This window comes from Pseudomonas sp. NFACC46-3 (assembly GCF_900114515.1).
Lineage (GTDB): Bacteria > Pseudomonadota > Gammaproteobacteria > Pseudomonadales > Pseudomonadaceae > Aquipseudomonas > Aquipseudomonas fluorescens_Q.
The window spans coordinates 1-55,779 of sequence record NZ_FOTH01000032.1 but is presented as its reverse complement, the minus strand read 5'-3'; the positions used below and the strand labels follow the sequence as shown (position 1 = coordinate 55,779).

Genomic DNA, 55,779 nt, shown 5'->3' with positions numbered 1-55,779 from the left:
AAGCCACGCTGAACGCCGGTTACTCGCGATCAGCCTTCTGGTTGAAAATCGACCTGCACTACCGTCCTGCCAATCCGGACGCCCAGCGTACCTGGCTGCTGGAGCTGGCATACCCGCCGCTGGACCACCTCGACTTGTATTTGCCCGATGCGTCGGGGGGCTATCGCCTGGTTCGCCAGACCGGTGATGCCTTGCCGTTCGCCAGCCGCGAGATCCGCCAGAACAACTACCTGTTCAGCCTGGCTTTCAAGCCCGAACAACGGCAGACCCTCTACCTGCGCCTGCAAAGCCAGGGTTCGATCCAGGCGCCGCTGACGCTGTGGTCGAGCACCGCTTACCTCGAACAACAGCCGGTGCGCTTGTATGTACTGGGGATCATCTATGGCGTGCTGCTGGGGATGCTGGTCTACAACCTGTTCATCTACCTGAGCGTGCGCGATACCAGCTACCTCTATTACATCTTCTACATTGCCTCATTCGGCCTGTACCAGTTGTCGGTCAACGGTGCCGCCGTGGAGTATTTCTGGCCGGACAACCCCTGGTGGGCCAACGCCGCGACGCCGTTCTTCATTGGCTGCGCGGGCCTGTTTGGCAGCCAGTTCGCCCGCAGTTTCCTGCAAACCGCCCAGCACAGCCGTTGGCTGGACCGCTTGCTGCTGGCGCTGATCGCCTACAGCGCCGTGGTGGTCGGCCTGTCGCTGATGACCAGTTATGCCCTGGCGCTGCGCCTGGCGACGGTGTTGGCGCTGCTGTTCACGGTGGCGATCTTTGCTGCCGGGTTGTTTGCCTGGTGGCGTGGTCTGCGGGTGGCGCGTTATTTCATCATTGCCTGGTCGGCGTTTCTGCTGGGGGGCATTGTCAATACGTTGATGGTGCTCGGTTACCTGCCGAACGTCTTTTTGACCATGTACGCCAGCCAGATCGGCTCGGCCATCGAAGTGGCACTGTTGTCCCTGGCCCTGGCCGACCGCATCAATGCCATGCGCGAACAGCAGGCCCAGACCCTGTTGGACGCCGGGCAGAAACTCGAAGTGCTCAACCAGCAACTGGCCCACGGCAACAAGCTCAAGGATGAATTCCTCGCCACCCTGACCCATGAACTGCGCACGCCGATGAATGGCGTGATCGGTTCCCTTGAGCTGATGGAAACCGTCGAGATGGATGAGGAGCTGACCCAGTATCAACAGACCGCCGCTGGTTCGGCGCGGGACATGATGCGCATGGTCAACGGCATCCTCACCCTGACCGAGTTGCAGGCCGGCAAGCTCAAGGTCTATCCGGCACCGTTCAGCCTGCGTGGGGTGGTCGATGCGCTGCAGGTGCAGTTCGGCGCCAATGCGGCGGCCAAGGGCCTGGATTTCAAGGTCGACGTGGCCCCTGGCCTCGCGGACCGGTTGCTTGGCGACAGTGGCAAACTGGCCCAGAGCCTGGAATGCCTGCTGGACAACGCCATCAAGTTCACCCGGGTTGGCGGCCTGGCCCTGCGAGTCAGCGGCAGGCCGACGGCGCTTGATCGGCTGGTGCTGTCCTTTGCTGTCATCGACACCGGAATCGGTTTTACCGACCTGGGGGAAGCGACCTTGTACCAGCGCTTCTTCCAACTCGACGGCTCGATGACCCGCGAATACGGCGGTCTCGGCGTGGGCCTGGCCATCTGCCGGCAACTGGTGGAATTGCTGGGCGGACGCCTGACCCACACCTCCGAACCCGGTCGTGGCAGCCGTTTCCAGTTGGACGTTGAGTTTGACGTGGCCTTGCCAGCGGCGGTCCCGACGCCGTTTTCCTTCGGTGGCCGCCAAAGCTCGCGTGTGCCGCAGGATTGCACGGTGCTACTGGCCGATGACAACAGCATCGATCAGTTGGTCATGCGCGGCATGTTGCTCAAGCTCGGTTATCGGGTGCGCACCGCCGACAGTGGCCGCGCCGCGCTGGATCTGCTGCACGGCGAGCGCTTTGATGCGGTGCTGCTCGACTGCCAGTTGCCGCCGCTGGACGGCGTGTCGCTCTGCTGCCAGATCCACACCTTGCCCGGCTGCGAGGAACTGCCGGTGCTGGTGGTCAGCCCGAATGTGGCGCGCGAATGCTGCCCCTCGGGCGCTCAGATCGATTACCTGAACAAACCCGTGAAATTCGAGGCACTGCAGGCGATGCTCCAGCGCCGGGTGCTTTGCCCGAGACAGGGTGAAAGCGCCGATATTTAGGCGGATATGACACTTTGTCCGGCCTGGAGGCAGTGCTTAACTGAATCCCTGCCCGATCGAGGAGCCCTGTCATGAACCTGCACCAGTTCGCTGAAACCCACGACGTCACCAACCAACCACCGTCCCTGGATGGCGCCAACCTGTACCGCATCGACCTGCCGCTGCAGCAGTGGTCGCAGTACTTTGGGGCGGACTGGGCGCAGGCGCGGATCGATGCGTATGGGGCGCTGGCCGGCGGGCCGTTGATGGAAGCGGGTTTCCTGGCCAACCAGAACAAACCGGTGTTCTCCAGCCACGACCGTTACGGCCATCGCATCGACCTGGTGGAGTTCCATCCGGCTTATCACCAGTTGATGCGCACCGCCGTCGAGCACGGCCTGCCCAGTTTGCCCTGGGCGCATCCGCAACCCGGCGCGCATGTCGCCCGTGCCTCGATGACCTATTTGCACAGCCAGGCCGAAGCCGGCACCGGCTGCCCCCTGACCATGACCTTCGCCAGCGTGCCGGCGCTGCGCTTGCAGCCGGATCTGGCCGAGCACTGGGTGCCCAAGGTGCTCGCCACCGAATACGACCCGCGCAATGTCGGCATGACCCACAAGGCCGGGGTGACCCTGGGCATGGCGATGACCGAAAAGCAGGGCGGCACCGATGTGCGGGCCAACACCACCAAAGCCTATCCGGTGGGCGCCAGCGGCCCGGGCCAAGCCTATGAGCTGGTGGGCCACAAATGGTTCTGTTCGGCGCCGATGTGCGATGCCTTCCTCACCTTGGCCCAGACCGACAAGGGCTTGACCTGTTTCCTGCTGCCGCGCCATCGCCCCGACGACACCCGCAATCAGTTCTACATCCAGCGGCTGAAGAACAAGCTGGGCAACTGTTCCAACGCCTCCAGCGAAGTCGAGTTCCGTGGCGCACTGGCCTGGATGGTCGGTGAAGAAGGCCGCGGCGTGCCGACGATCATCGAGATGGTGGCCATGACCCGCTTCGATTGCATGGTCGGCTCCAGCGCCCTGATGCGCCAGGCGTTGACCCAGGCCAGTCATCACTGTGCGCACCGCAAGGTCGGCGGCAAGCTGTTGAGCGAACAGCCGCTGATGCAGAATGTCCTGGCTGACCTGGCGCTGGAAAGCGAGGCCGCCCTGGCCTTGAGCTTGCGCATGGGCCGGGCGCTGGACCATTTGAATGACGAGCACGAGGCCAAGTTCGCCCGGCTGGTGACGGCGGTGGGTAAGTACTGGATCTGCAAGCGCGCCCCCGCGATGATCAACGAAGCCGCCGAATGCATGGGCGGTGCCGGCTACGTCGAAGACAGCATCCTGCCGCGTCTGTACCGCGAAGCGCCGGTCAACTCGACGTGGGAAGGCTCCGGCAACGTGCAATGCCTGGATGTGCTGCGCGCCTTGTCCAAGGAGCCCGGCGTGCTGGAGGTATTGTTCAGCGAATTGGGCGACGGCCACGGCGACAAGCGCCTGGCTGGCCACATCCACCAATTGCACGCCGCGTTCAAGGACACCGACGATATCCAGTACCGCGCCCGGCAATTGACCGAAGACATCGCCGTGGGCCTGCAAGCCAAGCTGTTGCTCGAGGCGGGCAACAGCGACGTCAGCGATGCCTTCATCGCCAGTCGCCTGGGTTCGGTCGGCCGGGTGTACGGCGCCTTGCCTCGGGGCTTGAATGTCGAGGCCATCGTTACCCGCTCGACCCCGCATGGATTCTAGGCAGGCTACGGCCAACACAGAGTGCTGTGGGAGCGGGCTTGCTCGCGAAAGCGGTATGTCAGCCGCCGAAGAGGTTGGATGTGCTGACGCCTTCGCGGGCAAGCCCGCTCCCACAGGTTTTCATGACGCCGAGAATACCCAATACGCCACTGTTCCCGTCGGGCGGCGATGCAGGCAAGATGAAGGCCTGCAAGTCAGAACACAGGAAGCTGATCGTGACCGAAGCGTTTATTGTCGTTCAAACCGCCGAACAAGCCGTGGATCGTCTGGCGGCCCTGCACGAACGTGCGACCACCGCGTTGAACCAGGCGCTGATGCGTTATCTCAAGGATCGCGTCGAGCCGGACGCCGAGCAAAGGGCGTTGTTTCGCTATCCCGCCTTGCGCCTGACCTACCACTGCCACGGCGAAGTCCCGCAAACCACCCGCGCCTATGCCAAGGTCCAGTTGCCCGGCACCTACAGTGTCACCGTCACCCACCCCGGCGCCTTCCGTAAATACCTGCTGGAACAGCTGGTCCCGCTGATGCACGACTTTACCGTCACCGTGGAAGTGGGCGTCAGCGAGCAGAACATTCCGTACCCGTACGTGGTGGAGCAGGGCGACGAACTGGCCGGCTCCGGCGTGACCGCCGCCGTGCTGGCACGAGTTTTCCCCAGCACCGACCTGTCGGCCGCCACCGATGGCATTGCCGACGGCCTCTATGATTGGGAAAACACCGACCCGCTGCCCCTGGCGCTGTTCGACGCGGCGCGGGTGGATTTTTCCCTGCGCCGGCTGGTGCACTACACCGGCAGCGACTGGCGCCATGTGCAGCCGTGGATCCTGCTGACCAACTACCACCGCTATGTCGACCAGTTCATCGTCCATGGCCTGGAGCAACTGCGCAGCGACCCGCGCTTTGTGCGCATGGTCCTGCCGGGCAACGTGATCATCGACAAGAACATGGACCATGGAGAAGCATCGGCCATCGCTGCCGGCGTGGTCTGGCACCGTTACCAGATGCCGGCCTATCACCTGCAAACCAATGATGGCCATGGCGTGACCCTGGTGAACATCGGTGTCGGCCCGTCCAACGCCAAGAACATCACCGACCACCTGGCCGTGCTGCGGCCCCATTGCTGGCTGATGATCGGCCACTGCGGCGGGCTGCGACAGTCCCAGACCATTGGCGACTACGTGCTGGCCCATGCCTACATGCGCCGCGACGGGATCCTCGACCGCGTGGTGCCGCCGAACATTCCGATTCCGGCCCTGGCCGAAGTGCAGATGGCCTTGCAGCAAGCGGCGGCCAACGTCACTGGCGAAAAGGGCGACGAGCTGAAGAAACGCCTGCGCACCGGCACCGTGCTGACCTACGACGACCGTAACTGGGAATTGCGCTGGGCCCAGGAGCGTCCGTTGATCAACCTGTCCCGCGCCGTGGCGGTGGACATGGAAAGCGGCACCATCGCCGCCCAGGGTTATCGCTTGCGGGTGCCGTACGGCACGTTGCTGTGTGTTTCGGACAAGCCGCTGCACAGCGAAATCAAGCTGCCGGGCTCGGCCAACGCGTTCTATGAGCGAGCGGTCAACCAGCACTTGAAGATTGGCATCGAGGCGTTGGACCTGTTGCGCACGGAACTCAACTCGTTGCATTCGCGCAAGCTGCGCAGCTTCGACGAGCCGCCGTTCCGTTGATACGGCGGTGGTTATTTAGCGGTCAGACCACTAGCATTGGCGGTCCTGACCGTTAGATGCCGTGCCACCATGCCCCGTCCTCCACGCCCCGCTTCCCGTCGCCCTGGCGCGAAGCTTCCAGCCTCCGCCCCGCGCCGTGTGGCCAAGGCCCCGCCGGCCGAGCCGAAGCTGATCCTGTTCAACAAACCCTTCGATGTGCTGACGCAATTCAGTGACGGTGAAGGGCGGGCGACGCTCAAGGATTTTATCGACGTACCGGGCATCTACCCGGCCGGGCGGCTGGATCGTGACAGCGAAGGCTTGCTGTTGCTCACCAATGATGGGCAGTTGCAGGCGCGTATCGCCGACCCCAAGCACAAGCTGGCCAAGACTTATTGGGTGCAGGTGGAAGGCGAACCGAATGCCGAACAGTTGCAGCGTTTGCGCGATGGGGTGGCGTTGAACGACGGCATGACCTTGCCAGCCGAGGCGCGCCAGTTGGACGAGCCGCAGTTATGGCCGCGCAACCCGCCGGTGCGCTTTCGTAAAAGCGTACCCACGAGTTGGTTGGAACTGGTGATCCGCGAAGGGCGCAACCGCCAGGTACGGCGCATGACCGCCGCGGTGGGCCTGCCGACACTGCGCTTGGTGCGGGTCAGGATCGGCGACTGGACCCTCGAAGGACTCGATCAGGGCCAGTGGAGGGAAGTGCCGGCGCGCTTATAACGTCCCGGACTCGATCAGGCCGATCACCACGCTCTTGATCACGAACGCCGCCACGCCCAACCCCAGCACAAAAAACAGAATGAACGAGCCGAAACGCCCGGCCTTGGATTTCTTCGCCAGGTCCCAGACGATGAAACCCATGAAAATGATCAGGATGCTGACCAGGCCGGTCATCATCCACTCTTCGAAAACAGCAGGATCCATCAGGACACTCCGGCGTAAGCGGGGTTGAAAAGGCGCGGCGAGTATAAGGCATGAGGCGCGGACGCGGGATTGGCCTGCGGCGGTGTGTCGCAGCTATTCATCGGCTGGGCTGTGGCGAGGGAGCTTGCTCCCGCTCGACTGCGCAGCAGTCGCAAACCGGTCCACTGGCAATCCGGCCGAAGCTTGGGGTCGCTTCGCAACCCAGCGGGAGCAAGCTCCCTCGCCACAAAAGCGGTCAGCTGCGCAGGTGAGTCAAAGGCAACTCGGTGCTGTTGAGCACCTGGTTCAGCACAAAGCTCGAACGCACGCTGGTGACGCCATCGATCCGGGTCAGATGCCCCAGCAGCAGTTTCTGGTAATGGTCCATATCCGGTACCACCACCTTGAGTTGGTAATCCGCGTCCATGCCGGTGACCAGGCTGCACTCCAGTACTTGCGGCAGGTTGCGGATGGCTGCTTCGAAGTTCTCGAAACGCTCGGGGGTGTGACGGTCCATCCCGATCAATACGTAGGCGGTCAGGCTCAGGCCCAGCATTTTGCGGTCGAGCAGGGCGACCTGACGCGTGATGTAGCCGTCATCCTCCAATTGCTTGACCCGTCGCGAACAGGGGGAGGGCGACAGGCCGATGCGTTCGGCCAGTTCCTGGTTGGAGATGCGCGCATCGCGCTGCAATTCCGCCAGGATGCTCAGGTCGTAACGGTCGAGTTTGCTCATCGGTCGGGCCTTTATCTGGATAATTGCGGAAGATTATCTATCCAGGGTTAAAAATTGCGCAAGTGATGTTTATTTCCGCAATCTTAGCAATCCTCTGCCGGCGCCCCAGGCTTATTCTTATCACCAAGATCACTGCTCGGACAAACAGTCCAGTGCAGCCCGCCCAATCAGGCCGGCTGCGGTCGCGGCACCCACCGGTGTTGGCAGACCCCCGAGCTGCACACTGTCCAGAAGACGGCGTGAGGTGAGCCGACGTCATAAGCGTCGAGCACGGACGAAATTCTCAAGGGGAGGCCGACGGGTCTCCCTTTTTTAATGCCTGCGAAATAAACCCCGTGGCTGATAACCTATCGCAGAACCGGCCTCGGCTTTTCCGAGTCTTATCATCAGGCCCTGAACCGTTGTGAGGAATTTCATGAAGTCGCGCATCTGGCGTTTGGCAGGTGTTGGTCTGTTGTGGGCAAGTGTCAGTGCGCAGGGAATGGCCGACGATCAGCAAAACCGTGGCGGCCCGGATGGCAATCGCGGCCCGGACGGGCGCGGTGGCAACGGCCAGGGTTACCCGGCGCAGCAACGGTCGCAAAACAACGAAATCATTCGGGGCGACAACAGCCGTCAGTTCGAGGTCAGGCCACAACCTCAATACCAGGGTGGCGAACAGCGGTATGAGCGTCCGCCCCAGGATCCCAACGCCCATGGCCGTCCGCAGCCGCAGCCGCAGCCCGGCAACAACCTGCCGATCCAGGGCCGGCCCGACAGCGTGACCCAGACCCGCGAACCGCAACCGGGGTATTACCGTGATATCCCGCGTCGCAGCGATGGCTATCCCAGCGGCGGGCCACGCCCAAGCCATGACAACCGCCCTGAACAGCATTGGCCCGGCCGCCCGGACGGGCATGGCAATGGCTGGGGCCCGGGCCCGCAGTACCGCCCGGGGTACGTGATCGACCGTTTCCCGGATCGCAACTACCGCGTGCCTTATCGCGGCCAGGATTATTTCTATTCCGGCGGCTACTGGTATCGCCCGCAAGGGCCGCGCTATGTCGTGGTCGCGCCACCGCGGGGCATTCGTACCCGGTATCTGCCGGATTACGCTCGGGAGGTGTGGATCGGCAGTTCGCTGTTCTTTCTTGCCGCCGGCGCCTATTACATCTACGAAGCCAACACCCAGGATTACGTCGTGGTCGATGCGCCGGTCGCCAACCCGCAGCCGCAACCCCAAGGCAACAGTTTCGATGTGGTGGCGTATCCGGCCAACGGCCAGTCGCCCGAGCAGGTCAACCAGGACGGGTACGATTGCTATCGCTGGGCGGTACAGCAGAGTGGTTTCGATCCACGTCGCTACACCTACCCGCCGGCGCCGGAAGTGGTGCAGACCTATCGCCAAGCCCAGGGCAGTTGCTTGAGCAGCCGTGGGTATCAGGTGACTTATTGATTTAGCGCAGATCCCCTTTTGTGGCGAGGGAGCTTGCTCCCGCAAGGCTGCGAAGCGGCCCCAAGATTTTGCGGTCGCTGCGCAACCGAGCGGGAGCAAGCTCCCTCGCCACAGGTTCTGTGTCGGGCCTCGGGGATCAGGCCTTGGCGCCGTTGACCACTTCCAGCGGATCAGCGTGAACCAGCACTTCGGCTTTCGGGTAGGCGCGATGGATCGCGTCGGCGGCCTGGTCACTGATGCCGTGGGCCACTGACAGGGTCAATTCCCCCGGCAGTTCAAGGTGCAACTGCACGAACCAGTGGTTACCGGAAATCCGCGTGCGCAGGTCATGGGCGCCCACGACGCCCGGCACGGCACAGGCCAGTTCCAGCATGTGCTGGCTGACGTCGGGCGGCAGTTCCTGATCCATCAGTACGGCGAAACTTTCCCGGGCGATCTGGACGGCGCTCCACAGAATGTAAATGGCGATCCCCAGGCCGAACCAGGCGTCCAGTTGATACCAGCCAAACCCGGCCAGCACCAGCGCCACCAGGATGCTGCCGTTGAGCAACAAGTCGGAGCGATAGTGCAGCGAGTCGGCACGCACGGCGTTGGAACCGGTGGCGCGGATGACCCGATGCTGCAACGCCAGCAGCGCCAGGGTCAGCCCGAGGGAAAACACGATCACGCCGACGCTCAGCCAGGGGGCATCCACCGGCACCGGGTTTTTCAGCCGCTCGAAAGCCTGCAAGGCAATCAATACGGCACTGCCGCCGATAAACAGCGCCTGGGCCATGCCGGCCAGGGATTCGGCCTTGCCATGACCGTAACGATGATCATCATCGGCGGGGCGCAGGGCGTAATGCACCGCCAGCAGATTGAGCAGTGAGGTGACGCCGTCCAGTGCCGAGTCGGTCAGGCCGGCAAGCATGCTCACCGAGCCGCTCAGCCACCAGGCCAGCGCCTTGGCGACGACCAGGATGAGCGCCACGGCCACCGAAGCCCGGGTGGCCAGGCGCAGCAGACGGGCGTGTTCGGTGCTGGTGGTCATGGCGCGGTCGTTCCTTCAGTAGCGCTTGTCATGCGGCGGGCTTGAGGCCGAGGGCGGCCAGTTGTTGCGCGCTGCCCTTGTGCTGGATCAGCCGAGGATCGTCCAGCGGGAAGCTGCGGCCCAGTTCGCGTTCCAGGATCACCTGCAACACGTGGTTATTGACGGTGCCGTCGGGGTTGATGGCCGGCTTGAGTTTTTCTGGCTCGATCTGGACGCTTTTGCCCGGCTCGAAGTAAATGGCGCCAGTGGCGAAGTCCACGGCGAAGGCGATCAGGCCGGGGATGATGTAGAACAGCAGGCCGACGGCATCGAGGGCGGCAATCGCCGGGTCGATCTTGCCGTCGATCTGGCCGCGGCGGTCCGGGTAGAAGATCGAGCCACAGGCGCTGATTTGAGTCAGCAGGGCGGCGACCAGGACGCCACCGATCACGCGAAAGGGAATACGCATAGCAATCTCCTGAACAGGTAAAGGCGTTGCTGGTTGGAGTCCAGACCACGCTAAACAGTTCGCCGTTATACTCGGCCCTCTGTTTTGGAGCCAGCATGATTTCTTTGCCGATTGATGAAGTTTTACCCGCCCTGCGTCAAGCCTTGGCATCGCGCCACGAAGCCGTGCTCGAAGCGCCGCCTGGTGCCGGTAAAACCACCCGTGTTCCCCTGGCCTTGCTGAACGAGCCCTGGCTGGCCGGGCAGACCATCCTGATGCTCGAACCCCGGCGCCTGGCGGCACGGGCGGCGGCCGAGCGACTGGCCAGCGAGCTTAAGGAAAAGGTCGGTGAAACCGTTGGCTACCGGATTCGCCTCGACAGCAAGGTCGGCCCCAAGACCCGCATTGAAGTGGTCACCGAAGGCATCCTCACCCGGCGCTTGCAGGACGACCCGGCGCTGGAAGGCGTAGGGCTGCTGATTTTCGATGAATTCCATGAGCGCAGTCTCGACGCCGACCTGGCCCTGGCCTTGAGCCTCAACGGCCGGGAGCTGTTTCGCGAAGACCAACCGCTGAAGATCCTGCTGATGTCCGCCACCCTGGAAGGTGAGCGCCTGGCCGGGTTGCTGGACAATGCGCCAATCCTGCGCAGCGAAGGCCGCATGTTCCCGGTGACGGTGCGCTGGGGCCGGCCGTTCCAGCCCGGCGAGTTCATCGAGCCGCGGTTGGTGCAGACCGTGCTGGAAGCACTGCACGATGAAACCGGCAGCGTCTTGGTGTTCTTGCCCGGGCAGGCGGAGATTCGCCGGGTCCATCAGCAACTGGCCGAGGCCTTGGGCGAGGGCGGCAATGTGTTGCTCTGTCCGCTGCACGGTGAACTGGACCTCGCCGCTCAGCGCGCTGCCATCGACCCCGCGCCGCCCGGCCAGCGCAAAGTGGTACTGGCCACCAACATCGCCGAAACCAGCCTGACCATCAATGGCGTGCGGGTGGTGATCGACGCCGGACTGGCCCGGGTGCCGCGTTTCGACCCGGGCAGCGGCATGACCCGGCTCGACACCCAGCGCATTTCCCGAGCCAGCGCCACCCAGCGGGCCGGTCGGGCCGGACGTCTGGAGCCTGGTGTCTGCTATCGACTGTGGTCCGAAGACCAGCATGAACAATTGGCCGCCTACGGCAGCGCGGAGATTCTGTCGGCGGACCTGGCCGGATTGGCCCTGCAGTTGGGGCGCTGGGGCGTGACGCCGGCGCAATTGGTCTGGCTCGACATTCCGCCCACCGCCGCCTATGCCCAGGCCCAGGATTTGCTGCAACGCCTGGGCGCGCTGGAGGGCGAGCAACTGACCCGCCACGGCCAGGCCATGGCCGAGCTGCCGGCCCATCCGCGTATCGCTCATCTGCTGCTGCGCGGTCAGGCGCTGGGGCTGGCGGACATGGCCTGCAACGTCGCCGCACTGTTGGGCGAGCGCGATATTCTGCGCGGCGCCGGCGCGGACTTGCACAGTCGTCTGGTGCTGCTGTCCGGCGAAGAGCGCGCGGCGCGCGGCGCCCAGGGCGGGGTGCAGCGGGCGCGACAACTGGCCCGGCAATATCGCGGCTATTTACGAGGCAAGGCCGAAGAAGCCGTCGCCGATCCCGATCACCCGCGCTGGCTCGGTGCGCTGCTGGCGTTGGCCTATCCGGACCGCGTCGCCCAGCAGCGTCGGCCCGGCGGCGCTGAATATCGCCTGGCCAACGGCCGTGCGGCGTTGTTTGCCGAGGCCGACAGCCTGATGAAACAAGCGTGGCTGGTGATCGCCGACCTGGGCAGCCGCCAGGGGCAGCGGGAAGAACGGATCTACCTGGCGACGGATTTCGACCCGGCACTGTTCGACTCGGTATTGGCCGAGCAGGTGCACACGGTGGATCAACTGGATTGGGATGAGCGCGAAGGCGTACTGCGGGCCGAGCGCCAGCGCAAGGTTGGCGAACTGGTGCTCAGCCGCGAACCGCTGACCGGCCTGGATGAGTCTGCCCGTAGCCAGGCCCTGGTGAACCTGGTGCGGCGCAAGGGCCTGGAATTATTGCCCTGGACCCCGGAACTGCGGCAATGGCAGGCGCGGGTGGCGCTGCTGCGTCGCCTGGACCTGGACGCCAAGGGCGAGAGCCAATGGCCGGATGTCAGCGATAGTGCCTTGCTGGGCAGCCTCGAACATTGGTTGATGCCGTATCTGGGCCGAGTCTCGCGCCTCAGCCATTTTGCCAACCTGGACTTGTCGAGCATCGTCCACAACCTGTTGCCCTGGCCGTTGCCGCAACGCCTGGACGAACAGGCACCCCATCATTTGAGCGTGCCCTCGGGCTCGTCGATCCGCCTGGACTACAGCGAGCATCCACCGATCCTGGCGGTGCGCTTGCAGGAACTCTTCGGCCTGGCCGACACCCCACGCATCGCTGGCGGGCGGCAGGTGGTCAAGCTGCACCTGCTGTCACCGGCGCGCCGACCGGTGCAAGTCACCCAGGACCTGGCGAACTTCTGGCGCAGCACCTACGCCGAGGTGAAGAAGGACCTCAAGGGGCGCTACCCCAAGCACTACTGGCCGGATGATCCGCTGGTGGCGGAGGCGACGGCGCGGGTCAAGCCGCGTAAATAAGCTGAGGCAATTCAGGGTATGCAATACAAATTCTGTGGGAGCCGAGCTTGCTCGCGATAGCGGTGTGTCAATCAATAGCAATGCTGCTGATCCGCCGCCATCGCGAGCAAGCTCGGCTACCACAGGGGGCTTAGGTGAATCCTGCTAAGGTGCAGCCGGCAATAGGAACCGTGCAATCACCGGCAAGTGATCGGAGATTCGCAAGGTATCGTCCTGTCGCACCTGGGCTTCGACCCGCTTGATGCGCGGGCTGTAGAAGAGGTAGTCGACAGTACGGTCGGGGCCGTTGAGGCCGGGGTCGTTCGGGTAGTGGGTCAGCCAGTGTGCGCGGTCGATGCCGCTGGCCTCGTTGTTGGTGGGGATCATCGGGTATTTGTCCCACAACAGGTGCAAGGGGCTGTCGGCGGAGTAGGGCGTGCGTTGCTCGGACGGCAGTCGCCGGTACTGGCCCAGGGGCAGCAGGTTGAAGTCGCCGCCGATCAGCCAGGGTGTGCCAGCGGATTCGAATTTATCCAAGGCCTTGGCCACGGCGGTGATTTGTCTGGGCAGGGTTTCGTCCGGCTCGGTGGCCCGTTCCAGATGGGTGTTGAGCACCGCCAGTTGGCCGCCGCCGCTCAGCGACAGATAGCTCACCAACAAGGCATTTTTGGGCTGGAACTGACGGCTGATGATGTTGGCGTCTGCCACTGGCAGTTGTACCCGTTCGGCATGGTCGATGCGGTAGCGACTCAGGGTCGCCAGTTGCCGGCCGACGCTGCCGAAGATGTGTGGATCGGGGGTGAAGTCGGCCTTCCAGTCGAAAGTGCTGGTGCCGCACGGATAGAGGTCGGCCAGCCGCTCCTGCAACAGCTTGAGCTGGTCCTGGTAATCGCTGGCCTTGGCGCCCTTGTCCAGTTCCTGGAGCAGCACGACGTCCGGTTGCTCATCGCGGATGACCCGTGCCACTTCGTCGAGGCTGAAGGCCATGTCTTCCAGGGTCGGGCTTTCATCGTTGCCCTGGGCCAGGTCGTGCCAGAACACGTAGCGTTTGCCGGCGAGGAACTGCACGTTCCAGGTCATCACCTTCAAAACCTGGCCGGGCACCAGCGGTGCTGCGTTGGCGGTGCAACTGACCGGCAAGGTTTCCCGAGGCTGTGGCCGCCAGGTCAGGCCGTAGATCGACAGGGCGGCCAGGCTGAGGATCAACAGCAGGCCCAGCAAGGTGTAGCGCAGTAGACGGGTCATGGCTCGGCTTATGGGCGAAACGCGAAAGTGCTCCCGAGCATAACCGAGAGCGGTTCTTAAGCCCAAGCCCAGGGCCTTCGCAGTGTGCGATCAGCGGTTGTCAGGCTTGGCTTCGATCAACATGAACATGCGGAACAGCACCACGCTGGTGAACAGTTGCAAGAAGCTGTGAACGCTTTCGATCAGCAAACTGAGCAAAGGATTCTGGGGCGGCGGGTACACCGAGACGCTGACCCCCTTGAGCAACCACAGCGGGCCCATCACACAGAGGATGCACAACAGGATCCGCCAGAAGTTGCCGCGGGACATGTTCAGGCTTTCCTTCATCGCCGCCAGGGGAGGCAGTCCCCTGAGGACCAACAGGTATTCACTGAAGGCCAGGGTCACCATTAGCCATAAGCCCGGCAGGAAATACAGCGACAGCCCCACCAGGATCAACAGCGTGTTGAGCGCCGTCAGCAAGGCAAAGCGTGGCCACAGGGTGAGGGCCGTTGCGAGCAGGTCACGGGGGCGTGGTGCTTCACCGCGGCTGCGGGCGTCGAGGAACAGGATCAACGCGGCGGTGTACAAGGGGTACACCAGCAGCCCGACGATCACGCTGTAGCCGGGAAAGCCGTCGGGGCCGAGGGCGCTGTCCACGCCTTGCTGCAGCAACGCCTCGAGTATGACCAGCGGCAGGCACAGTTGGGCGATTCGGCCCAGATGGCGCTTGAAGAAATACAAAGAGTCGCGCAGCACGTCAAACGGATTCATGAGTCGGTATCGCAGTTCAAAAGCGGTCCGACACTTTAACCGATCAGGCGCCCGCACAAGCAAACGTAAACATCAGGTAAAGACCATTGAAAGCTTTGCGGCGAGCCCCATTACTGATGGGCACCGGTCTTCGGGATCGGAATGGTTTCTACCCGGCAATCTAATGAGGTCGCCATGAACAGCGAAGAACAAACCCTGATCGATGGACTGTTTTCACGGCTGCAACAGGCCGAAAAGGATTCAGCCCCGCGCGACGCCCAGGCCGAGGCGCGGATCAAGGAACACCTGGCCAGCCAGCCAGCGGCGGGCTATTTCATGGCCCAGGCGATTCTGGTGCAGGAGGCCGCGATCAAGCGCCTTGATGAACAGAACAAGCAACTCACCCAGCAAACCGAGCAATTGCAGGCCGAGCTGCAACGGGCCCGTTCCCAGCCATCGGCGCCCAGCGGTGGCGGAGGCTTTCTGTCGAGCATTTTTGGTGGCAGTGCCCGGGACTCACGCCCGGCAAGCGCACCGACATCCAGTGGCGGAGGCTGGCGCGAACCGGCGCAGCCGTCCTTCAATGCCCAGCCCCAACCGGGCTTCGGCGCGCCGCCCGGCAATTATGGCGCACCGCAGCAGGCCCCGGCCGCGGGCAGCTTCCTGGGCGGCGCCCTGAAAACCGCGGCGGGCGTGGCCGGCGGCGTGATGCTGGCCCAAGGCATCAGCAGCCTGTTTCACAGTAACCAGCAACCGCAGGAAATCGTCGAGGTCATCAAGGAAGAACCGGCGCAACCGGTCAACGATACCGCAGGCAACGGTTGGGGCGATGACCCGCGCGTGGCTGACAACGACACCTACGGCAACGACCAGGGCGGGTTCAGTGACGCGGACTACAGTGACGATTCATCTTCCTTCGGCGACGACGACTCCTTCGTCTGACCTGCCATTCGTCCGGGGCGCACAGGCGCCTCGGGCCGATTATTCGCGGAACAATCCTTCGGGCTGGCATACTGGGCGACTTTTCGGCCCTGGTGGCCTGTGTGCGTGTGCATCCAAGAGGAAACGCGGTGAAAAAAATTGCAGTGTTCGCCGATGTCCAGAACCTCTACTACACCGTGCGCCAAGCCTACGGTTGCCATTTCAACTACGCCGCGCTGTGGGCTGATGTCAGCAAGCAGGGGCAGATCGTCGAGGCCTATGCCTACGCGATCGATCGCGGTGACAGCAAGCAGCAGCAATTCCAGCAGATCCTGCGCAACCTGGGCTTTGTCGTGAAGCTCAAGCCCTATATCCAGCGCAGCGACGGCTCGGCCAAGGGGGACTGGGACGTGGGCATCACGCTGGACATCATGGACGCCGCCGACCACGTCGACGAAGTGGTGCTGGCCTCCGGCGACGGCGATTTCGACATGTTGCTCGAACGCATCATCACCAAGCACGGCGTGCAGGCCGTGGCCTATGGCGTGCCGGGTCTGACCGCCAACTCGCTGATCCGCGCCGCCAGCCGCTACGTGCCGATCGAAGGCGCGTTGCTGCTCAAGAATTGATTTTCACGGAGTTCAAAAGGTTTGGAACGCATCGCAGTCATCGACTTTGAAACCACCGGCATCACCCCGAGCAGCAGTTGCCGGGCCACTGAAATCGCGGTGGTGATGCTCGAGCAAGGCCGGATCGTCGACCGCTACCAGAGCCTGATGAATGCCGGTGTGCGCGTCCCAGCGTTTATCGAGCAACTGACCGGCATCAGCAACGCCATGCTGCGCAGCGCCCCGTCGGCGGAAAAAGTGATGAACGAGGTCAACGAATTCGTTGGCATCACGCCGCTGCTGGCCCACAACGCCGCGTTCGATCAGAAATTCTGGGACTTTGAACTGGGACGGATCAAGCGCACCCGCCTGCAGAATTTTGCCTGCTCGCTGTTGCTGGCCCGGCGCCTGATGCCGGCGGCGCCGAACCACAAGCTCGGCACGCTCAACGCGTTCGCCGGCCTGCCCCATACCGGCCAGGCTCACCGCGCCATGGCCGATGCCGAAATGGCCGCCAACCTCACCGCGCACCTGGCTTCGGAATTGCGGCAAAAGCATGGGCTGCGGGAGTTGTCCCATGATCTGCTGTGCAGTCTGCAGAAAGTGCCGGCGGCGAAAATCAATGAGCACCTCAAGCGCCATCGCGGGTTCTAAACACACCACAACCAACTGTGGGAGCGGGCTTGCTCCACAGTTTGATCATCCCCATGCTCCGCGTGGGAATGCCTCAACGGACGCTCTGCGTTCGGCTCTTGATGGGACGCGGAGCGTCCTGGGCTGCATTCCCGCGCAGAGCGTGGGAATGATCTGGTCAAGGTTGACGGTTATTTCCCATTGCCTTCCAACTGCCCCAACGGCACACGCTTTTCAATGGCGCTGGACAGCACGATCGAAGTCTTGCTGAAGCCGAACTTGGCGATGCGGTTGATCAGTTCTTCCAGTTCCGGCATCGAGCCCACCGCCGCTTGCATGATCACGCACGGGTCGCCTGTCACCCGATGGCACTCGGTCAGTTGCGGGATCTTGCACAGTTCGTCGTAGGTCTTCTGGTTGCCGTGCTGGTTCATCCGCAATTCGATCACGCACTGCACCGGCAGGCCGATCTTCGCCATGTCGACTTTGGCTTGATAACCGGTGATGACGCCGCTGGCTTCCAGTTTGCTGACCCGCTCGGCCACGGCCGGGGCTGACAGGTTCACTTTACGGGCCAGTTCGGCGTAGGACGCACGACCGTTTTCCAGCAGGGCGGCGAGCAGCATGCGGTCGTATTTATCCATGTATTGGCTTCCAAGTGACGTGACTTTCGAAAGCGCGGTTTATAGCGCCAATCTCCATGTTTTGAAAAGTGTATGGGTGGGATAAATAGGTTTTGTAACTTATTTTCCGACTGTCGCCTTTCTAGAATAGCGACTCTCATTGTCCTGACTTCGAGCTGAACATGCCTGGCCCACGCCGTTTTCCCTTGCCATTGATTGCTGCCTTTTTTGCCTTGTACGTCATCTGGGGTTCGACCTACCTGGTGATTCGCATCGGTGTGGAGCATTGGCCGCCGCTGTTGCTGGCCGGGATTCGTTTTGTGCTGGCCGGTTCGCTGATGTACGGCTTCCTGCGCTGGCGCGGGGCACCGGCGCCGACCTGGGCGCAATGGAAGGCCGGGGCTATCATCGGCGTGCTGTTGCTCAGTTTCGGTAACGGCGCGGTCAGTGTGGCCGAGCACACGGGCGTGGCGTCCGGGGTGGCGGCGTTGGCCGTGGCGACGGTGCCTTTGTTTACCTTGCTCTGCGGATATTTCTGGGGCGCGCGTAACACGCGTCTGGAATGGGCGGGCATTGTACTGGGGTTGATTGGCATCGCGATGCTCAACCTGGGCTCCAATCTGCAGTCCAGCCCGTTGGGTGCGACCTTGCTGGTATTCGCGGCGGCCTCCTGGGCCTTCGGTTCGGTGCTGAGCAAACACTTGCCGTTGCCGGCAGGGGCGATGGCCAGTGCCGTGGAAATGCTGGTAGGCGGTGTGGTGCTGTTGATCGGCAGTGTGGCCAGCGGCGAGCACCTGGACAGTATGCCGCCGCTGGAAGGTTGGTTTGCCTTGGCTTACCTGACCTGCTTCGGCTCGATCGTTGCCTTCAATGCCTACATGTACCTGCTCAAGCATGTGCGCCCGGCGGCGGCCACCAGTTATGCCTACGTCAACCCAGCCGTGGCGGTGTTGCTGGGGATCGTGTTCGCGGGTGAAACCATTGGCGCTGAAGAAAGTGTGGCAATGTTGGTGATCATCAGCGCCGTGGTGTTGATCGGTTTGCCGCAGTGGCGCAAACCCAAGCCTGCGCCGGCCGCCTCCTGATTTAGGGTAAACTGCCGCGCATTGCACACCATGCGCTGATTTTTCCTACGGTACTTCCATGACTTTCGCCACTCTTGGCCTGATCGAACCCTTGCTGCGCGCCCTCGAGACGCTCGGTTACCAGACCCCGACCCCAGTGCAGGCCCAAGCCATGCCGGCGGTGCTGGCCGGTCGCGACTTGATGGCCGCGGCCCAGACAGGCACCGGCAAGACCGCCGGTTTCGCCGTGCCGCTGCTGCAGTTGCTGACCACCGAAGGACCGAAGGTCGCGGCCAACTCGGTGCGAGCGCTGATCCTGGTGCCGACCCGTGAGCTGGCCGAGCAGGTCCATGAAAGCGTGCGTCAGTACGCGCAAAACCTGCCGCTGAGCACCTACGCCGTGTACGGCGGTGTCAGCATCAACCCGCAGATGATGAAGTTGCGCAAAGGCGTCGACCTGCTGGTCGCCACGCCAGGGCGCCTGCTCGACCTGTTCCGCCAGAATGCGCTGAAGTTCAACCAGTTGCAGACCCTGGTGCTGGACGAAGCCGACCGCATGCTCGATCTGGGCTTCTCCGAAGAACTGGCGAATATCTACAAGGCCCTGCCGAAGAAGCGCCAGACCCTACTGTTCTCGGCGACCTTCTCCGACGCGATCCGCCTGCTGGCCGGGCAGATGCTCAACGATCCGCTGAGCATTGAAGTGAGCCCGCGCAACGTCGCCGCCAACACCGTCAAGCAATGGGTGGTGACGGTGGACAAGAAGCGCAAGCCGGAATTGTTCGTGCACTTGATGCGCAAGAACAAGTGGAAGCAGGTGCTGGTTTTTGCCAAGACCCGCAACGGCGTCGATGCGCTGGTGGAAAAACTCCAGGGCCTGGGCGTCAACGCCGACGGCATCCACGGTGACAAACCCCAGGCCACCCGCCAGCGCGCACTGGACCGCTTCAAGGCCAGCGAAGTGCAGATCCTGGTGGCGACCGACGTCGCTGCCCGTGGCTTGGATATCGAAGATTTGCCGTTGGTGGTGAACTTCGACCTGCCGATCGTGGCCGAGGACTACATCCACCGTATCGGCCGTACCGGCCGGGCGGGCGCTACAGGGCAGGCAATCTCCCTGGTCTGCGCCGATGAAGTGAATTTGCTGTCAGCCATCGAGATGTTGACCCGTCAGACGTTGCCTCGCCAGATGGAACAAGACTTCGAGCCTGAGCACCGTGTGCCCGACACCGATGCCAGCGGCCAGGTGATCAAGAAACCGAAAAAGCCGAAGAAACCGAAAACCTCCGGTGGCGGCGGCAAGCGCAACCTGGGCAAGTGGGTGGACAGCGGCGACTCCTCGCCTGTGGAGCCTTCGGTCAAGCCGGTGCGCAAAGTACCGGTGTTCAATACCGGGCCGCGTAAGCGCAAGCCTTAGGGGGCAGCTGCCAGTCTTAAGTTGCAAGTTAGAAGCGGTTTGCTTGCAGCTTGCAGCTTATAGCTTGCAGCTGTTTCGCAGAAACTCCTTCATCCCCAACCCCGCCGCCCGGCCACTGGCAAAACAGGCCGTGAGCAGGTAGCCGCCGGTGGGCGCTTCCCAGTCGAGCATTTCCCCGGCGCAGAAAACGCCGGGTATCTGCTTGAGCATCAGGCGTTCGTCCAGGGCTTCGAAGGTCACGCCACCGGCGCTGCTGATGGCTTCATCCAACGGGCGGGTTTTCACCAGGGACAATGGCAAGGCCTTGATCGCCTGGGCCAGCCGCGCCGGCTCAGCAAAGCAATCAGCTGGCGTGAGTTCACGCAACAGCGCAGCCTTGACCCCGTCGATCCCCAACTGGCTGTGCAAGTGCTTGGCCATCGAGCGCGAGCCGCGAGGCTTGCTCAGGGCTTGCTGGATTTTATCCACAGGTCGGCCTGGCAGTAGATCCAGATGAATGGTCGCGCTGCCGTGTTGGTTGATGGCTTCGCGAATCGCTGCCGACAGGGCGTAGATCAGGCTGCCTTCGATGCCGGTGGCGGTGATCACGCATTCGCCGAGGCGCGGTATATCGTCGTTCAGGCCGATGGCGATGTTTTTCAGCGGGGCGCCTGCGAATTTGCTGACCATCAGATCGCTCCAGGCCTGCACTTCGAATCCGCAATTGCTCGGTTGCAAAGGCGCAAGGACTACACCGCGCTGTTCCAATGGCAACATCCAGGCGCCATCGGAGCCCAGCCGTGACCAACTGCCGCCGCCCAGCGCCAGCAACGTCGCATCAGGTTGCAGGTTTTTTTCGCCCTCTGGCGCTGCGATCCTCAGGCTGCCGTCGGGGTGCCAGCCAAGCCAGCGATGGCGGGTGTGAATCGTCACGCCGGCATCGCGCAGGCGCTTGAGCCAGGCGCGCAGCAGCGGGGCTGCTTTCATGTCGGTAGGAAATACCCGTCCGGAGCTGCCGACGAAGGTGTCGATGCCCAGCCCGTGAATCCATGTGCACAACTCATCCGCGCCGAAGGCCCGCAGCAAGGGGGCGAGGTTCGGCGCGCGTTCGGCGTAACGGGACAGAAAGGCCGGAAAAGCTTCCGAGTGGGTGATGTTCATACCGCCGACACCGGCCAGCAGAAACTTCCTGCCTACAGATGGCATCCCGTCGTACAGGTCGACCTGGATCCCGGCCTGGCTCAACACCTCGGCCGCCATCAGGCCGGCGGGGCCGCCGCCGATGATGGTGACGTTTGGGGTGGAGGGCTTGGCGGCTTGGGTCATGGCAAATTGTGGGGCTGTGGAATAAGCGGCGCATTCTATCAGCACAAACTCCTGCGGGAGCGGTGGTGATCAAAAAATAGCCAAGCGTTCGCACGCTATAAGCGACATAGCCTGTAGGCCATTTCACTCAGGTTATCCACAGGCCGCTCCACAGGCATTGTGGGTAACGCGCCCAGACTTCAATGACAACCTGATGACGCCCAGACCTTTTGTGCGCTGTGGTGCAGGATCCCGTGGCGGCGGGCCAGGGCCTGGCGGTCCTTGCTGTAGCCGCCGCCGATCACGCCGACCACCGGGATGTCGCGCCCCAGGCAATGGCGCATGACGCTTTCGTCCCGGGCGGCGAGGCCTGCATCGGTCAGCTTCAGATAACCGAGGGCGTCGTCCTTGTGCACATCGACACCGGCGTCGTACAGCACCAGGTCGGGCTGGTAGAGCGGCAGCAGGTAGTTGAGCGCATCGTCCACCACCTTCAGATAAGCGCCATCTCCCATGCCCATCGGCAGGGGAATGTCCCAATCGCTTTGGGCCTTGCGTGCAGGAAAATTCTTTTCGCAGTGCAGGGATACTGTCACGGCGTCCGGGGTGTCATGGAGTATTCGGGCAGTACCGTCGCCCTGATGCACATCGCAGTCGAAAATAAGCACCCGCGAAACTCGGCCGCTGGCCAGCAAATACCGGCTGATCACCGCCAGGTCGTTGAAGATGCAGAACCCGGCCGGGTGGTCGTAATGGGCGTGATGGGTGCCGCCGGCCAAATGACAGGCCAGCCCGTGCTCAAGGGCCTGCTCGGCCGCCAGGAGTGAGCCGCCCACGGCGCGAACCGTTCGGCGGGCCAGGGCTTCGCTCCAGGGCAGGCCGAGTCGCCGTTGGTCTTCACGAGACAACTCGCCGCCCATGTAGCGTTCGATATAAGCGCGGTCGTGGGCCAGGGCGAGGATGTCCGGGGGACATAGCGACGGGCGCAGCAGATCCGCATCGCGGGTCAGGCCGCTGTCCACCAGGTGATCGCGCAACAGGCGAAACTTGTCCATGGGGAAGCGATGGTCCGGCGGGAACTCGGGGCTGTAGTCTTCGTGATAGATCAGCGGCAGTGGCATGGTGTTTTCAGCGGTGATTGAGTGACGGATCCTACCAGCGATGTAGACTCTGGGGCATGGAAGGGGAGTGAAAATGGAGCCGATACTGGAACTGGAAAGCGCACGGCTGCTGTTGCGGCAGTGGCGCGATGATGATTTGCCGGAATTTGCCGCCATGTGCGCCGACCCGCAGGTGATGCGGTATTTCCCGGCGCGCCTGAGCCGCCTGGAAAGCGCCGCCCTGATTGGCCGCGTGCGAGGGCATTTCGCCGAGCATGGTTTTGGTTTGTGGGCCCTGGAGCGCAAGGACACTGGCGCTTTCATTGGCTTCACCGGGCTGGGTGTGGTCGGGTTCGATGCGCCTTTCACACCGGCCATCGAAATTGGCTGGCGCCTGGCCCGGGAGCACTGGGGCCTGGGGTATGCCAGCGAGGCGGCGTGGACCGCCCTGCGTTGTGCCTTCGACCAGTTGAAGCTGGACGAAGTGGTGGCGTTCACCGCCGTGGATAACTTGCCGTCGCAAAAGGTCATGCAGGCCATCGGCATGCAGCATGATCCGGCTGACGATTTCGAACACCCGACACTCGCGGTTGGTCATCCATTGCGTCACCATGTGCTCTATCGCATCAATCGTGAGCAGTGGCTACAGACCCTGCACGGTTAGCCGACACGGACGTTTACAATGCCCGCCAAAATGGCCCGGGCCACTATCGATCCGCCGCCGCAGCATAGACTGCGCGGTTTTTGCGCTGTGTGAGGAAAGTCTGAATGAGCCACGTGTTGGAAGATCTGGTCGACCTGCTGACCCTGGAACCGATCGAAGAGAACCTGTTTCGCGGGCGTAGCCAGGACCTGGGGTTTCGCCAGTTGTTCGGCGGCCAGGTCCTGGGCCAGTCGTTGTCGGCGGCCAGCCAGACCGTGGAAGAGGCGCGCCATGTGCATTCGATGCACGGTTATTTCCTGCGTCCGGGCGACGCGGCGTTGCCGGTGGTCTACCAGGTGGACCGGGTGCGTGACGGTGGCAGTTTCAGCACGCGCCGGGTGACGGCGATCCAGAAGGGCAACCCGATTTTCACTTGCAGTGCCTCGTTCCAGTACGACGAAGAGGGCTTCGAGCACCAGAGCAGCATGCCGCAAGTCGTCGGGCCGGAGAACCTGCCGTCCGAGCTGGAACTGACCCAGCAACGTGCGCACTTGCTGCCTGAGCACATGCGCGAAAAACTGCTGTGCCCCAAGCCGATCGAGGTTCGCCCTGTCACCGAAAAGGACCCTTACAACCCGCAACCGGCCGACCCGGTGAAGTACGTGTGGTTCCGTGCCGATGGCGCCCTGGCGGATTCGCCGGCCTTGCACAAATACCTGCTGGCCTACGCGTCGGACTTCGGCCTGTTGACCACTTCGCTGCTGCCCCACGGCAAATCGGTGTGGCACAAAGATATGCAGGTCGCCAGCCTCGATCACGCCTTGTGGTTCCATGCCGACCTGCGCGCCGATGACTGGTTGCTCTACGCCATGGACAGCCCGTGGGCCGGCAACTCCCGCGGGTTCTCCCGTGGCAGCGTGTTCAACCGCGCCGGACAACTGGTGGCCTCGGTCACCCAGGAAGGCCTGATTCGCCATCGCAAGGACTGGGCATGAGCCTGGCCGAGATTCGTCACTGGGTGTTCGACATGGATGGCACGCTGACGATCGCCGTGCATGACTTCGCGGCGATTCGCGTGGCCCTGGCGATTCCGGCCGAAGATGACATCCTGACCCACCTGGCCGCGTTACCGGCGGATGAGGCAGCAGCCAAGCATGCTTGGCTGCTGGAGCATGAACGGGACCTGGCGCTGGGCTCCAGGCCAGCGCCGGGGGCGGTTGAGCTGGTGCGGGAGCTGGCTGGGCGCGGTTATCGCCTGGGCATCCTCACCCGTAACGCCCGCGAGCTGGCCCACGTCACCCTCGAAGCCATCGGCCTGGCGGACTGTTTCGCCGTGGAGGATGTGCTGGGCCGCGACGAAGCACCGCCCAAGCCCCACCCCGGTGGCCTGTTGAAGTTGGCCGAGGCCTGGAGCGTGGCGCCCGAGGCGATGGTGATGGTGGGCGATTACCGCTTTGACCTGGACTGCGGGCGTGCGGCGGGGGCGCGGACGGTGTTGGTGAACTTGCCGGATAACCCGTGGCCGGAGCTGACGGATTGGCATGCGCGCGATTGTGGGGAGTTGCGGCGGATGCTGTTGGCTTGAGCGCTGGGTTGACTGAACGATCGCTATCGCGAGCTTGCTCGTGATAAGTCCCAGTCATTCGCGACAAAACTTACTGCCCAAACAACACCTTCAGCCCCTCAGGCGAAGTCAACATCCCATCCCCGTTATGCCCAACCCCCGGCACTTCGATCAGCCGCTGGTTCAACCCCTCGGGATGACGCCGGGTCAGGTAGTCAAAAAAGAAATGCCCGCGCAGTAACCGATACGGCCCCTGGGTTTGTGCTTCGCAGCCTTTATCCAGCGCCGGATGTTCCGGGTCGGTGTCTTGTTGTCCGAGCAAATAGACGATGTCGCGCTTGACGTAGTTGTCTTCCAGTTGCGCGGGTGTTTGCCCCGCCGCGTAGGCTGGCAAGTTCTGCAGGCCGTACTTCCAATGATTGAAGCCAGGGCAACCGGCAGGGTCGAAAGCCATGGGCCGTTGCGCATCGAAGTAGGCATAGGACGACGGGTTGGCAATGACAAAACGTGGGCTGACCCGGTATTGGCCGTGGGCGAGCAGGGCATAGCGCTGCACGACCTGGGCGCCGCCGGAATGGCCGGCGATGACGATCTCTTTCACTTCGGGAAACTGCTGTCGGTCACTGACTCGCGCAACGATGTCGTCGAGTACCTGGAAGGAACTGATTGGATGGGGCCCTGTGGATAAGCCACCGGCCATCCAGTCGTTGCCTTGCCAGCGCAGGAGGTCATTGGGCAGTTGATGGCGCGCCACGTCCTGTTCGTTGAGAAACTGCGGGGCGATGATCAGGGTGGTACCCAGTTGCCCGGCCTGCCCGGCGGCCTTTTCCGTGCTGTGCAGGTAGGTGTCGGCATTGCGCAGCCGACCGTGGAGGATGATCAACACGCGCTGGATGGACGCTGGCGGTGGGCTTACGCCGACGGCCATGGCGCCACCGTTGAACTGCAGTCGCCCTTGGGCGACCACGTTGACGCCGTGTTCCTCGGCCTGGGCAACGGCGCAGCACAGCACCAGCCCGACCAACGTCCCCCACTTCATCTACAGGGTTTTCGCCGCGAACGTGTCGCACTGGCTGACCTGGCCCTGGGCGAACCCGGTCTTGAACCAGCGCACTCGCTGCGCCGACGTGCCGTGGGTGAAGGAGTCCGGCACCACGCGGCCCTGGCCTTGTTGCTGCAAGCGGTCATCGCCGATGGCATTGGCGGCGTTCAAGGCTTCCTCGATGTCTCCCGGCTCAAGCCAGTTCAGGCGTTTTTGCGCATGGTTGGCCCATACACCAGCCAGGCAATCGGCCTGCAATTCCTGGCGTACCAACAAGCCACCATCGCCCTCCATCTGCCGGCCTTGCTGGCGCGCTTCCTGGATTTTCGCCGACACGCCGAGCAGCGTCTGCACATGGTGTCCGACTTCGTGGGCAATGACGTAGGCCTGGGCGAAGTCCCCGGCGGCGGCGAAGCGTTGGGACATTTCCTTGAAGAAACTCATGTCCAGGTAGACCTGGCGGTCTGCCGGGCAATAGAACGGACCGGTCGCCGACGAGGCCAGGCCGCAGGCCGAGTTGACTCGACCGCTGAACAACACCAGTTTCGGTTGTTGGTACTGGCGTCCGGCCTGCTGGAACACCTGGCCCCAGGTGTCTTCGGTATCGCCGAGGATCGAGCGCACGAACTCGGCCTGTTCATCGTTGGCCGGCGGTGCCTGGCGGGTCTGTGAAGAGGTGGGTGCGGATTGATCCATCTGCCCGGCCAGTTGCCCGAGAATCTGCATTGGGTCCTGGCCGGTGATCCAGCCGATGCCGACGATCAGGAGGACGGCCGTCAGGCTCAAGCCCTTGCCGCCGCCGAAACGCATCCCGCCACCGCCCCCACCGTCACCGCGAGCGTCCACCACGTTGTCACTGCGGCGACCTTTTTTCCATAACATGTGGGCGTTCCTCTGATTGACCGGGGTGTCACTGTACTGCCGTTGCGGTGAGTCTAGCTTTTGAGGCGTCAGGATGCGCGTGATGCCTGAGCTTTCAGGCAACCGGCGCGGGGTTTGGTTCATCAGGGCATGAATGAATGGCGCACCGGTTCCAGAATTTGCATTACACTTTGCATATTCTAGAATCGCCGAACTTACCTTTGGATCGCCCATGGCCGGCAGTCAAATCGAACGGGTTTTCAATGTGCTGGAAAGCCTCGCCAGCGACCCTCGCGGCTGGCCGCTGTTAGGCTTGGCCGAACAGTTGCAGATTCCCAAGAGTGCCACCCACCGTTTGCTCGCCGAACTGATGCGCCTGGGCTATGTGCGCCAGAATCCCGAGAACCTGCGTTATCACTTGTCGACCCGCCTGGTCGCCATGGGCTTTCGTTATCTGTCGCGAAGCGGTGCCGACATCGTCCAGCCAGTGCTCGATCGCCTGGCACAGGAAACGGGTGAACTGGTGCGCCTGGGTGTCATCGAAGGGGAGTGCCAGACCTGGATCGCCAAATCTCAGGGGGCCCGTTCCGGCTTGCGCTACGACCCGGACATGGGACGTGAGACGCCGTTGTCCTATACCGCGTCGGGCCATGCCTGGCTGGCTTGCATGAGTGACGCCGAGGCGTTGGCGCTGGTGGCGCGCCAGGCCGTGCAAGTGCCGGAGGACGCCGGGCCAAACGCGCCACGCAGCCCGGCTGAACTGCTCCAGTACCTGCACCAGGCCCGCGAACACGGCTATGCCTGTGTCGAGGAAAGCTCGGCGATCGGCACGTCGGCCATTGCCGCTGTGGTCCGTCATCCATTGGACGGCCGGGTCATCGGCGTGTTGAGTGTTGCCGGCCCCAGCGCACGGATGACGCGGGCGCGGTTGCATGAGCTGGCACCGACCTTGCTGGCGTTTGCCGAGGAGTTATCGCAAGCCAGCCAGGCCTCGGAATTGTTCAGCTGAATGCGGTCTCGTCCGCCACAGGCAAGCCTTGCACCCCACATCACGCAACGCAGGATTCCTACATGACCGTCAGCACTCCGCTTTCCGGTGTCAATCAGGCTTTCAAGGGCATCCTGCTTATTCTGGTGGCGACGTTTCTGTTCTCCAGTCATGACGCCTTGTCGAAATATCTCTCGGGTTTCTACCCGATCATCATGGTGGTCTGGGCACGTTACGTGGTGCACACATTGTTGATGGCGGGTATTTTCCTGCCGCGCTCGGGGTTGCGGGTGCTGCGGACCAAGCGGCCTTTGTGGCAACTGGGCCGGGCGCTGTGCCTGCTGGGCACCAGTCTGTTCTTCACCACGGCGCTGTTGTATATCCCGCTGGCCGAGGCGACGGCGGTCAACTTTCTCGCGCCTGTGCTGGTCACCGCGTTGTCGGTGCCATTGCTGGGCGAACACGTGACACGCGGGCAATGGATCGCAGTGATCTTCGGCTTTATCGGGGTATTGATCATCGTCCATCCGGGCGGGGATCTGTTCACCCCGGCGGTGATATTGCCGTTCTGTTCGGCGCTGTTCTTCTGTTTCTACCAACTGCTCACGCGAAAGCTCAGCGAGATCGACAGCCCGACCACCAGCAACTTCTTCGCCGGCCTGTGCAACACCTTGGTGATGAGCGCGTTGGTGCCGTTCTTCTGGCAAGTGCCGAGCCTGTTGCACGGAGCGATGATGCTGGCGCTGGGCGCCTGCGGGATGACGGCGCACCTGATGCTGACCCAGGCCTTCCGCTTTGCCGCCCCGGCGCTGCTCGCGCCGTTCGGGTACTGCCAGATCGTGTTTGCCGGGCTGCTGGGCTGGTTGTTTTTCAGCCATACGCCGACGCTGACCACCGTGGTGGGCATCGCCCTGATCTGCTTGAGTGGGTTGGCGGCGGCGTGGCAACAGCGGCGCAAGTGACCGCCCCACAGAACCCTTTGTGGCCAGCCCAGTCCCCTGTGGCTAGCACAGTCCACTGTGGCGAGGGAGCTTGCTCCCGCTGGGCTGCGAAGCAGCCCCCGCTTTCAGGCGATTGCTGCGCAATCGAGCGGGAGCAAGCTCCCTCGCCACAGGTCTTCTCCAGCCGTATCAGTTTTCCAGGGTCGGCACCTTGCGCGGCGCCATGAAGTACAGCCAAGTCAGGGCAATGAAGTACATCGCCGGGATCAGGGTGAACAGCACGGTGTAGTTATTGTTGGTCACGGTGAGGATGTGACCCACTAGCTGGGTCATGAACATCCCGCCGATGGCCGCGCACATGCCGCCGAAGCCGAACACCGTACTCATCATGTGCTTGGGCGTGTAGTCCATCACCAGGCTCCAGATGTTGGCGGTCCAGGCCTGGTGCGCGCCGATGGCCAGGGAAATGGCGAACACTGCCATCCACAGGTTGCTTGCGCCGGCGGCCATGATCACGCCGATGATGCAGCAGGCGAACAGCAGCATGGACACCAGTCGCGCCTTGATCGGATCGAGGCCGCGACCGATCAGGAACGAAGACAGGATCCCGCCGCCCACGCTGCCGAAGTCGGCGGTGAGGTAGATGATGATCAACGGGATGCCCATCTGGGTCACGTTGATGCCCAGGTTGTACTGCTGGTTCAGGAACGGCGGCAACCAATAGAGATAGAACCAGAACACCGGCGCGGTGATCGAGTAGGCCAGGGCGAACGCCCAGGTGCCGCGCATGCGCAGGATGCGTGAGAACGGTACGCGGACCTGGTCCGGTTCGTCCTGGGCCTGGATGTAGTCCAGCTCCGATTGTTTGACGGTGGGATGGTCTTCGGGGTTGAAGTATTTCAGGCCCCAGAACACCAGCCAGATCCCGCCGAGCGCTGCCATGCACAGGAACGCGGCCTGCCAGCCCCACACGTGCAGGACCAGCGGCAACAGCATCGGGGTGAACATCGCGCCGACATTGGTCCCGGCGTTGAAGATACCGGTGGCTACGGCCCGTTCGCCCGCCGGGAACCACAGTCGTGTGGTCTTCACGCAGGCCGGGTAGTTGGCGGCTTCGGTGAGGCCGAGGATGAAGCGGCAGACCATGAAGCCCACCGCCGAGGTGGCCAGGCCGTGGGCGCCGGTCGCCAGGCTCCAGAGCAGCACGGCGCAAAAGAACACGCGCTTGACGCCGATCCGGTCGATCAGCCGCCCCTGCAACACGAAACCGACGGCATAACCGACCTGGAACCAGAAGTTGATGTTGGCGTAATCCATCGCCGTCCAGCTCATCTCCTTGGCCAGGATCGGCTGCATGACGCCCAGGGCGGCGCGGTCGATGTAGTTCAGGGTGGTGGCGAAAAACACCAGGGCGAGCATGCCCCAACGGGTCTTGCCCACGGTCATGGCGCCGCGGATCTTGTCTCCGACGCCGCCGGTGGAGGCACTCAGGCCAGTGGCCAGGCGGGAACTTTGGGAAGGAATCATAGCGGGTACCCGTTTTTGAAATTCTTATGGTCGGTCTGGGTCTGTCCATCGACGTCGGCGATCAGGGCTTGCGTCGATGTGGGGAGCGATGGTGCGCAGTGAGCAAAAAATCGTCAATTCGGCGATCGGCATTTTGTTCGATAATCGCCCAAAAAACTAACCGGATGGTACATATTGAATTGCTGAAAGAAACCGGCAGCTCAATAATCGGCTGACTCTTTAAAAAGCGGCGCACCTTTTGTAGCCGATGCCTGTCCCGGGAGCCGAAGTCATGCAGCGTTCCATTGCCACCGTGTCGTTGAGCGGTACCCTGCCGGAAAAACTCGAAGCCATTGCCGCCGCCGGTTTTGACGGGGTGGAAATCTTCGAGAACGACCTTCTCTATTACGATGGCAGCCCTCGGGAAATCAGGCAGATGTGCGCCGACCTGGGCATCGCCATCACCTTGTTCCAACCGTTTCGTGACTTCGAGGGCTGCCGCCGCGATCGCCTGTCGCGCAACCTGGAGCGGGCCGAGCGCAAGTTCGACCTGATGCAGGAACTGGGCACCGACCTGGTGCTGGTGTGCAGCAATGCCTCGGCCGATAGCGTCGGCGATGAACGGATTCTCATCGATGACCTGCGCCTGCTGGCCGAACGCGCTGGCGCACGCGGCTTGCGTATCGGTTATGAAGCGCTGGCCTGGGGGCGGCACGTGAATACTTATCAACAGGTCTGGAACATCGTGCGTCAGGCCGATCACCCAAGCCTCGGGGTGTTGCTCGACAGCTTCCACACCTTGTCCCTCAAGGGCGATCCGAGCGCGATCGCCGAGATTCCCGGCGACAAGATTTTCTTCGTGCAAATGGCCGACGCGCCGATCCTGGCCATGGACGTCCTGGAGTGGAGCCGGCATTTCCGTTGTTTCCCGGGCCAGGGCGAGTTCGACTTGCCGGGTTTCCTGGCGCCGATCATCAAGAGTGGCTACACCGGACCGCTGTCGCTGGAAATCTTCAACGACGGTTTCCGCGCCGCGCCGCCACGGGCCAATGCCGCCGATGGCCTGCGCTCGCTGCTGTACCTGGAGGAGAAGACCCGCCAGCGCCTGGCTGCAGAAGCGCCCTCCATGCGCAATACCGACATCCTGTTCGCCACGCCGCCGGCCAGCGAATACGACGGCATCGAATTCCTTGAGTTTGCCGTGGACGATAGCCTCGGCGCCAAGCTGTCCCATTGGCTGGAGCGGCTAGGGTTCGTCAAGGCCGGTCAGCATCGTTCCAAGAATGTCAGCCTGTTGCGCCAGGGCGATATCAACCTGATTCTCAACAGCGAACCGTATTCCTTTGCCCACAGCTTTTTCGAAGCCCATGGGCCGTCGTTGTGCGCCACCGCGGTGCGGGTCAAAGACAGCGCCAGCGCCCTGGAGCGGGCCGTGGCCTACAAAGGCCAGCCCTATCGTGGGTTGGTAGGCCCCAATGAACTGGAGCTGGCGGCGGTGCGCGCACCGGATGGCAGCCTGATCTATCTGGTGGACCAGCAGGCGGATGTCTACGGCACTGATTTCAATCTGCAGCCGGGCGCGGTCATTGGGGCCGGGCTCAAGCGCATCGACCACATGGCGATGGCGCTGCCGGCCGACAGCCTCGACAGTTGGGTACTGTTCTACAAGAGCCTGCTGGATTTCGAGGCCGACGACGAAGTCGTCCTGCCCGACCCTTATGGCTTGGTAAAAAGCCGTGCGCTGCGCAGCCGCTGCAGTACGATCCGCTTGCCGCTGAACATTTCCGAGAACCGCAACACCGCGATCTCACACGCGCTGTCGAGTTATCGCGGCTCCGGCGTGCATCACATCGCCTTCGACTGCGACGACATCTTCGCTCAGGTCAGTCGTGCCAAAGAGGCGGGCGTACCGTTGCTGGACATTCCGCTCAATTATTACGACGACCTGGCGGCGCGTTTCGATTTCGACGATGAGTTCCTCAGCGAGCTGGCCTACTTCAACGTGTTGTACGACCGTGACGCCCAGGGTGGCGAGCTGTTCCACGTTTACACCGAGCCGTTCGAAGGGCGGTTTTTCTTCGAGATCATCCAGCGCAAGAACGGCTACGTCGGTTATGGCGCCGCCAATGTCGCGGTGCGCCTGGCGGCCATGGCCAAGTCTCGCAGCGGTGGTTTGCGACACGCCAAGTTGTAGGGAAATCGTAAACGTGGCGGTAATGGGCCGTGTCGTGGCTTCCTTCAGTGCACGGTGCGGCCCATAATCGCCAGCCTGTGCAGTGATGGCCGTGAGCCCCGCAATGACTATGAATCCAGAGCTTTCCGCAGCCCTCGACGAACCCGTCGTCGCGCCGCGCAAGAGTCGCAAGAACAACCCGGAGAAGACCCGGGAGAACATTCTTCAGGAAGCCATCGTCGAGTTCGTCCAGCAAGGCCTGGCCGGTGCCCGGGTCGACGCCATCGCCGAGCGCATCCACACCTCAAAGCGCATGATCTACTACTACTTCGGCAGCAAGGAGCAGTTGTACGTCGAGGTGCTGGAAAAACTCTACGGTGATATCCGCACCACCGAGAGCCGCCTGCACCTGGCGGAACTGGCCCCGGTCGATGCGATCCGGCGCCTGGTGGAGTTCACCTTCGACCACCACGATCGCAATGTGGATTTCGTGCGCATCGTCTGCATCGAGAACATCCACAACGCCGAGTACGTGAAACAGTCCGGCGCGATCAAGGCGATGACCAACACCATCCTCGATTCCCTGGGCGTGATCCTGCGTCGCGGTGCCGAAGAGGGTGTGTTCCGTCCCGATCTGCAACCGCTGGATGTGCACTTGCTGATCAGTTCCTTCTGCTTTTACCGGGTGTCCAACCGCCAGACATTCGGTGAGATTTTTCAGATCGATTTGTCGGACGAAGCGATCAAGCAGCGGCATCGGCAGATGGTTTGTGAGTCGGTGTTGCGCTACCTACAGCCCTGAGCCGAACCGAATGTGGGGCTTGCTCGCGAATGCGGTGTGTCAGTCGACAAATGTGTGACGGACAAACCGCATTCTCGAGCAAGCCCGCTCCCACAGGGATAATCCCCGGGCTTTAGTGATTCATGCTCTGGAAGTGTTCCAGCATCCGCTGTGCATCTGGCGCGACGCCGCTGAACAATTCAAACGCCTTCACCGCCTGGAACACCGCCATGTTGCCGCCATCCAGCGTGCGGCAGCCAAGGGCGCGGGCGTTGCGCAGCAGTTCGGTTTCCAAGGGAAAGTAAACGATTTCCGCCACCCACAATTGGCCGTGCAACAGTTCGACCGGCACCGGCATGCCCGGTAGTTTCGCCATGCCCATGGGCGTGGTGTTCACCAGGCCATCGGCCTCGGCCATGGCGGCGGACAGGTCATGCCCGGCCCGGGCACGACCAACGCCGAAGTGTTGGTTCAGGTTGTTGGCCAAGGCCTCGGCACGACTGACCTCGACGTCAAAAATGCTCAGCGTCTGTACGCCTTCTGCCAAAAGCGCGTGGGCAACCGCCGCGCCAGCGCCTCCGGCGCCCATCTGTACCACGCGCCGACGCGCAACATCACCCAGGCCGCGGCGAAAACCCTCGGCGAACCCCAGGCAGTCGGTGTTGTGACCGATGCGCTTGCCATCCTTGAGCACCACGGTATTCACCGCGCCAATGCCCCGGGCCTCGGGCGACAGCTCATCGAGCAGCGGGATGATCGCCTGCTTGCAGGGAAAGGTGATGTTCAGGCCGGTAAAACTCATGCGCTCGGCGGCCTTGAGCAAATCGGCCAAGGCGCCGCTGTCGAGTTTCAGCGCATCGAGGTCGATCAGCCGATAGAGGTAACGCATGCCTTGGGCATCACCCTCATGCTCATGGAGTGCCGGCGTGCGAGAGGCCTGGATGCCCGCGCCGATCAGGCCGGCCAGCACAGTGATATTCGACATGCTCATCAACCCTTCAACCGTTGACTGAAATGTTCAAGGGCCAGGCGATAACCATGGCTGCCAAACCCGCACATCACGCCAATGGCGACGGATGAGACGAAGGAGTGATGACGGAAGGTTTCACGGGCGTGGACGTTGGACAGGTGGACTTCGATGACCGGTACTTCGCTGGCCACCAGGGCATCGCGGATCGCCACGGAGGTGTGGGTCCAGGCCGCCGGGTTGATGACGATACCGGCACACCGGCCACGGGCGCCGTGAATCCAGTCCAGCAGCTCGCCTTCCTGGTTGGTCTGGCGAAATTCCACCGCCAGGCCGAACTCTTCAGCGGCGCGGCCGCACAGTGCCGAGATGTCAGCCAGGGTTTCATGGCCATAAGTCGCCGGCTCGCGGGTGCCGAGCAGGTTCAGGTTCGGGCCGTTGAGCACCAGAACGATCGGAGGCATCGCAATTTCTCCACATTTTTATTGTTGGTGTCGGCCAGGTTTCAGCCGTTGGAGATAAATTGTACTAGATGGTTAATTTGGTCAAATAAAGCCGACGTCATTGGCCATTAAGTGTTCGATGATCGAACATGGACCTCACAGGTCGGTAATTTGGAGACGGAAACTGTGGCGAGGGAGCTTGCTCCCGCTCGGTTGCGCAGCAACCGCAAAAAGCTTGGGGCTGCTGCGCAGCCCAGCGGGAGCAAGCTCCCTCGCCACAGGGTAATCCTTCACCCCAAAAGGAGGGCTTACCGCCGAGTCAGCAACACCCCGGATTCCATATGATGGGTCCAGGGAAATTGATCGAACAACGCGCAACGCGTAATGCGGTGGGTGTCGTGCAGTTGCGCGATGTTGGCCGCGAGGGTTTCGGGATTGCAGGAAATGTACAGGATGTTGTCAAAACGGCGGGTCAGCTCGCAGGTGTCCGGGTCCATGCCGGCGCGAGGCGGGTCGACGAAGACGCTGCCGAATTCGTAGCTTTTGAGGTCGATGCCATGCAAACGACGGAACGGCCGGACTTCGTTCAGGGCTTCGGTCAGCTCTTCGGCGGACAGGCGCACCAGCGTGACGTTATCCACCGCGTTTTCGCTGAGGTTGCTCAGCGCGGCGTTCACCGAGGTCTTGCTGATCTCGGTGGCCAGCACTTTGCGCACACGGGTGGCCAAGGGCAGGGTGAAGTTGCCGTTGCCGCAATACAACTCCAGCAGATCGTCGCTGCGATCGCCCAGCGCCTCGTAGGCCCAGTTGAGCATCTTCTGGTTCACCGTGCCATTGGGCTGGGTGAAGGCGCCTTCGGGCTGGCGATAGCTGAAGGTACGACCGCCCACTTCGAGTTTCTCCACCACGTAGTCATGGCCGATCACTTCGCGCTTGCCCTTGGAGCGGCCAATGATACTCACGCCCAGGTCGCTCGCCAGCTTCGAGGCGGCGGTGTGCCAATGCTCGTCCAGCGGGCGGTGATAACACAGGGTGATCATCGCATCGCCGGCCAGGGTGGTCAGGAACTCCACCTGGAACAGCTTGTGGCTCAGGGGCGCGCTGGCTTGCCAGGCGGCCTTGAGTTGCGGCATCAACTGGTTGATGCGCAGGCTGGCAATGGGGAATTGCTCGATGAGGATCGGCGTGCGCTTGTCGTCCTGGGAGAACATTGCGTAATGCCGTTCGCCGGCCTCGCGCCACAGGCGGAATTCGGCGCGCAGGCGGAAGTGCTCCAGCGGCGAATCGAACACCGCAGGTTCTGGTGCATCGAACGGCGCCAACAGGTCACGCAAGCGGGTGACCTTGTCCTGGAGCTGAGCGGTGTAGGCGTGGGAATCAAAAGTCATGCGTTGAACCAACCCAACTTGATCACGAACAGGATCGACAGGATGACCAGCGCCGGGTTCAACTCACGGCCACGGCCGGACACCAGTTTGATGGCGGTCCAAGCGATGAAACCGAAGGCGATGCCGTTGGCGATGGAATAGGTGAACGGCATCGCCAGGGCGGTGATCACCACGGGGGCGGCCACGGTGATGTCGTCCCAATCGATTTCCGCCAGGCCCGAAGTCATCAGCACGGCGACGAACAGCAAGGCCGGCGCGGTGGCGAAGGCCGGGACGCTGGCGGCCAGTGGCGAGAAGAACAGCGCCAGCAGGAACAGGATCGCCACGATGACGGCGGTCAGGCCGGTGCGCCCACCCGCGCTGACACCCGCTGCCGATTCGATGTAGCTGGTGGTGGTGGACGTGCCCAGCAGCGAACCGGCCATGGCGGCGGTGCTGTCGGCGATCAACGCACGGCCCATCTTCGGCATGTGCCCGTCCTTGCCCATCAGCCCGGCGCGCTTGGCGACGCCGATCAACGTGCCGGAGTTGTCGAACAGGTCGACGAACAGGAAGGCGAAGATCACGCTCACCAAGCCGATGTCCAGGGCGCCCTTGATGTCCAATTGCAGGAAGGTCGGGGCCAGGGACGGTGGCATGGAGATCACGCCGCCGAACGGCGTGAATCCCATCAGGATCGACACGATGGTGACCGCCAGGATGCCGATCAGCACCGCTCCACGCACTTTCAGCGCTTCGAGGCCGACGATCAGGACGAAGCCGAGGGTCGCGAGGATCGGCGCCGGTTGCTTCAAGTCGCCGAGGCCGACCATGGTCGCCGGGTTTTTCACCACGATGCCGGCGTTGTTCAGGGCGATTAGCGCCAGGAACAGGCCGATGCCAGCGGCAATGGCCGAGCGCAGCGGCAGCGGGATGCTATTGATGATCCATTCGCGGATACGAAAGATCGACAATATGAAGAACAGTACGGCGGAGATGAACACTGCGCCCAGCGCCACTTGCCAGGTGTGACCCATGTGCAGGACCACGGTGTAGGTGAAGAAGGCATTCAGGCCCATGCCCGGTGCGAGGGCGATCGGGTAGTTGGCGATCAGGCCCATGACCGTGGAGCCAATGGCCGCTGCCAGGCAGGTGGCGACGAACACCGCGCCTTTGTCCATGCCGGTTTCACCGAGGATGCTCGGGTTGACGAACAGAATGTAGGCCATGGCCAGGAAGGTCGTGACGCCCGCCAGGATCTCGGTCCGCACGTTGGTGTTATGTGCCTTGAGTTGAAACAGCCTTTCCAGCATGTCTGCTCCCCGTGGCGCGCCCGGCGCCGTGAATGTATCGACCTCAACAGCAAAGCACAGGTCGCCAGGGGCGCCCGGGAATTTTCTGCGGGTCGGAAAAAGCCGCGCATCATACCAGCAGCGTAGCGTTGTGGCTGCGATCGTCGTCGATGTTTTGCCAACGCGCCAAGTGGGCCATACTGCGCGCGGTTCCGGGAGGTCTCTATGTATTGCATGAATAAAAAGCTGCTGGCGGCGGTGGGTTGCATGCTGGGTGGGTGGTTGTCCGGACAGGCCGCCAATGCCGCGTCGGCGCCGCCCTTGAGCGAGGTCAAGGTGCTCAAGGTCGAGTCGCCGGCCTGTGGCTTCGAGGATATCGCGCCAGGGCAGGCACAGACCCGTTGCGATCACAATGGGCCGGGTATCAAGGTCTACGTGCTGGAGGTCGGCTACGGTCGGCAGCCCAGTGTCACGCTGGACGGTTTCGAGGTCGATGGCACCCGCTCGCCGGTGTGTGCGTACAGCAATGGTAATCTCAACGATTGTTCGGCCCAGACCAGAGTCGTCGGCTATTTGTACATCTTCGATCTGAAGGGCAAGCAGGAAGGCACCTTCAACTTCAGCAACATCTCGATCAATGCACCGGGCAATCGGATGTCGGCCCAGCTGTACATTAAATGACCTGTCGGCATGACAAGCTGAACGCGGCCCGGCAAACCTGACTAGGCTTCAGGAACCACCCCATCGGAGAGCGCGCCCATGATGCCTGGAACCAAGCTGCCTCGAGCCCTGATTACGGTCGCCGAAGGTGTCGATGACCTGCAGACAGTCACCCTGATCGACGTGCTGCGTCGAGCGCAGATCGAAGTGGTGGTGGCAAGCATCGAAGGGCGGCGGATGCTCACCTGTGCCCGCGGCACGCGCCTGACCGCCGATGGCATGTTGGTGGACATGCTTGTGCAGGATTTCGACCTGATCGTTCTGCCCGGCGGCATCATCGGTGCCCAACACCTGGCAAACCATCAGCCGCTGCAACAGCTGGTCAAGGACCAGGCCGCCACCGGACGGTTTTTCGCCGCCATCGCCGAAGCCCCGGCCCTGGCGCTACAGGCCTTTGGCGTCCTGCGCCAGCGGCGCATGACCTGCCTGCCGGCGGTGAGCCAGCAACTGTCTGGTTGCAGCTTTGTCGATCAACCCGTGGTGGTGGATGGCAACTGCATCACGGCCCAGGGTTCGGCCGCCGCCCTGGCATTTGCCTTGACGTTGGTGGAACAACTCAGTGGCAAGGGCGTGAGGAGCGTGGTGGCGGCGGAGTTGCTGGCCTGACGGACATCAAGCGTGTTGTGGGAAAGGTTCAATCACAGGCTGCACGCGCTGCTCGGCTTGCCACAAATCGTAATCGGTCTGGACGCCCAGCCAGACCCTGGCCTTGCCGATCCCGGCACGCTCCAGGCGCACAGCCAGGTCGGGGCTGACGGGCGCATGACCATGCAAGATCCGGGAAAGATGAGGCCGGGCGAAACCCAGGTGTCGCGCCAGTTCGGTGACGGTGATACCCAGTTCGGGCAGCACGTCCAACCGCAAGGTTTCGCCTGGGTGTGGCGGATTGTGCATGGGCATGTTCCAGCCTCCTGATCAGTGGTAGTCCAGATAATCGACCAGTTCGATATCGGACCCGATGAAGCGAAAAATGATTCGCCAGTTTCCCATGGGATCGAGTGTAAGGCGATACATTACACTTGAAGCGGTATTTTTATACCGCACATGCCAGGCGAATCTGTGCATCCTGCGGTTTACAAGGCTTTGTGGAGCGTCGAAATTGCCTTGAACGCTTCGCCTCACCCTGAAGTCGTACCCCTTATGACGGCGGTTTTCCAAAACGCCGCGAGTACGACCAACCGTGAGGTGTTCCATGAGCGCGACCCTGTCCGAAGCGACGCAGGCGTCCTTCGTCCGTCATCCGATCCATCTGACACTCAATGGCCAGGTGCATGAACTGCAGGTGTTGCCCTGGACTACCTTGCTGGACCTGCTGCGTGAGCAACTGGACCTGGTGGGCAGCAAGAAAGGCTGCGACCACGGCCAATGCGGCGCCTGTACGGTGTTGCGCGATGGCAAGCGGATCAATGCCTGCCTGACCTTGGCGGTGATGTGCGACGGCGCCGAGTTGACCACCATCGAAGGCCTTGCCGGTGACGACGGATTGCATCCCATGCAGCAGGCGTTCATCACCCATGACGCGTTCCAGTGCGGCTATTGCACGCCGGGGCAGATCTGCTCGGCGGTGGGCTTGGCCAACGAGGGTCGGGCGAAGACCCGTGGGCAGATCAGCGAGTTGATGAGCGGCAACCTGTGCCGCTGCGGCGCCTACACCAACATTCGCGATGCCATTGAAGAGGCTCTGCCACTTTGCCGGCAGGGAGGTGATCAATGAATCCCTTCCAATACAGCAAGCCCGACACCGTGCAGGCGGCCGTCGATCTGTCGAGCCCGGTTTCCCGCTTCATCGCCGGCGGCACCAACCTGCTGGACCTGATGAAGGAAAACATCACCCGTCCCGAGCACCTGATCGACATCACCGGGTTGCCCCTGGCGGACCTCAGTGAAACCCCTTCCGGCGGGGTGATGATCGGTGCGCTGGTGAGCAATGCCGACCTGGCCTGGCACCCGTGGATCGAGCGCCGCTATCCGCTGCTGGCCCAGGCCATCCTGGCGGGTGCCTCGCCGCAACTGCGCAACATGGCCAGCACCGGCGGCAACCTGCTGCAACGCACCCGCTGCTATTACTTCTATGACGCGAGCGTACCGTGCAACAAACGCCGGCCCGGCAGCGGTTGCCCGGCCCGGAGCGGTTTGAACCGGATCCACGCGATTTTCGGTGCCAGCGATCAATGTGTCGCCACCCACCCCTCCGACATGTGCGTGGCCTTGGCCGCTCTGGAGGCGGTGGTCCATGTCCTGGGGCGGGGCGGGGCGCGGACCATCGAGTTCGCCGACTTCCATCGCCTGCCCGGCGACGCCCCGGAACGGGACAATCAACTGGCCGACGATGAGCTGATCACCGCTATCGAATTGCCTGCCGTCGGTTTTGCCGAGCATAGCCACTACTTGAAGATCCGTGACCGCGCCTCCTACGCGTTTGCGCTGGTGTCGGTGGCGGCGGCGCTGGAACTGGATGGGCCGGTGATTCGCCAGGCGCGCCTGGCCCTGGGAGGTGTGGCGCACAAACCGTGGCGCGACCGGGCCGTGGAGAGTTGGCTGACCGGGCAGGCCGTCAGCCGCGAAACCTTTACCGCCGCTGCCGACGCGCTGCTGCAAAACGCCGAGCCGCTGGAGCACAACGGCTTCAAAGTCAGACTGGCGCGCCGGGCGATTGTCCGTGCCTTGAGTGACGCCGCATTGGGTTGCGCACCCCAGGGAGGACACGCCTGATGAACGCTCCGAGCAAATCCATAGGGCAACCCCTCGACCGGGTCGACGGCCTGCTCAAGGTGACGGGCCAGGCCCGTTACGCCGCTGAATACCCCGAGGACGGCTTGCTGCACGGCAGCGTCGTCTCCGGTACGGTCGCCCGTGGTCGTGTAGTGCGCATCGATGCGTCCCGAGCCCTGGCACTGCCCGGCGTGGTCGCGGTCATCGACCACACCAACCGGCCGAGGATCGCCAGCTACGACGAGCCCTACCAGGATGCCGATGCGGCGGACGGCTCGCCGTTCCGGCCGTTGTACAACGACCAAGTGCTTTACAGCGGCCAGCCGCTGGCCCTGGTGGTGGCGGAAAACCTTGAGCTGGCCCGGTATGCCGGTTCGCTGGTTGAAATCGAATACGACGCCGAGGCGCATCAGACCGATCTGATCACCTTGCAATATGACGCCCATCCGGCACCGGCCGAACTGCCCAAGCCTCGTGGGAATTTTCAGGGCGAGTACGCCAGCTCCGCGCTCAGCGTGGATGTGTCCTACAGCACGCCGGTCGAACACCACAACCCGATGGAACCACACGCCTCTACCGTGCTGTATCAGCCTGACGGCACCCTGCACATCCACGACAAGACCCAAGGCACGCAGAACTGCCAGGCCTATGTGCAAAAGGTCTTCGGCCTGGAGCAAGAACAGGTGCGGGTGTTTGCCGCGTTTGTCGGCGGCGCCTTCGGTTCCGGGCTGCGCCCGCAATATCAATTGCCGTTGGCCGTGATGGCGGCACTGGCCCTCAAGCGCTCGGTGCGGGTCAGCCTGACGCGCCAGCAGATGTTCACCTTTGGCTATCGTCCGCGAACCCTCCAGCGCGTACAGTTGGGGGCGGCGGCCAACGGTCGCTTGCTGGCTGTGGCGCACAGCGCTATCGGCCAGACCTCGCGCTTCGAGGACTTCACCGAGCATGTGGTGGAGTGGAGCGGCATGCTCTATCACTGCGACAACGTCGAGCTGACTTACAAACTGGTGCCGCTGGACGTCTACACACCCTTGGACATGCGCGCCCCCGGTGCCGCCCTCGGCTTGATTGGCCTGGAGTGCGCCATGGATGAACTGGCCTGTGCCCTGGCGATCGATCCGATCCAGCTGCGCTTGATCAACTACGCCGAACGCAACGAGAACGAAGGTAAGCCGTATTCCAGCAAGGAACTGCGTGAGTGCTATGCCCAAGGTGCCCATCGTTTCGGCTGGGACAAGCGCAACCCGGAACCGCGCAGCATGCGTGAAGGCCGGCAACTGGTGGGTTGGGGCATGGCCGGTGGTGTGTGGGAAGCCATGCAGCAGAAGGCCAGCGCCCAGGCGTCGCTGGATACCCATGGCAAGCTGACTGTCAGCAGCGCCACCACTGACATCGGCACCGGGACCTACACGGTCATGACCCAGATCGCTGCCGAGGCGTCAGGCGTTTCCCTTGAGGACGTCACGTTTGTCCTGGGGGATTCATCGCTGCCCAGCGCGCCGCTGCAGGGCGGCTCGTTCACCGTATCGTCGGTAGGCACCGCCGTACAGCAGGCCTGTGAAGCACTGAAGGAAAAACTCCTGGCCGTGGCTCGCCAGGCATGTCCGGCCTTCAGTGGCGCGACCCTTGAGCAAGTGACGTTTGTCGATGGTCAGCTGCGGCTCGGCGAAGCGAGCGTTGCGCTCGCGGAGCTGGCGCAGAAAAGCGGCGAGACGCCGTTGCAAGCCCAGGTCACTGCCGAGCCGGATGCAAAACGCCAGGCCTACGCCACGGCCACTCACTCGGCGGTGTTTGTCGAGGTGCTGGTGGACGAAGACCTGGGGGCGGTGAAGGTCAATCGTGTGGTCAGCGCCATCGCCGCCGGCCGGGTCATCAACCCGAAAACCGCCCGCAGCCAGATTCTCGGTGGCGTGGTGTGGGGCGTCGGCATGGCCTTGCACGAAGAAACCTTGACGGACCACGCCCTGGGTCGCCACATGAACCACAACCTGGCCGAGTATCACCTGCCGGTTAACGCCGACATTGGCGACATTGAGGTGATTTTCGTCGAGGAACATGACGAGATCGTCAATGCGCTCGGGTCCAAGGGCGTGGGTGAAATCGGTATCGTCGGGGTGGCCGCGGCGGTGGCCAATGCGATTTACCACGCCACCGGCAAGCGGGTGCGGGACTTTCCCATCACCCTCGACAAGTTGCTCTAGGCTTTTGCTTCATCCACGGGTTCGTGCATCCGGTCACGGTTGGCCAGGGTCGGGAACAGCTTGATCCAGGTCCCGGTCACCAGCAGCGTACCGACGCCGCCCATGACCACCGCCGGCACCGTGCCGAACCAGTGGGCGGTGAGGCCGGATTCGAACTCGCCCAACTGGTTCGAGGCGCCGATGAACAGCCCGTTCACCGCACTGACCCGGCCGCGCATTTCATCCGGTGTTTCCAGTTGTACGAAGGAGGCGCGGATCACCATGCTGATCATGTCCGCCGCGCCCAGCACCACCAGCACCGCCAGGGAAAACCAGAACGAGGTGGAGAGGCCGAAAGCAATGGTGGCGACGCCAAACACGCCTACAGCCGTGAACATCACCCGGCCGACTTTGCGCTCCACGGCAAACCGCGCCAGCCACAGCGACATCAGCAAGGCCCCGACCGCCGGTGCCGAGCGCAACAGACCCAGGCCCCAGGGGCCGGTGAGCAGGATGTCCTTGGCAAACACCGGCAGCAACGCCGTCGCGCCGCCGAGCAACACCGCGAACAGGTCCAGGGAGATCGCCCCGAGAATGTCCGGGCGACTGCGGATGAAGCGAATCCCGGCCAACAACGAATCCAGCGTCGCCTTGCCTTTGTTCAGTGGCGTCTGCCGGGCCGGCAGGTTGAGCATCAGGCAACAGGCGATGATGTAGAGCAGCACCGTCGGCCCATAGACCCAGACACTGCCAAAGGCATAGAGCAAGCCGCCGAGCGCCGGGGCGACGATGGTGGCCGACTGCTGGGCCGATTGCGCGGCGGCCACGGCACGGGGAAACAGCGCAGCCGGCACGATGCTCGGCAGCAGCGCCTGGGTGGTGGGCATTTCGAAGGAGCGGGCGGCGCCCAGCAGGAAGGCGAGGATGAAGATCATCTCCCGCGTGACGTTGTCAGTGGCGCTGCCGATCACCAGCGCCAAGGCAATCATCGCCTGCAATGTCTGGCAGATGGCCGCCACCTTGCGGCGGTCATAACGGTCGGCCACATGCCCGGTGTGGAGCATGAACAGCACGCGCGGGGCAAACTCCACCAACCCCACCAGGCCAAGGTCCAGGACGTTGCCGGTCAGTTGATAGAGGTTCCAGCCGATGGCCACGGTGAGCATCTGGAAGCCACTGGCGGTGAATATCCGGGCCAGCCAGAAGGCGATGAAGGGACGATGGTGACGGAGCAGCAGCGGCGCTTGGCTGGGCATCTGGGGCGGGTCCGGTGAGGAAGGCCACGCGATTATCGCCGAGCTGTAACTGGAAATTACGTCGGGCGGAAAAAATAGTTAGCCAAACATCGATCCGGAACAATGCACGATTTCTGGGGCAAGGGGACTTGTGGCGAGGGGACTATTGTGGCGAGGGGATTTATCCCCGCTGGGTCGCGAAGCGGCCCCCAAGATTTCGCCGACGATGAAATTGGCGAGTGCTGTGCACTCGACGGGGATAAATCCCCTCGCCACAAAGGATTTCCACCAGCGGCAGCTTCTGCGCCCCGCACTGAGACAACCTGTCACGCGACAAACGACCACGCCGTTCATCGACGAGAATGCGGCTACTCTTTGATCATTGCTTGATTCAGATCAATGCCTTTCGGGGCGTTGGGTTGGCGGCCATCCGGCCAGCGTCCTGCGTTGTGACGGTTTTAAAAAAAGAACGATTTGAAAAGCATCGCACTCCATATCCCTGGAGGCTGGTGCAAGCCCCGCCCGCAGCCGGTTTTACCTGACAGAGGAAGACTTATGTTCGGTTTGGAGGCGCTCGATCTCGCCCGAATCCAGTTCGCGTTCACCATTTCGTTCCACATCCTGTTCCCGGCCATCACCATCGGCCTGGCGAGTTACCTGGCGGTACTCGAAGGCTTGTGGCTCAAGACCCGCGACGACACCTACCGCGACCTGTACCACTTCTGGTCGAAGATATTTGCCGTCAACTTCGGCATGGGCGTGGTGTCCGGGTTGGTCATGGCCTATCAGTTCGGCACCAACTGGAGCCGTTTCTCGGACTTCGCCGGTGCGGTGACCGGGCCGTTGCTGACCTACGAGGTGCTCACGGCGTTTTTCCTCGAGGCGGGTTTCCTTGGCGTGATGCTGTTCGGCTGGAATCGCGTCGGCCGCGGTTTGCATTTCTTTTCCACGGTCATGGTGGCGATCGGCACCTTGATCTCGACCTTCTGGATCCTGTCCTCCAATAGCTGGATGCAAACCCCCCAGGGTTACGAAATCATCGACGGCCGGGTGATCCCGGTGGACTGGCTGGCGGTGGTGTTCAACCCTTCGTTTCCTTATCGATTGCTGCACATGTCCACGGCGGCGTTCGTGGCCACAGCGTTCTTCGTTGGCTCGTCGGCGGCCTGGCATTTGCTGCGCGGTCGCGATACCCCGGCCATCCGCCGGATGCTGTCGATGGCGATGTGGATGGCCTTGCTGGTGGCGCCGATACAGGCGGTCATCGGCGACTTCCATGGCCTGAACACCCTCAAGCATCAACCGGCGAAAATCGCCGCCATCGAAGGCCACTGGGAAAACGTCGGTAATGAACCGACCCCGCTGATCCTGTTCGGCTGGCCCGACATGCAAGCGGAAAAAACCAAGTACGCCGTGGAAATTCCTTACCTGGGCAGCCTGATCCTGACCCACAGCCTGGACAAGCAGGTGCCGGCCCTCAAGGAATTCCCGCCTGAGGACCGACCGAACTCGACCATCGTGTTCTGGTCGTTCCGGGTCATGGTCGGCCTCGGCTTGCTGATGATTTTCACTGGGCTGTGCAGCCTGTGGCTGCGCCGCAACGATCGGATCTATCAATCCCGGCCGTTTCTCTACATGGTGCTGTGGATGGGGCCGTCCGGTCTGGTCGCGATCCTGGCCGGCTGGTTTACCACGGAGATCGGCCGCCAGCCGTGGGTGGTCTATGGCTTGATGCGCACGGCCGATGCTTCGTCCGGCCACAGCTTCGCGCAGATGAGCATCACCCTGGTGCTGTTCGTCGTGGTGTATTTCGCGCTGTTCGGCGCCGGCCTGAGTTACATGATGCGTCTGGTGCGCAAGGGGCCGGAGGCCCACGAAACCGAGCCGAGCGACGGTGGCCCGGGTCAGAAACGTACGCCGGCCCGGCCATTGTCGGCCGCCGATGACGGCGACGACATGGACCATAACCAACGCTCGAACAAGGGGAATTGAATCATGGGTATTGATCTTCCGCTGATCTGGGCCGTGGTCATCATCTTCGGCATCATGATGTACGTGATCATGGACGGCTTCGACCTGGGGATCGGCATTCTCTTCCCCTTCGTCAAGGGCGAGCGCGACCGCGACGTGATGATGAACACCGTGGCACCGGTCTGGGACGGTAACGAAACCTGGCTGGTGCTGGGCGGTGCCGGGCTGTTCGGAGCGTTTCCGCTGGCCTACTCGGTGGTGCTTTCGGCGCTGTACCTGCCGTTGATCCTGATGCTCATCGGCCTGATCTTCCGCGGCGTGGCCTTCGAATTCCGCTTCAAGGCCAAGGCTGAGAAGCGTCACCTCTGGGATAAGGCATTCATTGGTGGCTCGCTGACGGCCACTTTCTTCCAGGGTGTGGCGCTGGGGGCGTTCATCGACGGATTCGAGGTGGTCAATCGCCAGTTCGTCGGCGGCTCCCTGGGCTGGTTCACGCCATTCGCGATGTTCTGTGGCCTGGCGTTGATCGCCGCCTATGCGCTGCTCGGCTGCACTTGGTTGATCATGAAGACCGAGGGCAAATTGCAAGAACAGATGCATGACTTGGCCCGGCCGCTGGCGTTCGTGGTGCTGGCGGTGATCGGCATCGTCAGCATCTGGACGCCGCTGGCCCATGCGGACATTGCGGCCCGCTGGTTCACCCTGCCGAACCTGTTCTGGTTCCTGCCGGTGCCGATCCTGGTGCTGGTGACCATGTATGGATTGTTCCGCGCCGTGGCGCGCAACGCCAATTACATGCCCTTCATCCTGACGCTGGTGCTGATCTTCCTCGGCTACAGCGGCTTGGGCATCAGTCTGTGGCCGAACATCGTGCCGCCGTCCATCTCGATCTGGGACGCTTCGTCACCGCCCCAGAGCCAGGGTTTCATGCTGGTGGGCACACTGTTCATCATTCCGTTGATCCTGGTGTACACCTTCTGGAGTTACTACGTGTTCCGCGGCAAGGTGACCCATGACGACGGTTACCATTGAGGGCGTCGAGCATGGGCAAACCTGACTTGAAGGACATCGAGGCCGCCGAGCGCAAGCCCCTCTGGCAGCGGCTCGGTTGGCTGGCGCTGATCTGGGCCGGCAGTGTGCTGGCGCTGTTCATCGTTGCCAGCCTGATGCGGATGTTCATGAATGCCGCGGGCCTGACCACTTACTGATTGCCCTGTGGGAGCCGAGGTGCTTGCATCGCGAGCAAGCTTTGCTTGCGCAGGGGACGATTTATTTGCGGGCTTTGAGGATCACGAACTTCGGCGTGGCGGCCACTTGCTCGACACCACGGAACAATCGCGCCAGTTTGCTGTGGTAACCCAGGTGCCGGTTGCCGACGATGTACAGCGCGCCGCCCACCACCAGTGCTTCGCGAGCCTGCTGGAACATCCGCCAGGCGAGGAAATCGCCCACCACTTGCTGCTGGTGGAAGGGCGGATTGCACAGCACCACGTCCAGTGACTGCGCCTCTTGTCCGGCCAGGCCATCACCGGCCCGCAGGGTCACTTCGCGCTCGCCCAGGGCCGCACGCCAATTCTCGGCGGCCGATTGCACGGCCATATACGACTCGTCCACCAGGGTGTAATGGGCCTCGGGGTTTTGCAGGGCACTGGCGATGGCCAGCACACCGTTGCCGCATCCCAGGTCCGCGACCCGGGCCGTCCCGAGGTTTTTCGGCAGATGTGGCAGGAACGCGCGGGTGCCGATGTCCAGGCCTTCGCGGCAGAACACATTGGCGTGGTTGAGCAGCTCGATCTTGGGCTCGTCCAGCCGGTAACGCGTGGGGTAGGGCGATACGATCGGCGCACTGCCTTGTGAAGCGCCGGGTTGTGGCGTAGCAATCAACAGCCGCGCTTTTTTTACCGCCAGGGAGGCCTGCACCGGGCCGATATACCGCTCCAATAAATCGCCAGCGGCCCGGGGCAGGTGCTTGATCATGGCCCCGGCGATCACCTGGGCACCTGGTGCCAGTTGGCCTTGCAGGCGAATCAGCTGTTCCTCCAGCAGGGCCAGGGTTTTTGGTACTTTGACCAGGACACGATCGAATGGGCCAGTCAGTGGCGCGCTGGCGGGCAACGTCGGCACCGCATCGAAGGGGCGGCCGTTGCGCACCAGGTTTTTCTCCAGTGCTTGCAACGCGAGGAAGGAGTCACCGCTGCTGGTGACATCGACCTTGCCGGCCAGGCTGGCCGCCAGGGCACCGAAGCCATCATTGAGCACCAGGACCCGAGTCTGCTTGCTTGGCTGTTGTTCGGCCAGGTACGCGAGCAGGTATTCATCGGCCGCATCGAAGGCTTGCAGTGGTTCGTTCTGCTGTTCGGGTTGGCGGATCAGGTCGAGTTGGGCGAAGGGGCTGTCGAGCAGGGGCATGGCTGGGGACTCTGGAGATCAACGAATGTCCCGCTGCCTGGAGGTAGGTGTCTGGGCGGGACCGCCTGAATGAACGGCGTCGCGTGCAAGAAGCGGCATCATTCAAGTGGGACCGTAAATGGTACGTTTTTTTGTTGCACATTACTCGCGGGTTTTTCAGCCGGGTGGTGTCACTCCACTGTTCAGATCACATGGATTTGGGCTGCTTTTGCCACCGCTGAAATTTTATTGCTGACGTTCAGTTTCCGCATGCAACTGCATACATGGAAATTCACGGTTCGTTCGGAAAGACAGAGAATCCTGCCCACTTCCGACGCGGTCTTGCCTTCGGCAGACCACCTCAACACTTCGATCTCCCTGGGTGACAGGTGGCATTTGGGCTGGACTGCCAGGGCGTCAGACAGTTTTTTGCTGGCGAGTGCGTGCAGCTTTTGACTGGCGAAGATGGCGTAGCCGAGATTTGCATAGTGCTCCTCGATATCAATGGGACAATGGGACCGAGCCAGGCTGAACAGGCTGCAACGTGCCCCTTTGTCATCATGAACGGCTTGGGTCCAGCCATACTTGAGTCCCTGTCGATTAAGTTCTCTCCATAACTTGGGGGCTTGAGCAAAAACAGTCTCATCCCACAAGATGGGGAGTGGTGATTGATTGCAATGTGCTACTAATGGATCGTTCGACGCATAGCCATTTTGTTCATAAAGTCTGTCCCATCCATAAGGGTAGTTATTCAGGTTCACCTTGCTAGTGTGCTTGTCGGGGCTTCCTAGATAGGTTGCAAATGCGCAATATTCAAATCCCTGATTGTTAAAGAAATTCAGGACCAGACGATAGGCCGTCTGCAGGTCCTTCTCGTAGGATAACTTCCTCAATAACAAGTCCTTCCACTTGTCCATCGCTCTCTCCTGGGTTTGATTCGTCCATGCGGATCCAATCCATGATGCGAAATTTGAGTGTAGGACTATTCTTAATTGGTAGTGAGTTTTTTTTAGTTTGCTTACATTTTGAAATGTTTAAGAAGCTAAACTTTTTAGTTGGTTTTTTTACAGTTTTGTGAGTTTTGTATAAGTTAAGTAAAAGATTTTGATGGTCAGACGCTGTTTGTGGCTAAAGTGCCATTACTCGTCATCGGTGGTGGAGACGCTCGCTTTGCGGGACACTGCAAGTCTTGTCCCATTGGAGTGGCTCATGACCGACAGCGCAGAGAAGTTCACCCGCCAAACCCTGCTCGATGTCCAGCCGTTGACGTCTCATTTGTTTACTTTGCGCACGACCCGGGATCGAGGCTTTCGCTTTCGGGCGGGTCAGTTTGCCCGGCTGGGGGTCGTCAGGGCGGATGGAACCACCGTCTGGCGGGCGTATTCCATGGTGTCTTCGCCGTTCGACGAGTTCCTCGAATTCTTTTCCATCGTGGTTCCCGATGGCGAGTTCACCAGTGAGCTCAGCCGCCTGCAGCCGGGGGACGAACTGTTGGTGGATCGCCAGGCTTTCGGCTACCTGACGCTGGATCGCTTTGTCGATGGTCGGGATTTGTGGTTGCTGTCTACTGGGACGGGTGTGGCGCCGTTTCTTTCTATCCTCCAGGATTTCGAGGCCTGGGAAAAATTCGAGCGGATCATCCTGGTGTACAGCGTGCGCGAGGCGCAGGAGCTGGCGTATCAGGCGCTGATCAAGGAACTGCCCCAGCGCGACTACCTGGCCGAGTACGCTCACAAGTTTCGTTTCATTGCGACCGTCACCCGTGAGCAGCATCCGGGGGCGCTCAATGGGCGGATCACCACGCTGATTGAAAATGGCGAGCTGGAGCGGGCGGCCGGCGCAGCGCTGGCGCCGGAGCATTCGCGAGTGATGCTGTGCGGCAATCCGCAGATGATCGATGACACGCGCAAGTTGCTCAAGGCCAGGGGGCTGCAACTGAGCCTGACCCGTCGGCCGGGCCAGGTGGCGGTGGAAAACTACTGGTAGGCTGTCAGTGACTGACTGCCTCAGGGCCGCTCGTTCTGGGCCTTGAGTAGATCGCGAATCTCACTCAGCAGCAGTTCTTCCTTGGTCGGGACAGGAGGCGCGCTGGGGGCTACGGCTTCTTCGCGCTTGAGGCGGTTGATCGCCTTGACGCCCATGAAAATGGCGAACGCCACGATGATGAAGTCGATGGTGCTCTGGATGAATTTACCGTAGGCCAGTACCACGGCAGGCGCATCACCCTGGGCGGCCTTGAGGGTGATGGCCAGGTCACTGAAATCCACTCCACCAATCAGCAGGCCGATGGGAGGCATGACCACGTCGCCAACGAATGACGAAACGATTTTGCCGAAAGCGGCACCGATGATGATCCCGACGGCCATGTCGACGACATTGCCTTTGACCGCGAAGGCCTTGAACTCGCTTAGCACGCCCATGAGCTATTCCTTGTAACAAATGAAAGATGACTGGCAGTGTAAATCAGCCCAACGAGTCCTGCTCGAAACGCCTGCCTACAAAGCTTCAATTATCGACCTGGTCCTGGGTGAAAAGTTTTCAAAGTGCCATCAATCGCGCGTGATACGCGGTTTCAGCCTGGCACCCCACAACGTTTTTTCTATCGACGCGGTACGGCATTTCTATTTAGGTTTTCCTTTTTCGGGCACTAGCCTCTGGATGGCGCACATGGATGCGCTCTATAACATCAGAGGAACACGCCTATGAACACTTCCCTTGGCCACGGGGCTTATTCCCATCGCCGCGCTTTTTTTGTGCTGACCGCGAGCCTTTTGTCCTTGTCTGTCAACGCGGCCACCCTGACCCGGGACAACGGCGCGGCTGTCGGCGACAACCAGAACTCGCAAACGGCAGGCCCCAACGGCCCGACCTTGCTGCAAGACGTGCAGTTGATCCAGAAGCTCCAGCGCTTTGACCGTGAGCGCATTCCCGAGCGCGTGGTGCATGCCCGCGGGACCGGCGCCCACGGTACCTTCACGGTTTCCGACGATCTCAGCGATCTGACCAAGGCCAAGGTCTTTGCCGCAGGCCAGGTCACGCCAGTGTTCGTACGTTTTTCTGCCGTGGTGCACGGCAATCATTCGCCGGAAACCCTGCGCGACCCCCGTGGTTTCGCCACGAAGTTCTACACCGCCGACGGTAATTGGGACTTGGTAGGTAACAACTTTCCGACCTTCTTCATCCGCGATGCCATCAAGTTTCCGGACATGGTCCACGCCTTCAAACCCGACCCTCGGACCAATCTGGACGATGATTCACGTCGCTTCGATTTCTTCTCCCATGTTCCAGAATCGACCCGCACCCTGACCGAGTTGTATTCCAACTCCGGGACACCGGCCAGTTACCGCGAGATGGACGGTAACGGTGTACATGCCTACAAACTGGTTAACGCCAAGGGTGAAGTTCACTACGTGAAGTTTCATTGGAAAAGTTTGCAGGGCCTGAAAAATCTCGATCCGAAAGAAGTTGTGAAAGTTCAGGGTCAAGATTACAGCCATATGACAAATGATCTGGTGAATCATATTAATAAGGGCGACTTCCCGAAGTGGGACTTGTACGTCCAGGTGCTCAATCCACAGGACCTTGCCAAGTTTGACTTCGACCCACTGGACGCGACCAAGATCTGGCCGGGTGTGCCTGAGCGCAAAGTCGGGCAAATGGTCTTGAACCGCAATCCGGCGAATGTCTTCCAGGAAACCGAGCAGGTGGCGATGGCGCCAGCGAATCTGGTGCCAGGCATCGAGCCTTCCGAGGACCGCCTGCTCCAAGGACGGGTGTTTTCCTATGCCGATACGCAGATGTACCGCATAGGCGCCAATGCCCTGCAACTGCCGATCAATGCCCCCAAAGTGGCGGTGAACAACGGTAACCAGGACGGCGCGATGAACCCAGGCAGCACCAGCACCGGCGTGAATTATCAGCCGAGCCGCCTGACGCCGCGTGAAGAACCGCAATCGGCACGCTACAGCCAGGCCGCGCTGAGCGGTAGCACCCAGCAGGCGAAGATCCAGCGTGAGCAGAACTTCAAGCAGGCCGGTGATTTGTATCGTTCGTTCAGCAAGAAAGAGCGTGATGACCTGATCGACAGCTTCGGCGGCTCTTTGGCGACCACCGATGACGAGAGCAAGCACATCATCCTGTCGTTCCTCTACAAGGCTGACCCTGAGTACGGCACCGGCGTGGCTCGTGTCGCCAAAGGTGACTTGGCCCGGGTCAAGGCTCTGGCGGAAAAACTGAGCGACTGACCACCGCCGGCAGGTGCACAACCTGTAGGAGCAAAGCTTGCTCGCGAAGCAGGCGCAGGGGGCTGAAACCAGACTGCGTTGTCTGCATCGCGGGCAAGCCTTGCTCCCACAACCATGGCCCTGCAGTCATATGCCAGAGGAGACGTCACGATGGGTAAATTACTTTTATCGATGCTTGCGATCTGGTCTGTCAGTGTACTGGCCGATCAACCAATGCCCACGGAGCCGGCTGCGGTCCAGGAACAGTTGCAAAACTATTACTTCGACGCCGCTCGCCGCGGCGATGTGCCGATGCTCGAGACTTTTATCGAGGCCGGTTATTCGCTCAATACCCAGGATGAAAAGGGCTACACCGCGCTGATCTTGGCGGCTTATCACGGCCACGGCCCAGCGGTGGAGCGGCTGCTGGCCGCTGGCGCCGATGCCTGTGCCCAGGACAAACGCGGTAACACGGCGCTGATGGGGGCGATTTTCAAGGGTGAAGTGCAGATTGCGCGTCGTTTGCTGTCCACCGATTGCAGCCCGGACCAACGCAACGGTGCCGGGCAGACCGCGGCGATGTACGCCGGTCTGTTCAAGCGTGATGAATTGCTCGATGCCTTGAAGGCCAAGGGGGCGGATCTGCAGGCCCAGGACCCGTTGGGCAATACCCCGGTGGGGCTGGCGAAGGGTGAAATCAGAATGCCGGCCCCGCGCTAGCCACTGCCTGGGCTATCATCGCGGTTTTTCTCCGGGAGTTCAGATGGCCAAGGCAAAGCGCATGTACGGCTGCACCGAGTGCGGCTCGACCTTTCCCAAATGGGCCGGCCAGTGCAGCGAATGCGGGGCCTGGAATACCCTGACCGAAACCATGGTGGAAAGCGGCGGTGCGGCGGCACCCACCGGTCGCACGGGCTGGGCCGGCCAGCAGGCGCAGATCAAGACCCTGGCCGAAGTCAGCGTTGAGGAAATCCCGCGTTTCTCCACCGCGTCCGGTGAACTGGACCGCGTGCTCGGCGGCGGCCTGGTAGACGGTTCGGTGGTGTTGATCGGCGGCGATCCGGGCATCGGCAAGTCCACCATCTTGTTGCAAACCTTGTGCAACCTCGCCACCCGCATGCCGGCGCTGTACGTCACTGGCGAAGAATCCCAGCAACAGGTCGCCATGCGCGCCCGGCGCCTGGGCTTGCCCCAGGACCAGTTGCGGGTCATGACCGAGACCTGCATCGAGACCATCATCGCCACGGCGCGCCTGGAAAAACCCAAGGTGATGGTGATCGACTCGATCCAGACCATTTTTACCGAACAGCTGCAATCGGCCCCGGGCGGCGTGTCCCAGGTGCGCGAAAGCGCGGCGTTGCTGGTGCGCTACGCCAAGCAGAGCGGCACGGCGATTTTCCTGGTAGGCCACGTCACCAAGGAAGGCGCACTGGCGGGGCCGCGTGTGCTGGAGCACATGGTCGATACCGTGTTGTATTTCGAAGGCGAATCCGACGGACGCCTGCGTTTGCTGCGAGCAGTGAAGAACCGCTTTGGCGCTGTCAACGAACTGGGTGTGTTCGGCATGACCGACAGGGGCCTTAAAGAAGTCTCGAACCCTTCGGCGATCTTTCTGACGCGTGCCCAGGAAGAAGTCCCTGGTAGCGTGGTCATGGCAACGTGGGAAGGCACCCGGCCGATGCTGGTCGAAGTGCAAGCGCTGGTGGACGACAGCCACCTGGCGAACCCGCGCCGGGTCACCTTGGGCCTGGACCAGAATCGGCTCGCGATGCTGTTGGCCGTCCTGCATCGACACGGTGGGATTCCGACTCACGACCAGGACGTTTTTCTCAACGTGGTCGGTGGGGTCAAGGTACTGGAGACCGCCTCCGACCTGGCGCTGATGGCGGCGGTCATGTCCAGCCTGCGCAACCGGCCGCTGCCCCATGATCTACTGGTGTTCGGTGAAGTGGGGTTGTCGGGGGAAGTACGGCCGGTGCCCAGTGGCCAGGAGCGGCTCAAGGAAGCGGCCAAGCACGGCTTCAAGCGCGCCATCGTGCCCAAGGGCAATGCGCCGAAGGAAGCACCACCGGGGTTGCAGATCATTGCCGTGACACGCCTGGAACAGGCGTTGGATGCGTTGTTCGAATAACCCTAAAGGCTGTACAAGGCCCTTTGTGAGAATGGACTTATCTGAGGCGAGGGGATTTATCCCCGTTGGGCTGCGCAGCAGCCCTAAAACCTAACAACTCGGTGTGTCAGGTACCGACCGTTCCCACGCGTGGGAATGCATCCCGTGACGCTTTGCGTCACACTCCAGAATCGGAACGCGGAGCGTCCCTGGCGGCATTCCCACGCAGAGCGTGGGAACGATCAAACAAGGGATCGGCGTTGATTCAGATATGGATCAACGCCGCCAACTCCCGCTCCAACTCGTCCTGATCGCCCACGTTCAGCGCTACCAGCCGGCGTAGGTGTGCGATGGAGTCCAGGTCAATGTGCTCGCAGGCGAAGCCCAGGTGACCATGGTCATCATGGGCCAAACGAACTTCCATTTTGATCTCAGCATCAGGGCTCAAATGAATATCGGCCATGAAGGGTCGCTCGATATCGCCAAGCCAGGGTTCGGGTTTCTTGATCAGCAACCCCTTCAGGGACAGATCCAGCAACTCTACCGGCCAGATGAACGGGCCCTGGCTCAGCTCGGTCCTGGCATTGAAGTCAACTCGTACGAAGCGGCGACGTTCGCTCATTACGCATTCCCTCTGGAGATTCACTGACTATAGACCCAACTGACGGGGCATCGTCACCGTTCGGCCGCCGACAGACGAATGTCGGGTATGGCCTTTGCCCGGGTTAGCGCTAAACTCCAATGGCTGTCTTTCTTGTCACCCTGGCTGGAATATAAAAATGAAAAACAATAATAGCCTGCTGCGCCATCTACCCTGGCTACTGCTGGCCGTCGTAGGAGCGTGCGCCCTGGGCGTCGTGGCATTGCGTCGAGGCGAGGCGATCAACGCCTTATGGATCGTCGTCGCAGCCGTGGCCATCTACCTGGTTGCCTACCGCTACTACAGCCTCTTCATTGCCAACAACGTGATGCAACTCGATGCGCGCCGGGCCACCCCCGCCGTGCTCAACAACGATGGCCTGGACTACGTCCCGACCAACAAACACATTCTCTTCGGCCACCACTTCGCGGCCATTGCCGGCGCGGGGCCGCTGGTCGGGCCGGTGCTGGCGGCGCAGATGGGCTACCTGCCCGGCACGCTCTGGCTGATCGCCGGCGTGGTGCTGGCCGGTGCGGTGCAGGACTTCATGGTCCTGTTCCTGTCCACCCGCCGCAACGGGCGGTCCCTGGGTGACATGGTCCGTGAAGAAATGGGCCGTGTCCCTGGCACCATCGCTCTGTTCGGCTGCTTCCTGATCATGATCATCATCCTCGCG

Annotated in this window: 53 protein-coding genes and 1 pseudogene (1 of these 54 only partly in view); 31 read left to right on the top strand and 23 right to left on the bottom strand. The window is 62.1% G+C overall.

What is annotated here, in order from left to right; all coding sequences use genetic code 11:
- The 4 genes from BM300_RS24720 to BM300_RS24705 form a co-directional block, all read left to right on the top strand.
- A protein-coding gene (locus BM300_RS24720; RefSeq protein ID WP_092464249.1) for a hybrid sensor histidine kinase/response regulator crosses the window boundary here: on the top strand, positions 1-2,201 show its 3' portion. Its footprint begins 184 nt before the window's first position; only the last 2,201 of its 2,385 coding nucleotides appear in the window; its start codon lies off the left edge, out of view; it ends in the stop codon at positions 2,199-2,201.
- A gap of 71 nt (positions 2,202-2,272) precedes the next feature.
- Positions 2,273-3,922, top strand: coding sequence for an acyl-CoA dehydrogenase family protein (locus tag BM300_RS24715; protein ID WP_092464247.1), 1,650 nt, complete (start codon positions 2,273-2,275; stop codon positions 3,920-3,922).
- Between the two features lie 179 nt (positions 3,923-4,101).
- Entirely contained in the window at positions 4,102-5,601 is a 1,500-nt protein-coding gene (gene amn, locus BM300_RS24710; RefSeq protein ID WP_170862101.1) for an AMP nucleosidase, read from the top strand.
- A gap of 138 nt (positions 5,602-5,739) precedes the next feature.
- On the top strand, positions 5,740-6,306 hold the full coding sequence (locus tag BM300_RS24705; RefSeq protein WP_161951762.1) for a pseudouridine synthase: 567 nt from the start codon (positions 5,740-5,742) through the stop codon (positions 6,304-6,306).
- On the opposite strand, the gene BM300_RS24700 is transcribed toward BM300_RS24705, so the two are convergent.
- Positions 6,301-6,510 carry a DUF2788 domain-containing protein gene (locus BM300_RS24700; protein ID WP_007937369.1) on the bottom strand — a complete coding sequence of 70 codons (210 nt, stop codon included), beginning with the start codon at positions 6,508-6,510 and terminating at the stop codon, positions 6,301-6,303. The two genes, BM300_RS24705 and BM300_RS24700, sit on opposite strands and share 6 nt — an antisense overlap.
- A gap of 235 nt (positions 6,511-6,745) precedes the next feature.
- Positions 6,746-7,225 (bottom strand): Lrp/AsnC family transcriptional regulator, encoded by a 480-nt coding sequence (locus tag BM300_RS24695; RefSeq protein ID WP_025215622.1) that lies wholly within the window; start codon positions 7,223-7,225, stop codon positions 6,746-6,748.
- Between the two features lie 415 nt (positions 7,226-7,640).
- On the opposite strand from BM300_RS24695, the gene BM300_RS24690 reads away from it, so the two are divergent.
- Positions 7,641-8,660: a DUF6515 family protein gene (locus BM300_RS24690; protein ID WP_092224989.1), complete on the top strand. Its 1,020-nt coding sequence runs from the start codon at positions 7,641-7,643 to the stop codon at positions 8,658-8,660.
- Positions 8,661-8,796: 136 nt separating this feature from the next.
- Here the strand turns inward: BM300_RS24690 and BM300_RS24685 are convergent, their stop codons facing one another.
- Together BM300_RS24685 and BM300_RS24680 are read right to left on the bottom strand one after the other, a co-directional pair.
- Positions 8,797-9,690, bottom strand: coding sequence for a cation diffusion facilitator family transporter (locus BM300_RS24685; RefSeq protein ID WP_092464245.1), 894 nt, complete (start codon positions 9,688-9,690; stop codon positions 8,797-8,799).
- Between the two features lie 28 nt (positions 9,691-9,718).
- Positions 9,719-10,138, bottom strand: coding sequence for a polyribonucleotide nucleotidyltransferase (locus BM300_RS24680; RefSeq protein ID WP_092464243.1), 420 nt, complete (start codon positions 10,136-10,138; stop codon positions 9,719-9,721).
- 95 nt (positions 10,139-10,233) lie between these two features.
- On the opposite strand from BM300_RS24680, the gene hrpB reads away from it, so the two are divergent.
- A complete protein-coding gene (hrpB, locus tag BM300_RS24675) occupies positions 10,234-12,750 on the top strand; it encodes an ATP-dependent helicase HrpB (protein WP_092464241.1) in 2,517 nt (838 codons plus the stop codon).
- 144 nt (positions 12,751-12,894) lie between these two features.
- Here the strand turns inward: hrpB and BM300_RS24670 are convergent, their stop codons facing one another.
- A complete protein-coding gene (locus tag BM300_RS24670) occupies positions 12,895-13,974 on the bottom strand; it encodes an endonuclease/exonuclease/phosphatase family protein (protein ID WP_092224985.1) in 1,080 nt (359 codons plus the stop codon).
- A gap of 90 nt (positions 13,975-14,064) precedes the next feature.
- Positions 14,065-14,727 carry a hypothetical protein gene (locus BM300_RS24665; protein WP_092224983.1) on the bottom strand — a complete coding sequence of 221 codons (663 nt, stop codon included), beginning with the start codon at positions 14,725-14,727 and terminating at the stop codon, positions 14,065-14,067.
- 174 nt (positions 14,728-14,901) lie between these two features.
- Between BM300_RS24665 and BM300_RS24660 the strand changes: the two genes are divergently transcribed.
- From BM300_RS24660 to BM300_RS24650, 3 genes are all read left to right on the top strand, one after another.
- A complete protein-coding gene (locus BM300_RS24660; RefSeq protein WP_092224981.1) occupies positions 14,902-15,648 on the top strand; it encodes a DUF2076 domain-containing protein in 747 nt (248 codons plus the stop codon).
- 128 nt (positions 15,649-15,776) lie between these two features.
- The gene (locus BM300_RS24655; protein ID WP_063324258.1) at positions 15,777-16,256 is read left to right on the top strand and encodes a LabA-like NYN domain-containing protein; all 480 of its coding nucleotides are present in this window, start codon (positions 15,777-15,779) and stop codon (positions 16,254-16,256) included.
- Between the two features lie 21 nt (positions 16,257-16,277).
- Positions 16,278-16,889, top strand: coding sequence for a 3'-5' exonuclease (locus BM300_RS24650; protein ID WP_053189903.1), 612 nt, complete (start codon positions 16,278-16,280; stop codon positions 16,887-16,889).
- A gap of 170 nt (positions 16,890-17,059) precedes the next feature.
- On the opposite strand, the gene BM300_RS24645 is transcribed toward BM300_RS24650, so the two are convergent.
- Positions 17,060-17,512: an Lrp/AsnC family transcriptional regulator gene (locus BM300_RS24645; RefSeq protein ID WP_025215612.1), complete on the bottom strand. Its 453-nt coding sequence runs from the start codon at positions 17,510-17,512 to the stop codon at positions 17,060-17,062.
- Positions 17,513-17,673: 161 nt separating this feature from the next.
- Between BM300_RS24645 and yedA the strand changes: the two genes are divergently transcribed.
- Together yedA and BM300_RS24635 are read left to right on the top strand one after the other, a co-directional pair.
- Positions 17,674-18,576: a drug/metabolite exporter YedA gene (yedA, locus tag BM300_RS24640; protein ID WP_092224979.1), complete on the top strand. Its 903-nt coding sequence runs from the start codon at positions 17,674-17,676 to the stop codon at positions 18,574-18,576.
- A gap of 58 nt (positions 18,577-18,634) precedes the next feature.
- Entirely contained in the window at positions 18,635-19,972 is a 1,338-nt protein-coding gene (locus BM300_RS24635; protein WP_092464239.1) for an RNA helicase RhlE1, read from the top strand.
- 57 nt (positions 19,973-20,029) lie between these two features.
- On the opposite strand, the gene BM300_RS24630 is transcribed toward BM300_RS24635, so the two are convergent.
- Together BM300_RS24630 and BM300_RS24625 are read right to left on the bottom strand one after the other, a co-directional pair.
- Positions 20,030-21,277 (bottom strand): TIGR03862 family flavoprotein, encoded by a 1,248-nt coding sequence (locus BM300_RS24630; protein ID WP_092464237.1) that lies wholly within the window; start codon positions 21,275-21,277, stop codon positions 20,030-20,032.
- A 179-nt stretch (positions 21,278-21,456) separates the two neighbouring features.
- A complete protein-coding gene (locus tag BM300_RS24625; protein WP_092464235.1) occupies positions 21,457-22,377 on the bottom strand; it encodes a histone deacetylase family protein in 921 nt (306 codons plus the stop codon).
- A 73-nt stretch (positions 22,378-22,450) separates the two neighbouring features.
- Between BM300_RS24625 and BM300_RS24620 the strand changes: the two genes are divergently transcribed.
- From BM300_RS24620 to BM300_RS24610, 3 genes are all read left to right on the top strand, one after another.
- Positions 22,451-23,020: a GNAT family N-acetyltransferase gene (locus BM300_RS24620; RefSeq protein WP_063324264.1), complete on the top strand. Its 570-nt coding sequence runs from the start codon at positions 22,451-22,453 to the stop codon at positions 23,018-23,020.
- A 104-nt stretch (positions 23,021-23,124) separates the two neighbouring features.
- Positions 23,125-23,994, top strand: coding sequence for an acyl-CoA thioesterase II (gene tesB, locus BM300_RS24615; protein ID WP_003205823.1), 870 nt, complete (start codon positions 23,125-23,127; stop codon positions 23,992-23,994).
- Positions 23,991-24,584 (top strand): HAD family hydrolase, encoded by a 594-nt coding sequence (locus BM300_RS24610; RefSeq protein ID WP_092149927.1) that lies wholly within the window; start codon positions 23,991-23,993, stop codon positions 24,582-24,584. The genes tesB and BM300_RS24610 overlap by 4 nt, the downstream gene beginning before the upstream one ends.
- A gap of 70 nt (positions 24,585-24,654) precedes the next feature.
- Here the strand turns inward: BM300_RS24610 and BM300_RS24605 are convergent, their stop codons facing one another.
- Both BM300_RS24605 and BM300_RS24600 read right to left on the bottom strand, forming a co-directional pair.
- Positions 24,655-25,602 (bottom strand): alpha/beta hydrolase, encoded by a 948-nt coding sequence (locus BM300_RS24605; RefSeq protein ID WP_092464233.1) that lies wholly within the window; start codon positions 25,600-25,602, stop codon positions 24,655-24,657.
- Positions 25,603-26,487 carry a KPN_02809 family neutral zinc metallopeptidase gene (locus tag BM300_RS24600; protein WP_003205817.1) on the bottom strand — a complete coding sequence of 295 codons (885 nt, stop codon included), beginning with the start codon at positions 26,485-26,487 and terminating at the stop codon, positions 25,603-25,605.
- Positions 26,488-26,698: 211 nt separating this feature from the next.
- Between BM300_RS24600 and BM300_RS24595 the strand changes: the two genes are divergently transcribed.
- Both BM300_RS24595 and BM300_RS24590 read left to right on the top strand, forming a co-directional pair.
- Positions 26,699-27,475, top strand: coding sequence for an IclR family transcriptional regulator (locus tag BM300_RS24595; RefSeq protein ID WP_072348468.1), 777 nt, complete (start codon positions 26,699-26,701; stop codon positions 27,473-27,475).
- 62 nt (positions 27,476-27,537) lie between these two features.
- A complete protein-coding gene (locus tag BM300_RS24590; protein WP_092224967.1) occupies positions 27,538-28,416 on the top strand; it encodes a DMT family transporter in 879 nt (292 codons plus the stop codon).
- A 168-nt stretch (positions 28,417-28,584) separates the two neighbouring features.
- Here BM300_RS24590 and BM300_RS24585 read toward each other — a convergent pair whose 3' ends face one another.
- Entirely contained in the window at positions 28,585-29,922 is a 1,338-nt protein-coding gene (locus BM300_RS24585) for an MFS transporter (protein WP_092149915.1), read from the bottom strand.
- Positions 29,923-30,193: 271 nt separating this feature from the next.
- Here BM300_RS24585 and quiC point away from each other — a divergent pair, with 271 nt between their 5' ends.
- Entirely contained in the window at positions 30,194-32,095 is a 1,902-nt protein-coding gene (gene quiC, locus BM300_RS24580; protein WP_063324269.1) for a 3-dehydroshikimate dehydratase QuiC, read from the top strand.
- Between the two features lie 103 nt (positions 32,096-32,198).
- Positions 32,199-32,876: a TetR/AcrR family transcriptional regulator gene (locus BM300_RS24575; RefSeq protein WP_063324270.1), complete on the top strand. Its 678-nt coding sequence runs from the start codon at positions 32,199-32,201 to the stop codon at positions 32,874-32,876.
- Between the two features lie 112 nt (positions 32,877-32,988).
- Here the strand turns inward: BM300_RS24575 and BM300_RS24570 are convergent, their stop codons facing one another.
- The 4 genes from BM300_RS24570 to BM300_RS24555 all read right to left on the bottom strand — a co-directional run bounded on the left by BM300_RS24570 (position 32,989) and on the right by BM300_RS24555 (position 36,945).
- A complete protein-coding gene (locus tag BM300_RS24570) occupies positions 32,989-33,840 on the bottom strand; it encodes a shikimate dehydrogenase (RefSeq protein ID WP_371856981.1) in 852 nt (283 codons plus the stop codon).
- Between the two features lie 5 nt (positions 33,841-33,845).
- Positions 33,846-34,286, bottom strand: coding sequence for a type II 3-dehydroquinate dehydratase (gene aroQ, locus BM300_RS24565; protein ID WP_003205806.1), 441 nt, complete (start codon positions 34,284-34,286; stop codon positions 33,846-33,848).
- A gap of 287 nt (positions 34,287-34,573) precedes the next feature.
- Positions 34,574-35,653 carry a tRNA (uridine(54)-C5)-methyltransferase TrmA gene (trmA, locus tag BM300_RS24560; protein WP_092149906.1) on the bottom strand — a complete coding sequence of 360 codons (1,080 nt, stop codon included), beginning with the start codon at positions 35,651-35,653 and terminating at the stop codon, positions 34,574-34,576.
- Positions 35,650-36,945, bottom strand: coding sequence for an NCS2 family permease (locus tag BM300_RS24555; protein ID WP_092149903.1), 1,296 nt, complete (start codon positions 36,943-36,945; stop codon positions 35,650-35,652). Before BM300_RS24555 ends, trmA begins: the two co-directional genes overlap by 4 nt.
- Before the next feature lie 204 nt (positions 36,946-37,149).
- Here BM300_RS24555 and BM300_RS24550 point away from each other — a divergent pair, with 204 nt between their 5' ends.
- On the top strand, positions 37,150-37,605 hold the full coding sequence (locus tag BM300_RS24550; RefSeq protein WP_092464231.1) for a DUF4879 domain-containing protein: 456 nt from the start codon (positions 37,150-37,152) through the stop codon (positions 37,603-37,605).
- Between the two features lie 78 nt (positions 37,606-37,683).
- Positions 37,684-38,250 carry a DJ-1 family glyoxalase III gene (locus BM300_RS24545; protein ID WP_092149897.1) on the top strand — a complete coding sequence of 189 codons (567 nt, stop codon included), beginning with the start codon at positions 37,684-37,686 and terminating at the stop codon, positions 38,248-38,250.
- Between the two features lie 6 nt (positions 38,251-38,256).
- Here the strand turns inward: BM300_RS24545 and BM300_RS24540 are convergent, their stop codons facing one another.
- Together BM300_RS24540 and BM300_RS31475 are read right to left on the bottom strand one after the other, a co-directional pair.
- Positions 38,257-38,544: a HigA family addiction module antitoxin gene (locus tag BM300_RS24540; RefSeq protein WP_092149894.1), complete on the bottom strand. Its 288-nt coding sequence runs from the start codon at positions 38,542-38,544 to the stop codon at positions 38,257-38,259.
- A gap of 15 nt (positions 38,545-38,559) precedes the next feature.
- A pseudogene (locus BM300_RS31475) lies at positions 38,560-38,631 on the bottom strand (Killer protein); the annotation flags it as partial.
- A gap of 205 nt (positions 38,632-38,836) precedes the next feature.
- Here BM300_RS31475 and BM300_RS24530 point away from each other — a divergent pair.
- The 3 genes from BM300_RS24530 to BM300_RS24520 are packed head-to-tail and all read left to right on the top strand — an operon-like array spanning position 38,837 to position 42,557.
- Complete coding sequence (locus BM300_RS24530) at positions 38,837-39,358, top strand: (2Fe-2S)-binding protein (RefSeq protein WP_092224959.1); 522 nt, start codon at positions 38,837-38,839, stop codon at positions 39,356-39,358.
- Positions 39,355-40,356: an FAD binding domain-containing protein gene (locus BM300_RS24525; protein ID WP_092348838.1), complete on the top strand. Its 1,002-nt coding sequence runs from the start codon at positions 39,355-39,357 to the stop codon at positions 40,354-40,356. The genes BM300_RS24530 and BM300_RS24525 overlap by 4 nt, the downstream gene beginning before the upstream one ends.
- Entirely contained in the window at positions 40,356-42,557 is a 2,202-nt protein-coding gene (locus BM300_RS24520; RefSeq protein ID WP_092464227.1) for a xanthine dehydrogenase family protein molybdopterin-binding subunit, read from the top strand. Before BM300_RS24525 ends, BM300_RS24520 begins: the two co-directional genes overlap by 1 nt.
- On the opposite strand, the gene BM300_RS24515 is transcribed toward BM300_RS24520, so the two are convergent.
- Positions 42,554-43,792, bottom strand: coding sequence for an MFS transporter (locus tag BM300_RS24515; protein WP_092149880.1), 1,239 nt, complete (start codon positions 43,790-43,792; stop codon positions 42,554-42,556). The two genes, BM300_RS24520 and BM300_RS24515, sit on opposite strands and share 4 nt — an antisense overlap.
- A 534-nt stretch (positions 43,793-44,326) precedes the next feature.
- Between BM300_RS24515 and BM300_RS24510 the strand changes: the two genes are divergently transcribed.
- From BM300_RS24510 to BM300_RS24500, 3 genes are read left to right on the top strand one after another with little or no spacing between them, the layout of a single operon-like run.
- On the top strand, positions 44,327-45,763 hold the full coding sequence (locus BM300_RS24510; RefSeq protein ID WP_092149874.1) for a cytochrome ubiquinol oxidase subunit I: 1,437 nt from the start codon (positions 44,327-44,329) through the stop codon (positions 45,761-45,763).
- A 3-nt stretch (positions 45,764-45,766) separates the two neighbouring features.
- Entirely contained in the window at positions 45,767-46,774 is a 1,008-nt protein-coding gene (gene cydB, locus BM300_RS24505) for a cytochrome d ubiquinol oxidase subunit II (RefSeq protein ID WP_092464225.1), read from the top strand.
- Between the two features lie 11 nt (positions 46,775-46,785).
- Complete coding sequence (locus BM300_RS24500; RefSeq protein WP_092464223.1) at positions 46,786-46,950, top strand: DUF2474 domain-containing protein; 165 nt, start codon at positions 46,786-46,788, stop codon at positions 46,948-46,950.
- A 61-nt stretch (positions 46,951-47,011) separates the two neighbouring features.
- On the opposite strand, the gene BM300_RS24495 is transcribed toward BM300_RS24500, so the two are convergent.
- Both BM300_RS24495 and BM300_RS24490 read right to left on the bottom strand, forming a co-directional pair.
- Positions 47,012-48,151, bottom strand: a complete 1,140-nt coding sequence (locus BM300_RS24495; protein WP_092464221.1) for a methyltransferase — start codon at positions 48,149-48,151, stop codon at positions 47,012-47,014.
- A 182-nt stretch (positions 48,152-48,333) separates the two neighbouring features.
- Positions 48,334-49,047: an autoinducer binding domain-containing protein gene (locus BM300_RS24490; RefSeq protein ID WP_092149869.1), complete on the bottom strand. Its 714-nt coding sequence runs from the start codon at positions 49,045-49,047 to the stop codon at positions 48,334-48,336.
- A gap of 292 nt (positions 49,048-49,339) precedes the next feature.
- On the opposite strand from BM300_RS24490, the gene BM300_RS24485 reads away from it, so the two are divergent.
- A complete protein-coding gene (locus BM300_RS24485; protein WP_092149866.1) occupies positions 49,340-50,116 on the top strand; it encodes a ferredoxin--NADP reductase in 777 nt (258 codons plus the stop codon).
- A 20-nt stretch (positions 50,117-50,136) separates the two neighbouring features.
- Here the strand turns inward: BM300_RS24485 and mscL are convergent, their stop codons facing one another.
- Positions 50,137-50,550 carry a large-conductance mechanosensitive channel protein MscL gene (gene mscL, locus BM300_RS24480; RefSeq protein WP_003205779.1) on the bottom strand — a complete coding sequence of 138 codons (414 nt, stop codon included), beginning with the start codon at positions 50,548-50,550 and terminating at the stop codon, positions 50,137-50,139.
- Positions 50,551-50,832: 282 nt separating this feature from the next.
- Here mscL and katB point away from each other — a divergent pair, with 282 nt between their 5' ends.
- The 3 genes from katB to radA all read left to right on the top strand — a co-directional run bounded on the left by katB (position 50,833) and on the right by radA (position 54,484).
- The gene (katB, locus tag BM300_RS24475; protein ID WP_092149863.1) at positions 50,833-52,374 is read left to right on the top strand and encodes a catalase KatB; all 1,542 of its coding nucleotides are present in this window, start codon (positions 50,833-50,835) and stop codon (positions 52,372-52,374) included.
- Between the two features lie 171 nt (positions 52,375-52,545).
- Positions 52,546-53,073 carry an ankyrin repeat domain-containing protein gene (locus BM300_RS24470; protein WP_256572345.1) on the top strand — a complete coding sequence of 176 codons (528 nt, stop codon included), beginning with the start codon at positions 52,546-52,548 and terminating at the stop codon, positions 53,071-53,073.
- A 43-nt stretch (positions 53,074-53,116) separates the two neighbouring features.
- Positions 53,117-54,484, top strand: a complete 1,368-nt coding sequence (gene radA / locus BM300_RS24465) for a DNA repair protein RadA (RefSeq protein ID WP_003185644.1) — start codon at positions 53,117-53,119, stop codon at positions 54,482-54,484.
- Positions 54,485-54,728: 244 nt separating this feature from the next.
- Here radA and BM300_RS24460 read toward each other — a convergent pair whose 3' ends face one another.
- On the bottom strand, positions 54,729-55,085 hold the full coding sequence (locus BM300_RS24460) for a PilZ domain-containing protein (protein WP_063324284.1): 357 nt from the start codon (positions 55,083-55,085) through the stop codon (positions 54,729-54,731).
- A gap of 157 nt (positions 55,086-55,242) precedes the next feature.
- On the opposite strand from BM300_RS24460, the gene BM300_RS24455 reads away from it, so the two are divergent.
- The coding region (locus BM300_RS24455; protein ID WP_305882572.1) for a carbon starvation CstA family protein at positions 55,243-55,779 on the top strand (537 nt) is incomplete at its 3' end.

Bases quoted from the DNA above. Each gene is read 5' to 3' on its own strand.
- BM300_RS24715 (WP_092464247.1), top strand. From the start codon at position 2,273: ATGAACCTGCACCAGTTCGCTGAAACCCACGACGTCACCAACCAACCA.
- amn (WP_170862101.1), top strand. From the start codon at position 4,102: ATGAAGGCCTGCAAGTCAGAACACAGGAAGCTGATCGTGACCGAAGCG.
- BM300_RS24700 (WP_007937369.1), bottom strand. From the start codon at position 6,510: ATGGATCCTGCTGTTTTCGAAGAGTGGATGATGACCGGCCTGGTCAGC.
- BM300_RS24695 (WP_025215622.1), bottom strand. From the start codon at position 7,225: ATGAGCAAACTCGACCGTTACGACCTGAGCATCCTGGCGGAATTGCAG.
- BM300_RS24690 (WP_092224989.1), top strand. From the start codon at position 7,641: ATGAAGTCGCGCATCTGGCGTTTGGCAGGTGTTGGTCTGTTGTGGGCA.
- BM300_RS24685 (WP_092464245.1), bottom strand. From the start codon at position 9,690: ATGACCACCAGCACCGAACACGCCCGTCTGCTGCGCCTGGCCACCCGG.
- BM300_RS24680 (WP_092464243.1), bottom strand. From the start codon at position 10,138: ATGCGTATTCCCTTTCGCGTGATCGGTGGCGTCCTGGTCGCCGCCCTG.
- hrpB (WP_092464241.1), top strand. From the start codon at position 10,234: ATGATTTCTTTGCCGATTGATGAAGTTTTACCCGCCCTGCGTCAAGCC.
- BM300_RS24670 (WP_092224985.1), bottom strand. From the start codon at position 13,974: ATGACCCGTCTACTGCGCTACACCTTGCTGGGCCTGCTGTTGATCCTC.
- BM300_RS24665 (WP_092224983.1), bottom strand. From the start codon at position 14,727: ATGAATCCGTTTGACGTGCTGCGCGACTCTTTGTATTTCTTCAAGCGC.
- BM300_RS24660 (WP_092224981.1), top strand. From the start codon at position 14,902: ATGAACAGCGAAGAACAAACCCTGATCGATGGACTGTTTTCACGGCTG.
- BM300_RS24645 (WP_025215612.1), bottom strand. From the start codon at position 17,512: ATGGATAAATACGACCGCATGCTGCTCGCCGCCCTGCTGGAAAACGGT.
- yedA (WP_092224979.1), top strand. From the start codon at position 17,674: ATGCCTGGCCCACGCCGTTTTCCCTTGCCATTGATTGCTGCCTTTTTT.
- BM300_RS24635 (WP_092464239.1), top strand. From the start codon at position 18,635: ATGACTTTCGCCACTCTTGGCCTGATCGAACCCTTGCTGCGCGCCCTC.
- BM300_RS24630 (WP_092464237.1), bottom strand. From the start codon at position 21,277: ATGACCCAAGCCGCCAAGCCCTCCACCCCAAACGTCACCATCATCGGC.
- BM300_RS24625 (WP_092464235.1), bottom strand. From the start codon at position 22,377: ATGCCACTGCCGCTGATCTATCACGAAGACTACAGCCCCGAGTTCCCG.
- BM300_RS24620 (WP_063324264.1), top strand. From the start codon at position 22,451: ATGGAGCCGATACTGGAACTGGAAAGCGCACGGCTGCTGTTGCGGCAG.
- tesB (WP_003205823.1), top strand. From the start codon at position 23,125: ATGAGCCACGTGTTGGAAGATCTGGTCGACCTGCTGACCCTGGAACCG.
- BM300_RS24610 (WP_092149927.1), top strand. From the start codon at position 23,991: ATGAGCCTGGCCGAGATTCGTCACTGGGTGTTCGACATGGATGGCACG.
- BM300_RS24605 (WP_092464233.1), bottom strand. From the start codon at position 25,602: ATGAAGTGGGGGACGTTGGTCGGGCTGGTGCTGTGCTGCGCCGTTGCC.
- BM300_RS24600 (WP_003205817.1), bottom strand. From the start codon at position 26,487: ATGTTATGGAAAAAAGGTCGCCGCAGTGACAACGTGGTGGACGCTCGC.
- BM300_RS24595 (WP_072348468.1), top strand. From the start codon at position 26,699: ATGGCCGGCAGTCAAATCGAACGGGTTTTCAATGTGCTGGAAAGCCTC.
- BM300_RS24590 (WP_092224967.1), top strand. From the start codon at position 27,538: ATGACCGTCAGCACTCCGCTTTCCGGTGTCAATCAGGCTTTCAAGGGC.
- BM300_RS24585 (WP_092149915.1), bottom strand. From the start codon at position 29,922: ATGATTCCTTCCCAAAGTTCCCGCCTGGCCACTGGCCTGAGTGCCTCC.
- quiC (WP_063324269.1), top strand. From the start codon at position 30,194: ATGCAGCGTTCCATTGCCACCGTGTCGTTGAGCGGTACCCTGCCGGAA.
- BM300_RS24575 (WP_063324270.1), top strand. From the start codon at position 32,199: ATGACTATGAATCCAGAGCTTTCCGCAGCCCTCGACGAACCCGTCGTC.
- BM300_RS24570 (WP_371856981.1), bottom strand. From the start codon at position 33,840: ATGTCGAATATCACTGTGCTGGCCGGCCTGATCGGCGCGGGCATCCAG.
- aroQ (WP_003205806.1), bottom strand. From the start codon at position 34,286: ATGCCTCCGATCGTTCTGGTGCTCAACGGCCCGAACCTGAACCTGCTC.
- trmA (WP_092149906.1), bottom strand. From the start codon at position 35,653: ATGACTTTTGATTCCCACGCCTACACCGCTCAGCTCCAGGACAAGGTC.
- BM300_RS24555 (WP_092149903.1), bottom strand. From the start codon at position 36,945: ATGCTGGAAAGGCTGTTTCAACTCAAGGCACATAACACCAACGTGCGG.
- BM300_RS24550 (WP_092464231.1), top strand. From the start codon at position 37,150: ATGTATTGCATGAATAAAAAGCTGCTGGCGGCGGTGGGTTGCATGCTG.
- BM300_RS24545 (WP_092149897.1), top strand. From the start codon at position 37,684: ATGATGCCTGGAACCAAGCTGCCTCGAGCCCTGATTACGGTCGCCGAA.
- BM300_RS24540 (WP_092149894.1), bottom strand. From the start codon at position 38,544: ATGCCCATGCACAATCCGCCACACCCAGGCGAAACCTTGCGGTTGGAC.
- BM300_RS24530 (WP_092224959.1), top strand. From the start codon at position 38,837: ATGAGCGCGACCCTGTCCGAAGCGACGCAGGCGTCCTTCGTCCGTCAT.
- BM300_RS24525 (WP_092348838.1), top strand. From the start codon at position 39,355: ATGAATCCCTTCCAATACAGCAAGCCCGACACCGTGCAGGCGGCCGTC.
- BM300_RS24520 (WP_092464227.1), top strand. From the start codon at position 40,356: ATGAACGCTCCGAGCAAATCCATAGGGCAACCCCTCGACCGGGTCGAC.
- BM300_RS24515 (WP_092149880.1), bottom strand. From the start codon at position 43,792: ATGCCCAGCCAAGCGCCGCTGCTGCTCCGTCACCATCGTCCCTTCATC.
- BM300_RS24510 (WP_092149874.1), top strand. From the start codon at position 44,327: ATGTTCGGTTTGGAGGCGCTCGATCTCGCCCGAATCCAGTTCGCGTTC.
- cydB (WP_092464225.1), top strand. From the start codon at position 45,767: ATGGGTATTGATCTTCCGCTGATCTGGGCCGTGGTCATCATCTTCGGC.
- BM300_RS24500 (WP_092464223.1), top strand. From the start codon at position 46,786: ATGGGCAAACCTGACTTGAAGGACATCGAGGCCGCCGAGCGCAAGCCC.
- BM300_RS24495 (WP_092464221.1), bottom strand. From the start codon at position 48,151: ATGCCCCTGCTCGACAGCCCCTTCGCCCAACTCGACCTGATCCGCCAA.
- BM300_RS24490 (WP_092149869.1), bottom strand. From the start codon at position 49,047: ATGGACAAGTGGAAGGACTTGTTATTGAGGAAGTTATCCTACGAGAAG.
- BM300_RS24485 (WP_092149866.1), top strand. From the start codon at position 49,340: ATGACCGACAGCGCAGAGAAGTTCACCCGCCAAACCCTGCTCGATGTC.
- mscL (WP_003205779.1), bottom strand. From the start codon at position 50,550: ATGGGCGTGCTAAGCGAGTTCAAGGCCTTCGCGGTCAAAGGCAATGTC.
- katB (WP_092149863.1), top strand. From the start codon at position 50,833: ATGAACACTTCCCTTGGCCACGGGGCTTATTCCCATCGCCGCGCTTTT.
- BM300_RS24470 (WP_256572345.1), top strand. From the start codon at position 52,546: ATGCTTGCGATCTGGTCTGTCAGTGTACTGGCCGATCAACCAATGCCC.
- radA (WP_003185644.1), top strand. From the start codon at position 53,117: ATGGCCAAGGCAAAGCGCATGTACGGCTGCACCGAGTGCGGCTCGACC.
- BM300_RS24460 (WP_063324284.1), bottom strand. From the start codon at position 55,085: ATGAGCGAACGTCGCCGCTTCGTACGAGTTGACTTCAATGCCAGGACC.